At 63.6% G+C, this 55,639-nt stretch carries 55 protein-coding genes and 1 pseudogene (1 of these 56 cut by a window edge); 29 read left to right on the top strand and 27 right to left on the bottom strand.

What is annotated here, in order from left to right; genetic code table 11:
• Positions 1 to 86, bottom strand: the start of a protein-coding gene (locus tag VFG49_RS01855; protein WP_324857800.1) for a hypothetical protein. It extends 349 nt beyond the left edge of the window; the window shows 86 of its 435 coding nt (coding positions 1–86); the start codon lies at positions 84 to 86; its stop codon lies off the left edge, out of view.
• A gap of 136 nt (positions 87 to 222) precedes the next feature.
• Here VFG49_RS01855 and VFG49_RS01850 point away from each other — a divergent pair, with 136 nt between their 5' ends.
• Positions 223 to 1,905 (top strand): long-chain-fatty-acid--CoA ligase, encoded by a 1,683-nt coding sequence (locus VFG49_RS01850; protein WP_324857799.1) that lies wholly within the window; start codon positions 223 to 225, stop codon positions 1,903 to 1,905.
• Between the two features lie 162 nt (positions 1,906 to 2,067).
• Here VFG49_RS01850 and VFG49_RS01845 read toward each other — a convergent pair whose 3' ends face one another.
• Both VFG49_RS01845 and VFG49_RS01840 read right to left on the bottom strand, forming a co-directional pair.
• Positions 2,068 to 2,436: a PilZ domain-containing protein gene (locus VFG49_RS01845; protein ID WP_324857798.1), complete on the bottom strand. Its 369-nt coding sequence runs from the start codon at positions 2,434 to 2,436 to the stop codon at positions 2,068 to 2,070.
• 97 nt (positions 2,437 to 2,533) lie between these two features.
• On the bottom strand, positions 2,534 to 3,709 hold the full coding sequence (locus VFG49_RS01840; protein ID WP_324857797.1) for a DNA polymerase IV: 1,176 nt from the start codon (positions 3,707 to 3,709) through the stop codon (positions 2,534 to 2,536).
• 469 nt (positions 3,710 to 4,178) lie between these two features.
• Between VFG49_RS01840 and VFG49_RS01835 the strand changes: the two genes are divergently transcribed.
• From VFG49_RS01835 to arsC, 4 genes are read left to right on the top strand one after another with little or no spacing between them, the layout of a single operon-like run.
• Complete coding sequence (locus VFG49_RS01835; RefSeq protein ID WP_324857796.1) at positions 4,179 to 5,084, top strand: ScpA family protein; 906 nt, start codon at positions 4,179 to 4,181, stop codon at positions 5,082 to 5,084.
• A gap of 49 nt (positions 5,085 to 5,133) precedes the next feature.
• Positions 5,134 to 6,012 carry an SMC-Scp complex subunit ScpB gene (gene scpB / locus VFG49_RS01830; protein ID WP_324857795.1) on the top strand — a complete coding sequence of 293 codons (879 nt, stop codon included), beginning with the start codon at positions 5,134 to 5,136 and terminating at the stop codon, positions 6,010 to 6,012.
• The gene (locus VFG49_RS01825) at positions 6,009 to 7,538 is read left to right on the top strand and encodes a pseudouridine synthase (protein ID WP_324857794.1); all 1,530 of its coding nucleotides are present in this window, start codon (positions 6,009 to 6,011) and stop codon (positions 7,536 to 7,538) included. Before scpB ends, VFG49_RS01825 begins: the two co-directional genes overlap by 4 nt.
• Entirely contained in the window at positions 7,538 to 7,885 is a 348-nt protein-coding gene (arsC, locus tag VFG49_RS01820) for an arsenate reductase (glutaredoxin) (protein WP_324857793.1), read from the top strand. The genes VFG49_RS01825 and arsC overlap by 1 nt, the downstream gene beginning before the upstream one ends.
• Positions 7,886 to 7,925: 40 nt before the next feature.
• On the opposite strand, the gene VFG49_RS01815 is transcribed toward arsC, so the two are convergent.
• Positions 7,926 to 8,159 carry a helix-turn-helix transcriptional regulator gene (locus tag VFG49_RS01815; protein ID WP_324857792.1) on the bottom strand — a complete coding sequence of 78 codons (234 nt, stop codon included), beginning with the start codon at positions 8,157 to 8,159 and terminating at the stop codon, positions 7,926 to 7,928.
• Positions 8,160 to 8,166: 7 nt separating this feature from the next.
• Positions 8,167 to 8,718: a hypothetical protein gene (locus VFG49_RS01810; RefSeq protein ID WP_324857791.1), complete on the bottom strand. Its 552-nt coding sequence runs from the start codon at positions 8,716 to 8,718 to the stop codon at positions 8,167 to 8,169.
• A 14-nt stretch (positions 8,719 to 8,732) separates the two neighbouring features.
• Here VFG49_RS01810 and VFG49_RS01805 point away from each other — a divergent pair, with 14 nt between their 5' ends.
• Complete coding sequence (locus tag VFG49_RS01805) at positions 8,733 to 10,076, top strand: retropepsin-like aspartic protease (protein WP_324857790.1); 1,344 nt, start codon at positions 8,733 to 8,735, stop codon at positions 10,074 to 10,076.
• A gap of 56 nt (positions 10,077 to 10,132) precedes the next feature.
• Here VFG49_RS01805 and VFG49_RS01800 read toward each other — a convergent pair whose 3' ends face one another.
• From VFG49_RS01800 to VFG49_RS01790, 3 genes are read right to left on the bottom strand one after another with little or no spacing between them, the layout of a single operon-like run.
• Positions 10,133 to 10,939 carry an amidohydrolase gene (locus VFG49_RS01800; protein ID WP_324857789.1) on the bottom strand — a complete coding sequence of 269 codons (807 nt, stop codon included), beginning with the start codon at positions 10,937 to 10,939 and terminating at the stop codon, positions 10,133 to 10,135.
• The gene (locus VFG49_RS01795) at positions 10,927 to 12,072 is read right to left on the bottom strand and encodes a pyridoxal phosphate-dependent aminotransferase (protein ID WP_324857788.1); all 1,146 of its coding nucleotides are present in this window, start codon (positions 12,070 to 12,072) and stop codon (positions 10,927 to 10,929) included. Before VFG49_RS01795 ends, VFG49_RS01800 begins: the two co-directional genes overlap by 13 nt.
• A 60-nt stretch (positions 12,073 to 12,132) precedes the next feature.
• Positions 12,133 to 13,086: a LysR substrate-binding domain-containing protein gene (locus VFG49_RS01790; RefSeq protein ID WP_324857787.1), complete on the bottom strand. Its 954-nt coding sequence runs from the start codon at positions 13,084 to 13,086 to the stop codon at positions 12,133 to 12,135.
• Between the two features lie 114 nt (positions 13,087 to 13,200).
• Between VFG49_RS01790 and VFG49_RS01785 the strand changes: the two genes are divergently transcribed.
• Positions 13,201 to 13,785, top strand: coding sequence for an FMN-dependent NADH-azoreductase (locus VFG49_RS01785; RefSeq protein WP_324857786.1), 585 nt, complete (start codon positions 13,201 to 13,203; stop codon positions 13,783 to 13,785).
• Between the two features lie 531 nt (positions 13,786 to 14,316).
• Here the strand turns inward: VFG49_RS01785 and VFG49_RS01780 are convergent.
• On the bottom strand, positions 14,317 to 15,993 hold the full coding sequence (locus tag VFG49_RS01780) for an amidohydrolase (RefSeq protein ID WP_324857785.1): 1,677 nt from the start codon (positions 15,991 to 15,993) through the stop codon (positions 14,317 to 14,319).
• Between the two features lie 103 nt (positions 15,994 to 16,096).
• Positions 16,097 to 16,333, bottom strand: coding sequence for a hypothetical protein (locus VFG49_RS01775; protein ID WP_324857784.1), 237 nt, complete (start codon positions 16,331 to 16,333; stop codon positions 16,097 to 16,099).
• Positions 16,334 to 16,660: 327 nt separating this feature from the next.
• On the opposite strand from VFG49_RS01775, the gene VFG49_RS01770 reads away from it, so the two are divergent.
• Positions 16,661 to 16,897 carry a hypothetical protein gene (locus VFG49_RS01770; protein ID WP_324857783.1) on the top strand — a complete coding sequence of 79 codons (237 nt, stop codon included), beginning with the start codon at positions 16,661 to 16,663 and terminating at the stop codon, positions 16,895 to 16,897.
• Between the two features lie 36 nt (positions 16,898 to 16,933).
• Entirely contained in the window at positions 16,934 to 17,824 is an 891-nt protein-coding gene (ligD, locus tag VFG49_RS01765) for a non-homologous end-joining DNA ligase (protein WP_324857782.1), read from the top strand.
• A gap of 5 nt (positions 17,825 to 17,829) precedes the next feature.
• Here the strand turns inward: ligD and VFG49_RS01760 are convergent, their stop codons facing one another.
• From VFG49_RS01760 to VFG49_RS01750, 3 genes are all read right to left on the bottom strand, one after another.
• Positions 17,830 to 18,240 carry a response regulator transcription factor gene (locus VFG49_RS01760; protein WP_324857781.1) on the bottom strand — a complete coding sequence of 137 codons (411 nt, stop codon included), beginning with the start codon at positions 18,238 to 18,240 and terminating at the stop codon, positions 17,830 to 17,832.
• Between the two features lie 147 nt (positions 18,241 to 18,387).
• On the bottom strand, positions 18,388 to 19,038 hold the full coding sequence (locus VFG49_RS01755) for a response regulator transcription factor (protein WP_324857780.1): 651 nt from the start codon (positions 19,036 to 19,038) through the stop codon (positions 18,388 to 18,390).
• Complete coding sequence (locus tag VFG49_RS01750; RefSeq protein WP_324857779.1) at positions 18,987 to 20,573, bottom strand: ATP-binding protein; 1,587 nt, start codon at positions 20,571 to 20,573, stop codon at positions 18,987 to 18,989. The genes VFG49_RS01755 and VFG49_RS01750 overlap by 52 nt, the downstream gene beginning before the upstream one ends.
• A gap of 418 nt (positions 20,574 to 20,991) precedes the next feature.
• On the opposite strand from VFG49_RS01750, the gene VFG49_RS01745 reads away from it, so the two are divergent.
• Together VFG49_RS01745 and VFG49_RS01740 are read left to right on the top strand one after the other, a co-directional pair.
• Positions 20,992 to 21,687, top strand: a complete 696-nt coding sequence (locus tag VFG49_RS01745; protein ID WP_324857778.1) for a response regulator transcription factor — start codon at positions 20,992 to 20,994, stop codon at positions 21,685 to 21,687.
• Positions 21,688 to 21,736: 49 nt separating this feature from the next.
• Positions 21,737 to 22,204 carry a glycine zipper domain-containing protein gene (locus VFG49_RS01740; RefSeq protein ID WP_324857777.1) on the top strand — a complete coding sequence of 156 codons (468 nt, stop codon included), beginning with the start codon at positions 21,737 to 21,739 and terminating at the stop codon, positions 22,202 to 22,204.
• 13 nt (positions 22,205 to 22,217) lie between these two features.
• Here VFG49_RS01740 and VFG49_RS01735 read toward each other — a convergent pair whose 3' ends face one another.
• From VFG49_RS01735 to VFG49_RS01725, 3 genes are all read right to left on the bottom strand, one after another.
• Complete coding sequence (locus VFG49_RS01735; protein WP_324857776.1) at positions 22,218 to 23,240, bottom strand: BamA/TamA family outer membrane protein; 1,023 nt, start codon at positions 23,238 to 23,240, stop codon at positions 22,218 to 22,220.
• Positions 23,241 to 23,651: 411 nt separating this feature from the next.
• Positions 23,652 to 24,554, bottom strand: coding sequence for a DUF2950 domain-containing protein (locus VFG49_RS01730; protein WP_324857775.1), 903 nt, complete (start codon positions 24,552 to 24,554; stop codon positions 23,652 to 23,654).
• A gap of 11 nt (positions 24,555 to 24,565) precedes the next feature.
• Positions 24,566 to 25,975: a DUF3300 domain-containing protein gene (locus VFG49_RS01725; RefSeq protein ID WP_324857774.1), complete on the bottom strand. Its 1,410-nt coding sequence runs from the start codon at positions 25,973 to 25,975 to the stop codon at positions 24,566 to 24,568.
• Between the two features lie 237 nt (positions 25,976 to 26,212).
• Between VFG49_RS01725 and VFG49_RS01720 the strand changes: the two genes are divergently transcribed.
• A complete protein-coding gene (locus tag VFG49_RS01720) occupies positions 26,213 to 27,058 on the top strand; it encodes a hypothetical protein (RefSeq protein ID WP_324857772.1) in 846 nt (281 codons plus the stop codon).
• Positions 27,059 to 27,090: 32 nt separating this feature from the next.
• Complete coding sequence (locus VFG49_RS01715) at positions 27,091 to 28,257, top strand: hypothetical protein (RefSeq protein ID WP_324857770.1); 1,167 nt, start codon at positions 27,091 to 27,093, stop codon at positions 28,255 to 28,257.
• A gap of 4 nt (positions 28,258 to 28,261) precedes the next feature.
• Here VFG49_RS01715 and recJ read toward each other — a convergent pair whose 3' ends face one another.
• From recJ to abc-f, 3 genes are read right to left on the bottom strand one after another with little or no spacing between them, the layout of a single operon-like run.
• A complete protein-coding gene (gene recJ / locus VFG49_RS01710) occupies positions 28,262 to 29,977 on the bottom strand; it encodes a single-stranded-DNA-specific exonuclease RecJ (protein ID WP_324857768.1) in 1,716 nt (571 codons plus the stop codon).
• The gene (locus VFG49_RS01705) at positions 29,974 to 30,909 is read right to left on the bottom strand and encodes a phosphoglycerate mutase (protein ID WP_324857766.1); all 936 of its coding nucleotides are present in this window, start codon (positions 30,907 to 30,909) and stop codon (positions 29,974 to 29,976) included. The genes recJ and VFG49_RS01705 overlap by 4 nt, the downstream gene beginning before the upstream one ends.
• Entirely contained in the window at positions 30,906 to 32,816 is a 1,911-nt protein-coding gene (gene abc-f, locus VFG49_RS01700) for a ribosomal protection-like ABC-F family protein (RefSeq protein ID WP_324857764.1), read from the bottom strand. Before abc-f ends, VFG49_RS01705 begins: the two co-directional genes overlap by 4 nt.
• A 209-nt stretch (positions 32,817 to 33,025) precedes the next feature.
• On the opposite strand from abc-f, the gene VFG49_RS01695 reads away from it, so the two are divergent.
• From VFG49_RS01695 to VFG49_RS01680, 4 genes are all read left to right on the top strand, one after another.
• Complete coding sequence (locus VFG49_RS01695; RefSeq protein WP_324857814.1) at positions 33,026 to 33,337, top strand: hypothetical protein; 312 nt, start codon at positions 33,026 to 33,028, stop codon at positions 33,335 to 33,337.
• A 147-nt stretch (positions 33,338 to 33,484) separates the two neighbouring features.
• Positions 33,485 to 34,519 (top strand): agmatine deiminase family protein, encoded by a 1,035-nt coding sequence (locus tag VFG49_RS01690; RefSeq protein WP_324857762.1) that lies wholly within the window; start codon positions 33,485 to 33,487, stop codon positions 34,517 to 34,519.
• Between the two features lie 137 nt (positions 34,520 to 34,656).
• Positions 34,657 to 35,547, top strand: coding sequence for a carbon-nitrogen hydrolase (locus tag VFG49_RS01685; protein WP_324857759.1), 891 nt, complete (start codon positions 34,657 to 34,659; stop codon positions 35,545 to 35,547).
• Between the two features lie 73 nt (positions 35,548 to 35,620).
• Entirely contained in the window at positions 35,621 to 36,853 is a 1,233-nt protein-coding gene (locus tag VFG49_RS01680; RefSeq protein WP_324857757.1) for a TraB/GumN family protein, read from the top strand.
• Between the two features lie 83 nt (positions 36,854 to 36,936).
• Here the strand turns inward: VFG49_RS01680 and VFG49_RS01675 are convergent, their stop codons facing one another.
• Positions 36,937 to 38,088 (bottom strand): glycoside hydrolase family 18 protein, encoded by a 1,152-nt coding sequence (locus tag VFG49_RS01675; RefSeq protein WP_324857755.1) that lies wholly within the window; start codon positions 38,086 to 38,088, stop codon positions 36,937 to 36,939.
• A 181-nt stretch (positions 38,089 to 38,269) separates the two neighbouring features.
• On the opposite strand from VFG49_RS01675, the gene VFG49_RS01670 reads away from it, so the two are divergent.
• Together VFG49_RS01670 and VFG49_RS01665 are read left to right on the top strand one after the other, a co-directional pair.
• Complete coding sequence (locus tag VFG49_RS01670; protein WP_324857753.1) at positions 38,270 to 38,593, top strand: cytochrome c; 324 nt, start codon at positions 38,270 to 38,272, stop codon at positions 38,591 to 38,593.
• Positions 38,594 to 38,612: 19 nt separating this feature from the next.
• Positions 38,613 to 38,966 (top strand): cytochrome c, encoded by a 354-nt coding sequence (locus tag VFG49_RS01665; RefSeq protein ID WP_324857751.1) that lies wholly within the window; start codon positions 38,613 to 38,615, stop codon positions 38,964 to 38,966.
• Positions 38,967 to 39,035: 69 nt separating this feature from the next.
• Here VFG49_RS01665 and VFG49_RS01660 read toward each other — a convergent pair whose 3' ends face one another.
• Positions 39,036 to 39,644, bottom strand: a complete 609-nt coding sequence (locus VFG49_RS01660; RefSeq protein WP_324857749.1) for an NfuA family Fe-S biogenesis protein — start codon at positions 39,642 to 39,644, stop codon at positions 39,036 to 39,038.
• A gap of 137 nt (positions 39,645 to 39,781) precedes the next feature.
• On the opposite strand from VFG49_RS01660, the gene VFG49_RS01655 reads away from it, so the two are divergent.
• Positions 39,782 to 40,123, top strand: a complete 342-nt coding sequence (locus VFG49_RS01655; RefSeq protein ID WP_324857747.1) for a 4a-hydroxytetrahydrobiopterin dehydratase — start codon at positions 39,782 to 39,784, stop codon at positions 40,121 to 40,123.
• The gene (locus VFG49_RS01650; RefSeq protein ID WP_324857745.1) at positions 40,120 to 41,628 is read left to right on the top strand and encodes a type II CAAX prenyl endopeptidase Rce1 family protein; all 1,509 of its coding nucleotides are present in this window, start codon (positions 40,120 to 40,122) and stop codon (positions 41,626 to 41,628) included. The genes VFG49_RS01655 and VFG49_RS01650 overlap by 4 nt, the downstream gene beginning before the upstream one ends.
• On the opposite strand, the gene VFG49_RS01645 is transcribed toward VFG49_RS01650, so the two are convergent.
• Positions 41,596 to 42,609, bottom strand: coding sequence for an RluA family pseudouridine synthase (locus tag VFG49_RS01645; RefSeq protein WP_324857743.1), 1,014 nt, complete (start codon positions 42,607 to 42,609; stop codon positions 41,596 to 41,598). The genes VFG49_RS01650 and VFG49_RS01645 overlap by 33 nt on opposite strands.
• A 344-nt stretch (positions 42,610 to 42,953) precedes the next feature.
• Here VFG49_RS01645 and rne point away from each other — a divergent pair, with 344 nt between their 5' ends.
• Positions 42,954 to 46,028: a ribonuclease E gene (gene rne, locus VFG49_RS01640; RefSeq protein ID WP_324857741.1), complete on the top strand. Its 3,075-nt coding sequence runs from the start codon at positions 42,954 to 42,956 to the stop codon at positions 46,026 to 46,028.
• 77 nt (positions 46,029 to 46,105) lie between these two features.
• Here the strand turns inward: rne and VFG49_RS01635 are convergent, their stop codons facing one another.
• Both VFG49_RS01635 and VFG49_RS01630 read right to left on the bottom strand, forming a co-directional pair.
• A complete protein-coding gene (locus VFG49_RS01635; protein ID WP_324857739.1) occupies positions 46,106 to 46,759 on the bottom strand; it encodes a response regulator in 654 nt (217 codons plus the stop codon).
• A gap of 150 nt (positions 46,760 to 46,909) precedes the next feature.
• Positions 46,910 to 47,152, bottom strand: coding sequence for a hypothetical protein (locus tag VFG49_RS01630; protein WP_324857737.1), 243 nt, complete (start codon positions 47,150 to 47,152; stop codon positions 46,910 to 46,912).
• A 226-nt stretch (positions 47,153 to 47,378) separates the two neighbouring features.
• On the opposite strand from VFG49_RS01630, the gene VFG49_RS01625 reads away from it, so the two are divergent.
• Both VFG49_RS01625 and VFG49_RS01620 read left to right on the top strand, forming a co-directional pair.
• A complete protein-coding gene (locus VFG49_RS01625; protein WP_324857735.1) occupies positions 47,379 to 48,770 on the top strand; it encodes a hypothetical protein in 1,392 nt (463 codons plus the stop codon).
• A 52-nt stretch (positions 48,771 to 48,822) separates the two neighbouring features.
• Positions 48,823 to 49,026, top strand: a complete 204-nt coding sequence (locus VFG49_RS01620) for a hypothetical protein (RefSeq protein ID WP_324857734.1) — start codon at positions 48,823 to 48,825, stop codon at positions 49,024 to 49,026.
• Between the two features lie 75 nt (positions 49,027 to 49,101).
• Here the strand turns inward: VFG49_RS01620 and VFG49_RS01615 are convergent, their stop codons facing one another.
• Entirely contained in the window at positions 49,102 to 49,500 is a 399-nt protein-coding gene (locus VFG49_RS01615) for a hypothetical protein (RefSeq protein ID WP_324857732.1), read from the bottom strand.
• 274 nt (positions 49,501 to 49,774) lie between these two features.
• Here VFG49_RS01615 and VFG49_RS01610 point away from each other — a divergent pair, with 274 nt between their 5' ends.
• The 3 genes from VFG49_RS01610 (at position 49,775) to istB (ending at position 52,821) form a co-directional block, all read left to right on the top strand.
• Positions 49,775 to 50,449, top strand: a complete 675-nt coding sequence (locus VFG49_RS01610) for a hypothetical protein (protein ID WP_324857730.1) — start codon at positions 49,775 to 49,777, stop codon at positions 50,447 to 50,449.
• An 82-nt stretch (positions 50,450 to 50,531) separates the two neighbouring features.
• Positions 50,532 to 52,055 carry an IS21 family transposase gene (istA, locus tag VFG49_RS01605; protein WP_324857728.1) on the top strand — a complete coding sequence of 508 codons (1,524 nt, stop codon included), beginning with the start codon at positions 50,532 to 50,534 and terminating at the stop codon, positions 52,053 to 52,055.
• Positions 52,045 to 52,821, top strand: coding sequence for an IS21-like element helper ATPase IstB (istB, locus tag VFG49_RS01600; protein WP_324857726.1), 777 nt, complete (start codon positions 52,045 to 52,047; stop codon positions 52,819 to 52,821). The genes istA and istB overlap by 11 nt, the downstream gene beginning before the upstream one ends.
• A gap of 67 nt (positions 52,822 to 52,888) precedes the next feature.
• Here the strand turns inward: istB and VFG49_RS01595 are convergent, their stop codons facing one another.
• Complete coding sequence (locus tag VFG49_RS01595) at positions 52,889 to 53,128, bottom strand: hypothetical protein (protein ID WP_324857724.1); 240 nt, start codon at positions 53,126 to 53,128, stop codon at positions 52,889 to 52,891.
• 582 nt (positions 53,129 to 53,710) lie between these two features.
• Here VFG49_RS01595 and VFG49_RS01590 point away from each other — a divergent pair.
• On the top strand, positions 53,711 to 54,154 hold the full coding sequence (locus VFG49_RS01590; protein WP_414649022.1) for a hypothetical protein: 444 nt from the start codon (positions 53,711 to 53,713) through the stop codon (positions 54,152 to 54,154).
• Between the two features lie 45 nt (positions 54,155 to 54,199).
• Positions 54,200 to 55,015 carry a glycoside hydrolase family 75 protein gene (locus VFG49_RS01585; protein ID WP_324857720.1) on the top strand — a complete coding sequence of 272 codons (816 nt, stop codon included), beginning with the start codon at positions 54,200 to 54,202 and terminating at the stop codon, positions 55,013 to 55,015.
• Positions 55,016 to 55,111: 96 nt separating this feature from the next.
• Here the strand turns inward: VFG49_RS01585 and VFG49_RS01580 are convergent.
• Positions 55,112 to 55,352, bottom strand: a pseudogene (locus VFG49_RS01580) (integrase core domain-containing protein); the annotation flags it as partial.
• Positions 55,353 to 55,639 lie beyond the last annotated feature (287 nt).

The raw sequence follows: 55,639 nt of genomic DNA, 5'->3' as shown, positions 1-55,639 counted from the left end.
AGACTTTCGTCGGGTGTGCGATGACAGGCTGCCAGACCCAACGCCAACAGGCCGCAAAACAGCGGTTTTACAAGCAGTTTCTGCATCATGGGGGTCCGGAAATCTCGCTGCAGCGCGGCTTGCCGCTATACGCGGGCGTATGCTCCAATGCCGCGTCGCCATCTTGCCCTACCCGTGCCACCATCACCAACGGGCCATCAACAAAGGAGCTTTGGATACAACATGAGCAACGAGCGTCCGTGGCTGGCCCATTACCCGGAAGGCGTCCCCGCGCAGATCGACATCAATCAGTACGCATCCGTGGCCGCCGTGGTGGAAGAGGCGTTCGAGCGCTTTCGCCACCGCCCGGCGTTCGCCAGCTTCGGCAAGCAGCTCAGCTACGGCCAGATCGATGAGATGAGCCGCCAGTTCGCCGGCTACCTCACCGGCGTGCTCAAGCTCGGCAAGGGTGATCGCATCGCGATCATGATGCCCAACGTCCTGCAGTATCCCATCGCCCTTTTTGGCGCGCTGCGCGCCGGCCTGGTGGTGGTCAATACCAACCCGATGTACACCGCGCGCGAACTCAAGCACCAGCTCGAGGACGCCGGCGCCAAGGCCATCGTGGTGCTGGACAACTTCGCCGCCACGCTGCAGCAGGTGCTGGCCGAGACGGAAGTGAAGCACGTCGTCACCACCGGCATCGGTGATCTGCTGGGCGCCAAGGGCGTGCTGATCAACTTCGTGCTCAAGAACGTCAAGAAGATGGTGCCGCCGTACAACATTCCGCATGCGGTGCGTTTTCGCGATGCTCTCTCGCAGGGCGCCTCGCACGCGCTGCCGAAGGTGGACCTGAGCCACGACGACATCGCCTTCCTGCAATACACCGGCGGCACCACGGGTGTGGCCAAGGGTGCCATGCTCACGCACGGCAACATGGTGGCCAACATGCTTCAGGCGGGTGCCTGGATCGGCACCAACGCCAAGCCGGGCGAGGAAGTGATCATCACGGCGCTTCCGCTGTATCACATCTTTTCGCTTACCGCGAACGGACTGGTGTTCATGCGACTGGGCGGCCTGAACTGGCTGATCACCAACCCGCGCGACATGCCCGGCTTCGTCAAGGAACTGAAGCAGTCCAACTTCACCGCGATCACCGGCGTCAACACGCTGTTCAACGGCCTGCTCAATACGCCAGGTTTCGCCGAGCTCGACTTCTCGCGCCTGCACCTGAGCCTTGGTGGCGGCATGGCCGTGCAGCGTGCCGTGGCCGAACGCTGGAAGAAAGTCACCGGTTGCACGCTGGTCGAGGCCTACGGACTGACCGAAACCTCGCCGGCTGCGTGCATCAATCCGCTGGACCTCAAGGCCTACAACGGCTCGATCGGCCTGCCGATTCCCTCCACCGAGGTAGCGATCTGGTCGGAGGAAAACCAACCGCTGCCGATCGGTGAAGTGGGCGAACTGATGGTGCACGGCCCGCAGGTGATGAAGGGCTACTGGCAGCGACCCGGGGAGACTGCCAAGGTGCTGGGCCCCGATGGCTGGCTGCACACCGGCGACATCGCCCGCATGGACGAGAGTGGCTACGTCTTCATCGTCGACCGCAAGAAGGACATGATCCTGGTGTCCGGCTTCAACGTGTATCCGAACGAAGTCGAAGACGTCGTCATGCAGCATCCCGGCGTGGCCGAGGTGGCTGCGGTCGGCGTGGTGGACGAGCACTCGGGCGAAGTAGTGAAGCTGTTCGTGGTGCGCAAAGACCCGAACCTCACCGTGGAAGAACTGAAGAAGTTCTGCCACGACAATCTCACCGGCTACAAGCGTCCGAAGATCATCGAGTTCCGCGACTCGCTGCCCAAGAGCAACGTAGGCAAGATTCTTCGCCGCGAACTGCGCGACGAGAAGAAGGTCGCCGCGGGCTGAGAACGAGGAGTGAGTGGAGAGAAGTGAGGAGTGAGAGAAGGCCTCGCCTCCACCCAAACAAAAGCCCGGCGTGATGCCGGGCTTTTTTGTTGGTAACCCGCGAGGTCATGAAGATGGAGAGGGTTTCTCTCACTTCTCTTCACTCACTCCTGCTCCCAGGCCTCAGTCGTGCCACAGCTCCAGGATGTCGGCATAGCCGCCCAACAGGTTCCACAGCGGCACCTGTTTGTCCTCGGGGATGCGCGTATAGGCGAAACCCACGTGGCGATCGGAAATGCGGGCCACCTGCGCTTCCAGATGAATGTGCAGGTCATGGCCAAAGATCATGTCCAGGATCCAGCTTTCCCCTGGCTCGCCGTTCCAGCCGAGCGGTCGGCGCAGCAGCACGCCCGTTGCGGAAATATCCACCAGCTCGGTGGGATGCGACTCGTCCGCACGGCTCATGAGTACCGTGGTTTCGATCCGCATGCGCGCAGGTCGCAGCTGCTCCGGTTCGGAGCCTGTCCTGGCGTTGTCTTCCGCTTTGCTCATCCTGCCTGGTCTCCCCGCACCGCGCGCACCATGCGCCGGCTGCCTCTTCCTGCTGAAGGCACGCCCATCACCATGATGTGGAGTGCCCATTCCAACTTCAATCCTGGTTCCGCGTGCGCAACACGCCCGCGCGTACCAGACTCCCCGAACCGAACTTCGAATTGATCCTGTCCTGCAGACTGTCCGGGGCCTGCGTTGCCGCCGCATCCTCGAACAGATCCTGCTGGTGCCTGCCCTCGAAGCCCGACAGGCTGATGCCCAGCAGGCGAAGGCGCGGCCTTGCCTGCATCTTCCACCATGCGCGAAGCAAACCTCGTGCCAGCTCATAGATGTCGGCAGCCGAGGCACTAGGCAACCGCAGCTGCGCCTGGCGCGTATGCGTGACAAACGGCGGCTCCCGCAGCTTGACCGTGACGGTACGCCCCATGAGGGCACGTTGGCGTGCACGGGCTGCGACACGCTCGCAATGTCGCAGCAGCCACGCTTCCGCCATGGACAGATCCGCCAGATCCGTATCGAAAGTGTGTTCGGCGCCGATGGATTGTTCGGCCTGTTCGGCTTCGACGCAACGCTCGTCTTCGCCACGCGCCAGCGCCTGCATGACGCCGGCCTGACGTCCCAGCGCACCGGCCAGACGCATCGTGTCACATGCTGCCAATTCCCCGATGGTGTGGATGCCCAGACGATGCAGCGCCTGCTCCGTCACCTTGCCGACCGCCCACAGCCGGCCGACCGGCAACGGCGCCAGTTCAACAGCGGCGTCTGCCGCGGCGATGCGACGGAAGCCGTCGGGTTTGGACAGCTCGCCGGCCAGCTTCGCAAGCAGCTTGTTGGGCCCCATGCCGACCGAAGCCACCAGCTGCGTTCGCTCCCTGATCGCGTCCTTGATCCGCCTGCCGATCACTTCCACCGACCCCAGCAGGCGCAGGCTCGCGGTGACGTCGAGAAACGCCTCATCCAGCGACAGGCCTTCGACCAGGGGCGTGGCCTCGTGGAACACCTCGAACACCTGCGCGGAGACTTCTTCATACCGCGCCATCCGCGGCCAGAGGTAAACCGCATCCGGGCACAGCCGCCGCGCCTGGGCGGTGGGCATGGCCGAGCGCACGCCAAAAGGCCGGGCCTCATAACTGCAGGTGGAGACCACGCCACGCGGCCCCAGGCCACCGACAACGACCGGAAGCCCGCGCAGCTCGGGGTGGTCGAGCTGTTCCACGGACGCGTAGAAGGCGTCCATGTCTACATGGATAATGGAGCGGTCGTCGGATGGCATGCGCCGCTATTTTGCCGCCAGATCGATGGTTCGGCGTACTGGACTTGCCGGCTTGCAGCCGCTAATCTTGGTCCTGCGTGGGTCATGAGGGTGCGCGCACGATCGGCCAGGATCGACCGCTACGTCACCCATCCCGATGCACTCAGCCGACCGATTGAGAAGCCAGTGACGAGGGTTTCGTCATGTTGTGGCTTGCGTCTTTGCCATGGCTCGCGGCCATCCGAAGACGCTCAAGGGTCGCTCACGGCCAGCCTGATCGAAACGCCGGACGCGCGATTTCATCATGCATGCCCGCGACGGTGACGCCAGGCGCACCGGCTAGGCATCGCGCAACAAAGGCTTCAACGGATCGCCGACACATGGGCGCGGTCCGGGCGGGGACATTCGCCGGTCGCATGCGGCGGGACAGAACGTTTCCTAACGTGTTGAATGCAACGCACGCCGTCCAGGACGGCCCAACGACATATTGATGAGCACTGAGCCAGTCGAGCCTCAGCAGGTCACCCCACCGCAGGACGTGTTTGCGTCCGTACCGCAACAGCAGGAAATGCCGCTGGCCATCGTGCGCGGTGAACCGCTGTTGCAGATGCCGCAGGACCTGTACATCCCGCCGGATGCGCTCGAGGTCATCCTCGAAGCGTTCGAAGGCCCGCTTGACCTGCTGCTGTACCTGATCCGTCGGCAGAACCTTGACATCCTGGACATCCCTGTCGCCGAGATCACCCGGCAGTACATGGATTACATCGAAATGATGCGCGATGTGATGCGGCTGGAGCTGGCGGCGGAATACCTGCTGATGGCCGCGATCCTGGCCGAGATCAAATCGCGCCTGCTGTTGCCCCGGCCACCAACCGAGGAAGGCGTGGAAGACGACCCCCGCGCCGAACTGGTCCGTCGCCTGCAGGAGTACGAGCGTTTCAAGAGGGCGGCGGAGGATATCGAAGCCCTGCCCCGCATGGAGCGCGACTTTGCGACAGCCCATGCGGACACCGGCGAGCGCAATGTCATCAAGCTGCCGCCGCCGCTTGAGCTGAAGGAACTGCTGCTGGCGCTCAAGGACGTGCTGCACCGCGCCGAGCTGTTCGGGCATCACGCCATCAAGCGCGAGGCGCTCAGCGTGCGCCAGCGCATGGGTGAACTGCTGAGCCGTCTGGGCGACTCCAGTTTCCATCGCTTCGAGACGCTGTTCGATATCAGCGAAGGGCGCCTGGGCGTGGTGGTCACCTTCCTGGCCATGCTGGAGCTGGCCAAGGAAATGCTGGTGGAGATCGTGCAGGAAGAACCGCTGTCCGCCATCTACGTTCGCTCGAAGGCGGCCAATGTCGAGGAATCGATCGAACTGTCCGACGACGAAGCGACCGCCGCGGCCGAATAAGCGGCTCGCCGCACAAGCCCAATCATTCATCCTCACCTGAACTGAGGCCATGCAGATCGAACAACTCAAACCCATCATCGAGGCGGCACTGCTGGCATCCAGCCAGCCGATGACCGTGCCTCAACTGCTGGAACTGTTCGGCGAAGAGGACGAAGTCGGCCGCGAGGAAGTATCCCGCGCACTGGAGGCACTTGCCGAAGACTGTGCCCAGCGCGGCGTGGAACTGCGCGAAGTCGCCTCCGGCTTTCGCTACCAGGTAAAGCAACACGTGCATCCGTGGATTTCGCGGATGTGGACCGAAAAACCCAGCCGCTACTCGCGCGCCCTGCTGGAAACCCTCGCGCTGATCGCCTACCGCCAGCCGATCACGCGCCCGGAAATCGAGCAGATCCGCGGCGTGGTGGTCTCTTCCAACATCATCAAGACGATGGAAGAGCGCGAATGGATCCGCGTGGTGGGCTACCGCGACATGCCCGGCAAGCCGGCGCTGTTCGGCACCACCCGCGCCTTCCTCGACTACTTCAACCTGAAATCGCTGGACGAGCTGCCGCCGCTGTCGGAAATCCGCGACATGGAAGATCCGCAGATGAGCATCGCGCCCGAGCCGCTTCCGGCCCGCGTGGCGCGTGACCTGCCGATCGATCCGGACGAAGAAAATGAAACCCTGGTGGTGGCCGGCGACGACGCCGACACCATCATCGAAGAAACCACCGACGAGGCACCTGTGCCCGCCGATGAAGAAACCACCGACGCCGCCGTGACCGACGCGCCGGCCGACGAACAACCTGAGGCGATGGAAGTCGCCTCTTCCGAACCCGGCGCTGCCACGCACGCCGACATCCCGACTGACACTGCCGATGAGGCAGCGACCCGCGCGGACGCCGATGACGGCGACGCCACGCAAGATACCGAGGAGTACCGCGCATGACTGCGCCCCAGAAATCCGTTTTGACCCTTAAGCGCACCCCGCGCGACGAAACCACCCCTGCCCTGGAAGAACGCCTGCACAAGGTGCTGGCCAACGCGGGTCTCGGCTCGCGCCGCATGCTGGAACAGCGCATCCAGGCCGGCGAAGTCGAACTCAACGGCGCGCCCGCCACCATTGGCGCCAGCGTGCACGCGGGTGACCGCGTCGTGCTGGATGGCAAGCAGTTCGTCGTCGCCACCGACAACCGCGACGAAACCGAAGTGCTGGTCTACCACAAGCCCGAAGGCGTGGTGACCACGCGCGAAGATCCCGAAGGCCGTCCCACCGTATTCGAGCAGCTGCCGCGCCTGAAGGGCGCGCGCTGGGTCGCCGTGGGCCGCCTGGACATCAACACCACCGGCCTGTTGCTGCTCACCACTGATGGCGAGCTGGCCAACGCGCTGATGCATCCCAAGAGCGGGCTTGAGCGCGAATACCTGTGCCGCGTGCACGGCGAAGTGCCCGACGAAATCATCGAAAGGCTCAAGGCCGGTGTGGAGCTGGAAGACGGCCCTGCCCGCTTCGACGAGATCGGCGTGATCAGCCGCGGCGGCAGCCATAGCTGGTTCCGCGTGGTGATCCGCGAGGGTCGCAACCGCGAAGTGCGCCGCCTGTGGGATTCGCAGGGATTCCTGGTCAGCCGCCTCAAGCGCATCCGCTACGGCAGCGTGGAGTTGCCGCGCAACCTGCGCCGTGGTGATTGCGAAGCGCTGGGCGAGGAAACCGTCAAGGACCTGCGCAAGACCACCGGCCTTGGCGCACCGCAGCCGGTGCTGACCCTGAGCCCCGTGCTGCACCAGCGCCGGGCGCCGCGCAACGTCACCGAATATCGCCCCGAGCGTGGCGCCACCGGTGGCTACAGCGCCGGCTACCAGGACGAAGCACGCGAACTGCGCGCCTACGACCGCATCCGCGAGGAACCGGTACGCGGCAAGCAGCAGCGCCGCAAGCCCGGCCGCGAAGTGAACGGCAACGTCGCTCGTCCGGATCGGCCGGCCGGCGGCATGCAGCGCAAGGGCAAGCGCGGCGGCGTGGCGCCGGGCCAGGAGCTGCCGTCCGTACGCACCTGGTTCGCCGGCGATAGCCGCGAGGGCGGTGCTGCACGCGGCGGCGCAGGTGGTGCCGGCAATCGTCGCGGCCCCGGTGGCGGCAAGCCGTTCGGCGCTCGCTCGGCCGAGGGCGGCAGCAAGCCGTTCGGTGGTCGTTCCGGCGAGAGCCGTGGCGGCAATCCGTATGGCGGCTTTGGCGGTGGTGGCGCGGGTGGCAATCGCAGTGGCGGCCAAGGTGGCCCGGGCGGCAATCGTGGCGGCAAACCCGGCGGTCGTCCCGGCCAAGGCCAAGGTCAGGGTGGTCGTCCGCAGGGTCGCGGCGGCAGCCGTCCGCAGGGCCATGGCGGCGGTACCGGTGGTGGCCGTCCGCATGGTGGCGGTGGCGGTGGCGGTGGCGGTGGCGGCGGTCGAGGCGGCAATCGCCACGGCAATCGCTGATGACGGTCCGCATCTACCACAACAGCCGTTGCTCGAAGTCGCGCGCGACGCTCGAGCTGCTCGAGTCGCGCGGCGAAGTCTGCCAGGTAGTCAACTACCTGGAGACGCCGCCGAGTTCGGCTGAGCTGGTGCAGTTGCTGGACATGCTCGGCATGATGCCGCGCGAATTGATGCGCACGAGCGAACCGGAATATGCCGAGCTGGGACTGGACGATCCCACGCTCGACGACACCACGCTGATCGCCGCCATGGCGACTCATCCCCGACTGATCGAGCGTCCTATCGTGGTCGCCAACGGCAAGGCGGCCATCGGCCGTCCGCCAGAAGCGGTGTTGTCGATTCTCTGATGACCCTGCCCCGTCACCGACGGGGCATGCGTATCGCTCCTCAGGCGCTTTCCTCGCCTTCTTCCTCGTCGCCCGGTTCGTAAGCGAGCAGATCGCCTGGCTGGCATTGCAGGAACTCGCAGATCTTGCTCAGCGTCTCGAAACGCACACCGCGCACGCGCCCGGATTTGAGCAACGAGAGATTGGATTCGGTGATGCCCACGAATTGCGCAAGCTCGCGTGAGCGCGCCTTGCGCAAGGCCAGCATCACATCGAGTCGAACGACTATCGCCATGCGCGCCTCACACGATCGAACGATGGTCGTCTTCGAGGCGAGCGGCCTCGTCGAACAGACGCGCCACAAAGAAGAACACTGCCGCCGGCAGCAAGGCGAGCAGGTCGTCGCCCGAAAATTCCAGTTGCACTGAACCCGTGCCTCCCGAATGCCAGGCGCTCCAGAGCACGGCCATCGGAGGCAGCACCACGCGCAATGCGGCGGCGATCATCAGCAGGCCGGCAAAGCGGCGGAAATGACACGTGACCGTCGCGGAAAACAGCGCGTCGGGCCGCACCCGCCCAAGCATGCGCGCGAGCTCGACCAGCGCTGCACTCGTTATCAAGGCCAGAACAGCCGCGATCCCGGCCGCCCAGACGCGGGGCAAACCATCGGTAAAGAGCGTTGCCGCCACGGCCGCAGAACCGCCGGTATTGCCCAGAATGCCCCAAGCCGTCACCAGCACGCAGGCCGCCGCTCCCAGCCACGCCGCCCATCGGAGGCCGTGCGCGACCCTCGTCAACTTAAGTGCTGTTGCATGATTATTTTTTTCTGTATTACGATAATTTTTACTCGTCATACGGACACCATAACATGGAAAAGCGCGGCCTCGCCCGATTCGCCTCGGGATTGCTATTGACCGGCGCCCTGGCGCCATCCCTTTGCGTCGCGGCGCAGGCAGGGGTTGCGGGCGACCCGGCCATTCGCATCGCCTTGCAGGAAGCCGCGGACGGCGATGTCTTCCGCCTGGAGGTGCAGCTTCCCCACATCGACGATACCGGCCTGGCCCTGCTCGCCCGCGCCCGCATTGCCGCCGCGCGCATGGACACCAATCAGGCGAGGCAGCTGGTGGATCGCTACCTGGCCGGAAGTGAGCGCAGCCCGGCCGATTGCGCGCTGGCCTGGCCCATCGCAGCGGATGCCAGCTTTGCCGAGGGCGATTACGCAAAGGCCGCGCAGGCATCCCATGCGTGGCAGGCCGCGCTCGCTGCCGACGGCGCCACCGTCGAGCAACAAGCCGATGCCATGCAGATGGCGACCTTGGCCGATCAGTTGAGTCGTGCGCCCGCGCAGAAAGTAACGGGCTATGCACCGCATGCGATCGCCCTCGTGCGCGACAAGGTCGGCCTGCCCCGCGCCGATGCCGACATCAACGGGCAGCGCCAGGCATCGGTCATCGATACTGGCGCCAACCTATCGGTCGTTTCGATGACCACCGCCCGCAAGCTCAAGCTGCGCATGCAGGATGGCGCGGCCAGTGTCGGAAGCTCAAGCCGCCAGGCAGTGGCCACGCGCATCGGTGTGGCGGATCACCTGGCCATCGCCGGCCTGCAACTGGATCACGTGGCCTTCCTCGTGCTGGACGACGATCAGCTCAACATGCCCGTGCCGGGTGGCTACCAGATCGATGCCATCATCGGCTTTCCCGTGCTGCGCGAACTGCAGCGCATCGCGTTCACTTCGGATGGTCGACTGGTGCCCTCGCTCAGCCCGGCATCGCAGGGCGAGCCAGGCAATCTACGCATGGCCGGCAGTGACCTGTATGTCGACGTGGCGTTGAACGATCTGCCTGTGGCGATGCATCTGGACAGCGGCGGCTCGCACTCGTCGCTGTCATCGCGCTTCGCACGACAGCATGCGGACCTGCTGAAGGGGCTTTCGTCCAAGAAAGATCACGTGGCCGGTGCTGGCGGTGCGCGCGACCGCACCTCGGTAACGTGGCCGCAAGTACGCATACGCATCGCCGGCCAGCAGACCGTGATGAGTGGCATCAGCGTGTCATTGGCCGATGCCGGCAACGTCAAGGAACCCAACGTGCTGGGCGGTGACATCCTGCGTGCGTTCGATGGGTGGACCATCGACTTCCGGCGCATGCAACTGGACGTTGGCGCACCGAAGACGCCAACACCGTCGTCCGGCGCCGCGTCTGCGCGCTGAAACACAGCATGCCCGCGAACCACCCTTTCATCACGAAGGGTGTTTCGCCTGTCAGCTCAGATGGTCGGATCGAGCGTGAAGCGATCGGCATCCATCCACGCGGGAAAACGCTCGCGATGCGCCAGCAGCGGCGCTGGATCGACGGTCACCGTTACCACCTGCTCCTGCGGACCCAGTTCCACCAGCGGTTCGCCAATGGGATCGAGAACGGCGCTGTCGCCCGCATACGGCAAGTCGTTGCCATCCACGCCGACGCGGTTAAGACCGACCACGTAGCTCAGGTTCTCGATGGCACGCGCGCGCAGCAACGTACGCCACGGTTGGCGACGTGGCGCCGGCCAGTTGGCCACAAACAGGGCAAGGTCGTAATCCATGCCGCCGGTAGCGTCTTCACGGCGGCCGTTGCGCAGCCATACCGGGAAACGCAGGTCATAGCAGACCTGCGGAAGAATGCGCCAGCCCTTGAGCTCGACGATCAGGCGTTCTTGGCCACCGCCGTAGCGCGTGTGTTCGCCAGCCATGCGGAACAGGTGGCGCTTGTCGTACTGCGCGAAACTTCCGTCCGGCCGGGCCCAGATCAGGCGATTGAAAACCTTGTCGCCCTCGCGGATGGCCAGGCTGCCGCACAGCACGGCGTCCACTTCCTGCGCAAGCGCGCGCATCCACGCCACGCCTTCGCCATCCATCGTCTCGGCGCTGGCTCGCGTGTCGTTGCTGAAGCCCGACAGGAAGGTTTCCGGCAGCACGACGAGATCAGTCTGGCCGGCCACGCGGCGCACCAGCTCGCCGTAGTACTCGCGATTGGCGGGCGCGTCGTGCCAGCGCGTGGCACCTTGCACCAGGGTGATCCTCAGAGCTTGCATAGACGCTCCGCGGCGGCGTCCATGGTGGCGTCGCTTTTGGCGAAACACAGGCGCAGCAGGTGCGTGCCCGGCGCCTTGTCATAGAACGGCGTGAGCGGAATCGCAGCCACGCCGCCTTCCTTCACCATCCACTCGCAGAATGCCACGTCATCCTTATTGCTGATGGCGGAGTAATCCACCAGCTGGAAATAGCCGCCCGGCACGTCCAGCAACGTGAAGCGCGAGGGCTTGATCAGCTCGCGGAAGCGGTCGCGCTTGGCCTGGTAGAACGCCGGCAGTTCCAGGTAATGCTCTGGCGTGCTCGCCATGAATTCGGCGAACGCCACCTGCGCAGGATGGAACGTGCAGAACGTGAGGTACTGGTGCACCTTGCGGAATTCCGCCGAGAGCGCCTTGGGCGCCACGGCGTAGCCGACCTTCCAGCCGGTGCAGTGATAAGTCTTGCCGAACGAAGACACCACGATGCTGCGTGCCGCAAGCTCCGCGTGGCGCAGCACGCTCTCGTGCTTCGCGCCGTCGTACACGATGTGTTCGTACACTTCATCGGACAGCACTACGATCTCGGTATCGCGCACAATGTCGGCGAGTTCATCGAGATCGGCCGCCGACAGCACCGCGCCCGTCGGGTTGTGCGGGCTGTTGACAAGGATCATGCGTGTCTTCGGCGTAACCGCATCACGCACGCGCTGCCAGTCCACCGCAAAGGTCGGCGCCTGCAGCGGGATGTGCACGGCACGCGCGCCCTGCAGTTCGATCGCCGGCTCGTAGCTGTCATAGGCGGGGTCGAACACGATCACCTCGTCGCCCGTGCGCACCACGGCGGCGATGGCGGCAAACAGCGCCTCGGTGGCCCCGGAGGTCACCGTCACTTCGGTGTCGGCACTCAGCTTGTGGCCGTACATGCGTTCGGTCTTGAGCGCGATCTGTTCGCGCAGCGTCGGAAGCCCGATGCCCGGCGCGTACTGGTTGCGACCTTCCGCCATCGCGCGGGTCACGGCGTCGCGCAAGGCCTCGGGCGGCTCGAAATCAGGAAAGCCCTGCCCCAGGTTCACGGCCTTGTGCTCGACCGCCAACTGGCTCATGACACTGAAGATGGTGGTGCCGACTTTGGGCAGCTTCGTTTCGATCTGCATGTTCCGGATGTCTGGATGGCTAAACGGTGATGCTAACACGTGCCCTGCGGCACCCTAGTGTCAGACGTACTTGTTGCACTGCGCATGCTTCTCGCGGACGGTATCGGGCAGTCTCTCCGCAAGAAAATCCACGAAAGCCCGAACACCCGGCAGCAGCCCGCGGCGGCTGGGGTAGACAAAGTGCATGGTGCCCTGCGGCACGCTCCAGTCGGGCAACACCACTTCCAGCTCACCGCGGGCGATGGCCGGCCCGCAGACGAATTCCGGCAACAGGGCCACGCCGATGCCGCGCTTGCAGCTTTCCAGTAGCGCTGCGAAGTCACCGCAGATCAGGCGCGGCTGGATATCGACGATGATGCGCTCGTTCTGCGCGTCCAGTAGCTCCCAGCTTTGCGCGCCTTCGTGCTCGTGGTTGCTTAGCGCGGGCAGTTGCGACACGTCGGCGGGTTCCTTGGGATGGCCGTAGCGCTTGAGCAGGTCGGGACTGGCGACAAGCAGCACCCGCGATTGTCCGAAGGTGCGCATGACCAGGGTGGCGTCGGTATCAAGCTTGCTGCGCACGCGGATGGCGATGTCGAAGCCCTCGCCGATCACGTCCACGCGCCGGTCGGTGGCCTGCAGGCGCACCTGCATCTTCGGATGCTGCGCAAGGAACTCCGGGAGGATGTGCCCGACCACGGTCTGCACCAGCGACACCGGGCAACTCACGCGCACCACGCCACGTGGCTCGGAGCGCACTTCTTCCACTGCCTCCTGCGCGGCGCGGGCTTCCTCCAGCACCGCGCGGCAATGGCCATAGAAGCGTTCGCCGACCTCGGTCACCACGAAACGCCGGGTGGTCCGCTGCAACAGGCGCACGCCGAGGCGCTCTTCCAGTTGGGCAATGCGCTTGCTGAGGCGCGACTTGGGAATCCCAAGTGCGCGGCCCGCTGCCGAAAAGCCGCCGTGTTCCACCACTGCCGCGAAGAAGTACAGGTCGTTGAGATCCTGCAGGGCGCCGTCCAACACCGTCATCGCTGTTTCCTTGTGGGAACAATACGTTCGACTTTACCCGTCTTATCGGGAGATTGTCTCCCGGATACCTTAGTTCTGTCGCCGGATGGTCCGGCCCGTTACTGAGGAATTGCCATGAAACTGCTGCATCTCGACGCCAGCGCCCTGGGTAGCCACTCCGTTTCGCGCGGTCTGACCGCAGCCATCGTAGCGGAGTTCACCAAGAACCAGCCGGCTACGGAAGTGATCTACCGCGATCTCGTTGCCAACCCCCTTCCGCACTGGACCCCTGTGGCCGACGCCGCCGACCCGGCCACGATTCTCGGCACCCAGATGCTGGAAGAGTTCCTGGCGGCGGACGTCGTGGTGATCGGCGCGCCGATGTACAACTTCTCCGTCCCCAGCCAGCTCAAGGCATGGATCGACCGCGTCGCCGTGGCGGGCAAGACCTTCCACTACACCGCCAATGGCCCCGAAGGCCTGGCCGGCGGCAAGCGCGTAATCGTCGCCTCCTCGCGCGGCGGCGTGTACAGCGAAGGCAGCGCCGCGGCGCCGATGGACTTCCAGGAAACCTACCTGCGTGCCCTGTTCGGCTTCCTCGGCGTCACCGACGTGGAGTTCGTGCGCGCTGAAGGCGTGAACCTCGGTGAGGACAACAAGGTTGAATCGCTGAAGACCGCTCATGCGTCGATCGGCGTGGTGATGCGCAAGGCGGCGTGATGGAAGGCCCTTTCCCTCTATAGGAAAGGGCGACATGAAAGATAGGGGCGCATGACTGCAAGCAGTGTTGGTTGCTTGACGGATACGCCCCTCTCTCGCCGAGAGGGATGAGACTTCGCTTTAAGTCCTCAGTACTTCGACGCGTTGCGGGGTAGCGGCGCCGTTTGAGGCAGTAAGACCACGTATTGTCGATGCTTCAGTCGACAAGCTTGTATCCATCGAAGCGCTGCCAGCCTTTCAGGCCATTTTCTTTGGGCCACGTTTCTTTTGGGCCAGCAAAAGAAAGGTGGCTCGGCGGCCGGCAGGACGTCGAAACGCCCGCTGCGTCCCACAGGGACTTCCTTCGGTCGTAAGCGGCACGCTGGCGATAGCGTCACATCAGAACCAAACAGCAAGGTCACTGGATAACCAGCCATTCGGCTGTTGTAAAGCGCCTCCTACGTTCGCAGGAATGACGCCAGGAAAGACCGAGGCGAAAGGCGGTCGCGCACAGGGTGCGCCCCTACAGGGAGCGGCACCCTGCGCCGCGCATCAATGCGCGGCGTTTGCGTTCTTCGCCTGATACACCGGCTTCCCATCCACCCACGTACTCTCCGGTTTCAGATCCGCGATCTGCCGCGGCGACACCGTCATGATGTCTGCGTCCAGGATCACGAAGTCCGCGCGCATGCCCGTCTTGAGCATGCCCACTTCGTTCTCCATGAAGGCGGCGTACGCCGCGCCACGGGTGAAACCCGCCAGCGCCTGGATGCGACTGACACGCTGGTCAGGCAGCCAACCTCCCGGAGGCTGGCCATTGAGATCCTGCCGGGTGACGGCCGCGTACAGGCCCAGCATCGGGTTCACCTGTTCCACCGGGAAATCCGAGCCGAACGCCAACGGCACATGCTCGTGGATGAAGCGTTGCCATGCATACGCGCCCTTCAGGCGTTCCGCGCCGAGGCGCTGCTCGGCCCACGGCATGTCGGACGTGGCGTGGGTGGGCTGCATCGATGCGATCACGCGAAGCTGGGCAAAGCGGGGAATGTCATCCAGCGCCACGATCTGTGCGTGCTCCACGCGCCAGCGATGGTCGCTGTCGGCATGCTCCCCCAGCACCGACTGATAGGTATCCAGCACCATGCGGTTGCCGCGATCGCCGATGGCATGTGTGGCCACCTGCACGTGACAGCGATACGCCTTTTCCACCGCCGTGCGATACGCGTCCGGCGAGGTCACCAGGATGCCGCGATTGCCGTGGTCATCGTTGTAGTCCGACAGCAGCGCCGCGCCGCGGCTGCCCAGCGCGCCGTCCATGTACAGCTTCACGGTGCGCATCTGCAGCCGGCCACCAGCGTCGGCCCAGCGACCACCCTGCGAACACAACCAGTCGAGCGCGGCATGGTTGCCGTCGGCCATTTCATAAATGCGCAGGGGAATTTCGCCAGCAGCGGCCATCTCCTGCAGCACCTTGAAGTCATCGAGGCTGGTGCCCGGATCGTGCACGCCGGTAAGGCCAGCGGAGACCGCATCGGCGAACGCCGCCTTGTATGCCTCGCGCGTTTGCTCGTGCGTCAGCGGCGGAATCGCATCGGCCACCAGGCCGACCGCACCATCCACCAGCACGCCTGTCGCTTTCTTGCCGACGCGCAGGATGCGGCCACCCTGGGGCTGCCAGTCCCCATCCAGTGTTTTCGTCGCGTGTTTCATCGCCGCGGTATTTACCCAGGACGCATGACCGTCGATGCGTTCCAGATAGACCGGCCGGTCGGGAAACGCGGCATCCAGGTCGGCGGCAGTCGGAAACTGCTTGCCCGCCCAGCGGTTCTGGTCCCATCCGCGACCGACAAGCCAGGCATCCTTCGGCAGTTTTGCTGCGCCGGCCCTGAGCCGATCCAGCACCTCGGCCTTGGATGAGGCGCCCACCAGGTCCACCTGGATGTGCGTCATGCCCAGGCCCAGCATGTGACCATGGGCATCGATCAAGCCCGGGATAACCGTCGCGCCCTTCGCGTCCACTTTGGTGGCGTCGGGATAGCGCTTTTCGAGGTCAGCGGAATCCCCGACAGCCAGCAGGCGGCCATCGTCCTTCCATGCCAGTGCGGTTGCCTCCGGGAGCGCAGGATCCAGCGTGTGTATACGTGCGTTGATAAGCAGCGAGGTCGCCTGAAGCGGCAGTGCCGCCAGCGCAAGCAAGGCGATGGACGTACAGCGAAGCGACAGTCGCATGGAGGGATCCCGGGCAAGAGGTCCTGCGACTTTGCCCAGCCAGCCGCGTCGACACAAGCGGCCATGCAACATGCCCGGCCCGGGGGCCGTCAGCGAAGAAGCATCAGGCGGCCTGCACGAGTGACGGCGTGGGCTGGTCGAACCTGGCCAGGCGAATGGTCGACTCCGGCCCGGGCATTTCCACGCAGACCGGGTGCCCGGAGCGCAGGTACTCCTCGCGCGCCACTTCACGGGCCAGTTTGATTGCAGCCGAAAGCTGCAGTTGGCTGAAGAGCAAGGAACCCGAACGGCACACGTTCCACTGACCCTCAGCGGATTGCTTGAGCGAGTAGGTGACCATGATCCAACCCCTGTAGGGAAAGAGAGCCCCGCCACTGCTTGACCACGTAGGCGCGGAACTTTCCGTGCCATTGACCGGGACCGATCAAGAGTGCCCTCATCCTGCCGAGAAGCCTATCGGCCTCTCACATCGTGTCGCGTAGGAATGCGACTACATCACCCTGAGGCGCCGTTCGCAACTGTTTCACGCCTGATACACGATGAATTGGCATCAATGAACGTGTGCGCAGCGTCTCGTGAACGGCCTTGCTGCGCACATCGACTTTCTCACCCGTCGTTAACTGCATAGCTTGCAGGTTCGAAACTCTCACGACGGGAGTCATGCGCGATGTCACAAGAAATGGATGACCTGCGCGGTCGCATGTACCAGGCATTCGATGAGCTGCTGAATCTGTATCGCTTGCTGGAGCAGGAGAACGACCTGCTTCGGGAACAATTGCGACGCCACCCGGTCGGCGAGCTGCAGATACGCGAGACCGAGCGAAAGATGCTGGAGGTGAAGGGTGGCGCTGCCCTGGTAAGGCACGAGCGATTGCGAGAATTGCTCGCGTCGCATGCGTCATGAAGCCGGCGTTGCACGCGCTGGCGCAGGAATGCCCACATGCCTGGTAATGACATCAGCGGCATCAAGATCACCCATCCCGACCGCGTGCTGTACCCCGATGAGGGATTCACCAAACAGGACGTGGTGAACTACTACGCTGCGGTGATGCGCTGGTTCCTCCCAGGCGTCATCGGTCGGCCTGTCTCAGTGCTTCGCTTTCCCGACGGCCTGGGTGAGCCGGGCTTTTTCCAGAAGCATCCGATGCGTGGACTCAAGCACGCGGGCCACGTCCGCCTGCGCGAGGAAAGTGGGGAATCCGACGATTACCTGTGTCCGGGCGACGCAACCTCCATCATCGAACTCGTGCAGTTCAACGCCATCGAGTTCCATCCGTGGGCGGCACGCGCCACGTCGCTGGAAACACCCGACTACCTGGTGTTTGACCTCGATCCCGGACATGGCGTTGCGTGGCGCGAGGTGATCGAAGCCGCGCGACTGGTGAAAAGCCGCCTGGCGGACTTGTCGCTGCAAAGCTTCGTGCGCACCACCGGCGGCAAGGGGTTGCATGTCGTGGCGCCGCTGCGTGGCACGCAACGCTGGGACGATGCCCGGCGCTTCAGCCAGGCGTTCGCACAACAGCTGGTAGCGGAACAACCCAGCGCTTTCATCGCCAAGGCGGCCAAGGACGATCGCCGCGGCAAGATCTTCATCGATTACCTGCGCAACACGCGGGGCGCGACGAGCGTGACGTCGTACTCCCTGCGCGCGCGGACCGGCGCTACCGTTGCGACGCCACTTCGCTGGCAGGATCTGGGCAAGTGCACGGGCGCGTCGGATTTCGACATGCGCTCGATCCCACGCCGGCTGGCGAGGCTTCGACACGATCCCTGGGAAGGCTTCGCCGAGCTGCGCCAGGATCTTCGCGAGGCGCTGCGCATCTGCGCATGAGACCATCAGCGAATGAGGCTTTCCACGCGGCCCAGTGTGGAAGATACGAAGTAGCGATCCTCGAGCACGCAATGCACGGCATCCGTGAGCTCCTCGCCCGCAGACGCCTTGAGCACGTAACCCTTGCCGATGGCCAATGCCGCGCGCGCCAGCGTGGGGTCATCGTGCACCGTGATGAATACCACCGGCAACGCCGGCCGGTCGTTGAGGAGTTCGCGTGCTGCCTGCATGCCATCCATGCCGGGCATGCTGATGTCAGTAACGACAACATCCGGACGCAGGCGCCTGACCGCCTTGACCAAGGCTTCGCCATGCCCGACCACTGCGAGCACGTCAAATTCCTCGCCAAGCACTTCCCGGATCTGCTCGGCGACAGGAGGGTGGTCTTCGGCCAGCACGACCGTCGCTCGCGTCACGCTCGTCCCCGCTCGGATAAGGCTCAGAGGGGAGCATCGTCCATCGCGAAAACTTCCGCCACCGAAAGAGAACCGAGTTTCCACTAAGTAAAACTACGCGTTCCGCCTCTCGCGGAGCACGAGCAGCACGGCGACCCAGGAAAATGCCTAGAAAAGCAGCCCCAAGTCCTCGGCCCGGCGTACCAGCTCCAGCGTGGAATGCACGCCAAGCACCTGCATCATGGTGTACTTGTGCGCCTCCACCGTGCGCACCGAAAGCCCGAGCTGCAAGGCGATCTGCTTGGAACGCAGCCCCTCGCCCACCAGCCGCAGCACCTGCAGCTGCTTGGAGGTGAGATTGCGCATATCTGCCGACTGGCCGCTGATGTAACGCGCGCCAAGCGCAGGGGTGACGTACGTGCCGCCCAGCATCACCTGCTGCGCCGCATTGCGCAGGTCTTCGCCGGCCGAACTCTTGAGGATGTAGCCGCTGGCGCCGGCCCGGAGCGCCGCCACTGCCAGCGCCGGTTCCATGTGCATGGTGAGGAAAACGAAACGCGTGCGAATACCCGCCTGCCGAAGCCGCTTGAGCGCATCCATGCCGTTGCAGCGAGGCATGTTGATGTCGGCCACGACAAGGTCGGGCTGCAATCGACGCACCGCGTCGATCAACGCCTCGCCGTCGGACACCATGTCGAGCAACTCGAAATCGTCGTCGAGAATGTGCTGCACGCCTTCGGCCACCATGCGGTGGTCGTCGGCAATGATCAGGCTTGGCCGTGCAGCGGCGTATACGGTCCTAGCGGAATGCATATGCATAATTCAGTCCCTTTCCCCAGAGTCGAATGCAGTCGACAGCTGCCGCCAAGCAGCTTCGTACGTTCATCGATACTCATAAGTCCCAGCCCCCGATGCCCCTCGGCGGTCGTGACGAATCCTTTGCCGTCATCCTTTATGGTGAGATCCACATGCTGGTCGCCGATCTGCAGCGAGACTTCCACGCACTGCGCGTCGGCGTGCCTCAATGCATTGCCAAGTGCTTCCTGCGTCACGCGATAAAGACAAAGCGCCACGTCCTCGTGAAGATCCTTGGCATGTGGCGACACTTTCAATTCGATGTTGGGCCCGCCTCGCTGGCGTTGCGCCTGGCAAAGCCCCGCCAATGCAGCCGTCAGCCCTGTCTGAGTAAGCATGCTGGGATGAAGGTCGTGTGAAAGGTGGCGCACGTCCTCGGAGAGCGCGATCAGCTCGCTCTGCAGCTGGCTGACATCGTTCCGATTGCTCTCATCCACCTTGCGACGTAGCGCGCTCAGGCGAATGGAAGCAACAGCCAACCGTTGATTGATGTCATCGTGCAGGTCACGCGCGATGCGTGCCCTCTCCTGCTCCTGCGCGACAATCAGGCGGCCGGCCAGTTCGCGCACCTCCGTGCTGCTGACCGAGAGTGCACGCTGGGTGGTCCGGCGCTGCTCGACCAACGCCGCCAGGAACAGCGAAGCCACAGCCATGCCCAGCATCCACAGTTGCACGCTCAACGTGGTGTGTGTCTCTTCACCCTGCACGAACGGGCCTTCCATCGACAGGCTGAGCTGGATGGCGATGACGCCCACCACCAGGCTCACCACGCTGGTTCCCGGGATCTGCGCGCGCAGCGCGACGTAGATGGCGAGCGGCACGGGGGCAAGCAGCAGCAGCGGCCGCAGCGTTGCGAAACTGCCCAGCTCGCGCCACCCCAACCACAGGCAAACCAGTGCGATGGTGGTGATCAGCAGCATGTTCCAGCTCGGAAGCGCATCGCGGCGCAGCGACGATGCGGGGTTCGCCAGGCTGATGATGGCGGGAGGCAACAACGCGTAGCCCAGGGCATCGGCGAGCGCGACGTGCCACCACGGTCCGGTAAGCCACACCGGCAGAGGCCAAGCTACGCCTATTGCCAAAGCCACGCCGGCCGAGAGCATCGGCAGCAGCATCACGGCGGTGACCACGAACACCAGCAGTCGCAGGAAGTCGTCGATGGGCAGATCCCGGCGCAGCCTGGCGATCACCCATGCGGTCAGATTGATCAGCCCCATGACCAACAGGTAGACCGCCGCCAGGCCCCTTGTCGGTGCCTGCATGATGCTGGTGATGACCAGCAGGCCCGCTATCCAGCCGATATCGTAGGCGGGCCAGAAACGGCCCGGATCGCAGAGCAATGCAGCCAGCAGCAGCGCACCCGGCAGCCAGATCATCAGGACCTCGCCCTGGTGGTTCCACAACGCCAGCGACAGCCATTGGGTCAGGGCTGCAACGACGAGCATGCCGGCGCCACGCACGAGGTGGGGCAAACCGCCATCCAGCGTCATCTCGCTCATGCGCTCCCCAACGATCCGTCCGAACGCCCGCGACAACCGCACAGGCGACACCCCATCCGGTGATGGCCGGCTCGCAGCGTGCGTCCCGACCGGGTGTTCCGCATTTCCCCACGATGGCCGTCATGCCTTCGTGATGACTTGCGTAGTTCTACCGAGAACATGCAGGCACGCGGGTGGCACATGCCTCCAACAAGCGCCTGCCGATGCCCGCCGGGACAGTATTTTTACTGGGCAAGTTTGAGTGAAAGTTCGCTTATCACGCGCTCGCAAAAGGCCCAAGCTTTGCGGCAGCCAAAGGGGCAAAAAATCACGCCGGGAGACCCTCCATGTCGTACGGTCCTGCACCATCTTCGCGTGCGTGGTCTGCAGCTTTCACGCGCGGGGCAGTCATCGTTCCGGCAACGGAGCACAACTGAGCATGTCGGGCGAACATACCAAGGTGGCCAAGGGCAGGCGCAAGCTTCGCGTGCTGCTTGCCGACGAGCATCGCTGCGTCGCCGAAGGCCTCGCCGGCCTGATGGCTCGGCGCACGGATTTCGTGCGGATCGTGCATGACAGCGAAGCCATGGTGCTGGCTGCGCTGGCAGGCGATATCGACCTGATCATTACCGATATCGCCATGTCGCCGGTCAGCGCGCTTCAGGCCCTGCGCCGGCTGCGCAGGCAAGGCTGCGCCATTCCCGTCATCGTGCTGTCCACCCATGGCGAGCCGCTGATCGTGCGCGAAGCCATGATGGCTGGCGCCAATGGCTATGTCCTCAAGCAATCGACCAGCGACGAGCTCTACAGCGCGATGGCCGCCGTCGCGGCGGGAAACCAGTTTGTCAGTCCCGAGCTGATGGCCTCGCTGCTGCAGGCGCCAGAAGCGACCTACCGTTTCACCCGCCGGCAACGCGAAGTGATCGAATGTATGGCGCGCGGCCAGCGCACCAGCGAAATCGCCTCGGAACTGGGCATTTCGGTGCGGACCGTTGAAAGCCATCGCCAGGCATTGCTCGACCTGCTCGGCGTGCATAGCGGCGTGGCGCTGATCCGGGAAGCCGAGCGTCTCGGCCTGATCCCGCTGAGCCCTTATGACACGGCCGTCCATCTGGAAGACGAACCCTGTCCCTGACGTCCTGCGGCCGCTGCGCCGCCATTCACTTGCTTCACGGAGCATCGCCATGAAAACCACGTTTGCATGTTCCATCGCCCTGTTCTGCTCCGCCGTCGTAGTCAATGCAGTGGCGCAGCAGCCACCGCCGGCCCCGGTACCCTATCCCGCGCAGGGGCAGGACGCGGCCCAGCAACAGGCCGACAAGAGCGCCTGCATGTCCTGGGCGCAAAGCAACGCGCCATCGCAACCCGTGCCCGCACAGCAGACGGGACCCGCCGTAGGCGGTGGTCAGCGCGTGGGTGGTGCGGCGCGCGGCGCCGCGGCTGGCGCCGTGGTGGGCGGCGTGGCAAATGACGATGCGGGGCATGGTGCGGCCGTCGGCGCGGCGGCGGGGGTGGTGGCAGGCGGTGCGCGCGCACGCCAGCAACGTCGCGAGCAAAACGCGGCGGCGACACAGACGCAGAGCAACAACGCCACCAACTTCAACCAGGCCTATGGCTCGTGCATGAAGGGCAAGGGTTACACGATCAACTGACGGCGGTGCCCGCTTACCGCCACGCGCTGCCGACCTGTATGTAGAAGGCGTGGTCGTCCTGGCTGCGTGCGAAGTCCAGGCCCACATAGAGCCCCAGCGCGCGCGCCATGAGATAGCGAAAGCCTACGCCTTCGGTCGTGCGGGTTGAGGCGTCGCCAAAATTGATGCTACGCCCCCACGCCTTGCCGGCGCCGCCGAAACCCAACAGCGCCCATCGCGGGTTGAGGTTCCAGCGCAGCTCGGCCTCGAGCATGCCGACGTTCTGGTCCTGGTATCGCCCATAGGAAATGCCGCGCAGGTCGATCGACGGCAACTGATAGAACGGCACGTCGCCGCGCGCCGATCGCAGGTCGGCACGCAAGCCCAGTACGCAGCTTGAGGCGAAAGGAATGTAGTCGTAGATGTGCGTGCGATAGGTCTGGAACGTGTTGTCGCTGCCGAACGCCGGCGCGTAGGCCGTGCCTTCGAGGCGCCACAACACGCCCTTGGAAGGCGTCAACGTGTTGTCGCGCGAGTCATAGCTCAGGCCAAGCCCGAGGCCCGATGCGCGCTGGGCAAAGTCCTTCGGCTTGAAGTACTGGTTGTCGCTCTGCAGGTTCAGGCGGCTATCCAGATCCATGTAGATCCAGCGCGCCGACGCGAACCAGTCGCTTCGACCAAAGCGCCGCGACACCTGCTGGTAGGAAAAAATGCCATCGAGGTTGTAGCCGATCTTGCGCGGCTCCAGCAGCGTCCCCTGCGTGTAGAAGTCCAGGTTCACCGAGGCCTTGCCGGCCAGTCCGGCATAACGCCAGCTGTCGTCGTCGAAGTGGAAGCTGCCGCCAAGGCCCGTGCCCCACGTGCCGTTTTCGGTCTTGAACGCACCGATGCCGTAGATATCCGGAGGAAGGCGCTCGCCACGCTCCTTCGATTCCTCCGACTGCGCCGGGCGATGGAAGAACACCGCTGCCAATCCACCGCCAGTGCCCACCGCCGGCTCGGTGATGATGATGGGCACCAGCAGCGCGCCCTTGTGCTTGAGCAGCCACTGCGACATGTCGAGGTCGCCGTCCTTGGAATCCTTGAAGTTGTCCCACCACGATGTCTTCCCGGCCGGCGGCGGCCCGTCAGGCGACAGTGGGGAGGCTGCATTTCCAGTCGATGCGAAGCCAGCAGGCGCCAGCAAGGCTGGGGATGGGTCCGCCTCGCTGGGCTCATTCGCACCTGCCGACCCGCACGCCAGCATCGTCACCAGTGCCCAAGCCCATGGCGTGTTGCGCGACATCCCGGCCCTCGTCCTGTGGTTGCGATGGGCCGCCTGATCCATGCATTGGCGCAAGCGCGCTTCAGTCGTTTCATGCGGCATGGGGCCAGCTTGCCTGCCCATGACGCACGCCAACAGCGCAATTACTCGGTGAACTCGTGCGTAGAACTACCTAGCCGATGTTCATGCAGGTGAAACGCACCGTCATTCGGCGGGCTTCACCTCTTCCCAGCTGCTGTCGGGATCGAATGATTTCATCGATTGCGCTGTGGCCGCGCCGTTCTTGCCCAGGTCCTTCTCGAAGACTTCGCCGTCATGACTCACCATGAAACTCATCACGCCCGTTTCGCCGTACTGAGAGGGCCAGGCGATCAGTGCGAAGCCGCTGGTCATGCGGCCACCCACGACGTAGTTGTATGCGCCACCCGGGGCGGACGGTCCTTGAGAGGTCAGGATTCGATAGCGATAACCGTGGAAGTCCGGTCCGCTGCCCACTTTTTCGCCCACGAATTGTTCGCCCAGAGGACTGAGCGGCTCGTCGCCGCTCACCGGCCAGTACAAGCCATCCTGTTTGCCCGGGCTGCTCCTGAGCTTCTGCGCATATTGCAGTACGTGGTCACCGTCATGGTCTTCGGTGGCGTACTCACGCTGGGCATCGTAGTAGGCCAGCATCGCTTGCTGGGCGGACAGCTCGTTCGCGCCGATGCGGCGCACACGTATCTCTTCGGCGCCTTTCTTCAGATCGAAATGCCAACCGCCCGCGCCCTGCACAAGCGGCAACGGCAGCACCCAGTTTTCCGAGCCGACATTGAGATGCGCCGCGCCATCCGCCGTTTCGATGCGATGGCTTTCGTCGTAGCGCTTGAGGAACAGATCGACATCGTCGCGATCGATGTCGTCGGTGGGGATGTAGTCCTTCCAGTTGGCGCCGAGTACCTTGGCCAGCGCGGCCTTGTCACTGTCGCGCAATGCCTTCACGAATGCCGTGGTGGCGGCGTCGGCCGTTGGATAGCTGGCCTCCTGCGCGAGCACGGCTGCTGAAATCATGCAGCCCGACCACAAGCTGAGGGCCAGCGCCAGACGAAGTGTCCATGGATTGCGGTTCATGGTCATCCTCCTCAACGACGACGTCCGCCACCGCCGCCCCGATGGGGCGCAGGGCGAGACATTTGCCGACCACCACCGCCGCCGGCGCCACGTGATTGGGACATCGAGCGTTGGCTCGCCTGCCCACGATTCATCTGCGAGTGCGACGAACCTGGCGAGCGCGATCCGCCGAAGGCGTTGTTGTGCGGGCCGCTTCCCTGGCGGGCACCACCGTGATTCTGGCTGCCGAAGTTGCCCCGCTGGGATGCCTGGCCGCCGCGATTGCCACCACCGAAGTTGCCGTGGTTGGCCGCACCCTGCCCTGCGCGATTGCCGCCGGAAGGACGATTGAGCGCGGCGCCGGATTCACCCGCGCCACGGCGCGCCGCCATCGACGAGCCGTTGTTGGTGCTGCGGTCGAAGCTTTGCAATGAACGCTGCCGATTTGCATCCATCTGGCCATTGCGGCCACGGAACTGTTCGCGCTGCTGTGCACCAGCGCGCCCCTGGTCAAAACGCTGGCGACTGCCGGAGTCGCGATAGGGCGTTCCTCGCCGGTTGTCCGGATTGTGATTCCACCGCTGGTTGCCATTGCCGCTGATGCGATTGTTGACGTTGTTGACGCTGTTGTAGCGATTGACGTTGACGTTCACATCGCCATGGCCCCAGTTGAAGCCGCCCCACAACGCCCCGGTGATCGCGATGCCCGCACCAAACGCCAGGCCCGCCGCCAAGGCCTGCCCGGGGTAGTAACCATAGGGCGGCGGCCAGTACGTTGGCGGATAGGCCGGATAAGGCCAGGAACCGTAGACCACCGTCGGGTTGTACGCCGGTACGTACACCACCTGCGGATCGGACGGTTCGATCTGGATGATGGTGGTGCCTTCCGACGACCCGGGAGGTGCGGCCTGTTCGGTTACCTTCTGCTGTTGGTTCGACTTGAGGTTACCCGCGGCCTTGGCCTGCGAGCGCAGGCGCTGCACCGACGCCATCACGTCGTCGGGCTGGGCAAGGAAGGCATCGCCCACGTTCTGCACCCAATCGGGATGCTGCTTCATCTGCGCGAGCACCTGCGGGAAAGCCACCAGCGACTGCACGCTGGGATCCCAGGGCTTGGTGTTCACCTGCTTGACCGCGTCGTCACCCTGCGCCTTGGGATTGGCCGCAGACCACGCCGCTGCTTCCGCCACATCGCTGGGATAGGTGGCGGCCATGAATATCTGCGAGAGCAACGCATCGGGATAAAGCGCCACCGGCGCAAGCATCTGGTCGAGCTGTTGATTGGTGTATATCTTCTGACTCTGGGCCGGAGCTTGATTCTGATCCTGAGCCTGGCTTTGCGGCTGGCTTGCGCCCTGGCTCTGCGCGCAAACAGCAACGGGCAGCACCAACAGCAGCCATGCAAGACACCGCACACAACCCCAACGCATCGTCGTTTTCATGGTGTCGCTCCCATGCCGCCATCGCGCTCACACCAGCTTGATCCACAGGGGCGGACTTGACCACTGCATTTATGCGGAAGCGGATCTGCGTAAAATTACTTAGTCCCGAGCCGCATCTTTCGCGGTGCTTACCTTGCCCGTAGAAATACGCAAGGGCGGCTAGGTAATACTTCGCTTTGAGCGCGGACGGCATCGTTCCAACATAGGCGCACCTTTCCAGCGTTCCGGGTGTCAGCCATGCACCGCATCACGTTTGGACGTCGCTTTTTTTCGCTCACCCTCGTCGCGCTGGCCGTCTGTGCCACATGGGGCGCGCGCCCGGCCCATGCCGACACGCCCGATCAATGGGATGGAAACTGGCACGGCAGCATCACGCCTTACGGATGGTTGCCGGGTGTCACTGCCAAGTCGAGGTTCCAGGTGCCCAATGGTCCCTCGGTCGAAACCAAGTCGGACAACAACATCCTTGATCATCTGAGCGGTGCTTTCATGCTTGCGGGTGACATCCGCAAGGGCGACTGGGGCATGTTTGCCGACCTCGATTGGGTGAAGTTCACGAATGAGAACGGCCGCTTCACGAATATTGGCGGCGATCGCATTGGTGCCAGCGCAAACCTGAACACCAGATGGGGCTTCAAGGGTGGCATGGTCAACCTGGCAGGCTTGTACACGCTGGCCCACGGCCAGCAAGGCTTTGTCGACCTGTTGTTCGGCGGGCGCTATCTCTGGCTGAAGGGCAATCTCAACTGGAACTTCAACCTCAATGGCAACGCCGGCAACGTCAATCTCGCCAACAGTGGCCATCTCAACAACCAGACGCACGTCACCGACGCGATCGTCGGCCTGCGCGGCCGATGGTCGCCATTCGACGACAAGAACTGGTTCTTCCCCTATTACGTGGACGTCGGCTCGGGCGATTCGGACAGCACATACCAGCTCGTCGCCGGCGTGGCCTACGGCTTCAGCTGGGGCGACATTGCGCTGGTCTATCGCGACGTGCAGTACAAGGAAAGTGCGAGCGACAAATCTCTCGAGAAATTGGAGCTGGGCGGACCGGCCTTCAGCCTGACTTGGCACTTTTGATTCATTCGGACGTCCATGGAGTTGTCGATCCGGTGAGCGGGGAAAGCCAGAGCATTTTCGACGAGCCCCGCCACGTCGCCGTGCTCAGGCGCGCGCGCCTGATCAAGCCCGAGCACCGAACGGAAGCCCTGCAACGCATCCTCATTGCGGTGGCCATCGGTTGGGTACCGCAGGCGCTGCTGTGCCTGGTGCAATGGCTGGTGCTGGGCCGTGCATCATCGGCAAGCTTCTTCACCGACGTGGCCACCTATGCGCGCTTCGTATTGGCCGTACCCATCCTGATCCTGTCCGAATACATCATCCTGCCCAGGCTCGAAGCGATCACGCAGTACTTCGCGCGTTCGGGCCTGATCCTGCCGGAGGACCAGCCCCGCTACGACCATGCCGTCGCCTCGGCGCGGCGCTTGAGTCTTGGCGTTTGGCCGTCCGTCGGCATGACCATCGTCGTGTATTCGCTCATAGCGATGATTGCGGTTACCGTGTCGCCCGAAGCCCTGACTGACTGGCAGCGTTCTACCGGACCGCTTAGCCTCTCGATGGCCGGATGGTGGCACTTGCTGGTGAGCATGCCGCTGGTGCTCGGCCTCATCCTCAGCTGGCTATGGCGCCTCGGGGTCTGGATGCGCTTTTTGCATCTGGTATCGCGCATGAACCTTCGCCTGGTGCCGTCGCATCCCGACAAGGTCGCCGGGCTTGACTTCATTGCGCTGTCGCCACGAACCTTCGCGCCGCTCGCATTCGCCATCGGCGTCATTACCGCCGGCACTTTCGGCAACGAGGTGGTCCACCTCCATCTCAATCCGATGGATCACATGGCCGTGCCAGTGGTCACGGCGATCGTGGTGGCGGTGTTGCTGGTCAGCCCGCCACTGCTTTTTTCGCGGGTACTGATGCTCGCTCGCCGGCGCGGCGTGTTCGAGTACGGCGCGTTGGCCGCGCGCCTCGGTGCCGCCTTCGAGGCCAAGTGGCTGGCGCAGGGCAAAACCATCGATTCATCCGCGCTGGGCGAACCGGACTTCTCGTCCACCACCGACCTGTATGGCGTCGCGTCGAATGTCTATGACATGCGCCCCGCGTTGTTCGACCCGCGCGTCGCAGCGTCCCTGGTGATTGCCACCCTCGTGCCGTTCGCACCGATCTGGCTTACGGTGATACCCGCCAAGGTGCTCTTCAGCCACCTCATCGGGCTGCTCGTCTAGCCCATTACGGCAACTCGATATGCCGCAACAGCAGGCGCGCACTCTCGCGGCCCTGCCAGTCGTTGATCACCAGTTCGTAGACGGCGCGAATGACGCCGGGCGGCGGCGTTCCGTCGTACGCATTGAACATCACGGCATCGTGGATCGAGCCGTCGCGCGGATCGCGCAGGCTCAGTCGAAGATGCTTCTCGCCCATCACGCGCCAACTGGCGCATTCGAACACGTTGTCGAACACCGGCTCGGGGAACGCCTGTCCCCATGGCCCAGCGGCGCGCAACTGTCTTGCAAGATCGAGCGTGGCCGAGCCGGGTGGAAGTTCGCCATCGGTGAGTTGCACGGCCTGCAGGCGATCGTCGTCCAGCCATTCGCGCGCGATCGCGTCGAAGGCGTCGGCGAAGCGCGCGTAGTCGGACGTCTTGAGGCTGAGGCCCGCGGCCATCGCATGGCCGCCAAAACGGAGGATCAGGCCCGGGTGTCGCGCATCGATCATGGCCAGCGCATCGCGAATATGGAACCCCGCGATGGAGCGTGCCGAGCCGCGCAATTCATCCTGCATGTCCTCGCTCGCGGGCGCGAAGGCGATCACCGGGCGATGCAGGCGCTCCTTGAGCTTGGACGCGACCAGGCCGACCACGCCGGCGTGCCAGCTGGGCTCGAACAGGGCAACACCAACGGCATCGGTATCCGCCGCCTGCGCCACCATCACTTCGGCTTCGGCCACCATCGTGGCCTGCAGTTCGCGGCGTTCCTGGTTGATGGAGGAGAGCAACTGGGCGTAGTGGCGAGCCTGCGCGGCATCGTCGGTAAGCAGGCATTCGACGCCGATGCGCATGTCCTCCAGCCGCCCCGCCGCGTTGAGGCGAGGACCGATCGCGTAACCAAGATCGCTCGCGCACAGCGTGGCAAGGCTGCGCTGGCTGGCTTCCACCAGCGCGGTGACGCCTGCGCAACCATGGCCGCCGCGCACCCGGCGCAAGCCGGCTTCCACCAGCACGCGATTGTTGAAATCCAGCGGCACCAGATCCGCCACCGTGCCGACGGCAACGAGATCGAGCAGCACCGACAGATCAGGCTCCGCGCCCGGCGTAAACGCACCCTGCTCCCGCAAAGCCGCGCGCAGCGACAACAGCAGGTAGAACATCACGCCGACGCCCGCCAGCGCCTTGCTGGGGAAGGCGTCGCCGGAAAGATTCGGATTGACCATCGCATCCGCCGCCGGCAACTGCTCGCCAGGAAGATGATGGTCGGTGACGATCACGCGGATGCCGAGCGCTTGCGCCGCCGCCACGCCCGCCACGCTGGCCACGCCGTTGTCGACGGTGACGATCAACTGCGGCTTCGGCTGCAGCGATTCCACCAAGGCGGGGCTCAGGCCGTAGCCGTGCACGAAGCGATTGGGTACGGCGTAATCGACATGGCGCGCGCCCAACAGACGCAAGCCACGCACGGCGACCGCCGTACCCGTGGCGCCGTCACAGTCGTAGTCACCCGCAATGAGGATGGACCAGTCGCCGCGAATCGCTTCGATCAGCAGCGCCACTGCCTCGCGCATGCCGCCCAGCTGCTGGGGCGACAGCAAGCGAGCCAGCCGATATTCCGCTTCCGCCGGACACAACACGCCGCGTGCGGCATACACCTGCTGAAGCACCGGATGGACGTCCATACTCCAGCCACTGGGCTCGCCCAGCGGTTCGCGGCGGCGCAGGCGCAACACTTTCATCGTGCACCTCCGCGCCAGAAACGCAGTCGATGCCAGGGACGATGCAGCCAGCGCTCGCCACTGGCGAAGCTGAGCAGCAAGGGCTGCCTCAGGGCCAGCTGTTCGATGGCGGCCCACCAATGCGCATCGATCTCTTCGGCGGGAAGGTCCTGCAGGTCCAGCAGCCAACCGGCCTTCGCCGCGCTGACGGCTTGCGCAGTGCGCGTGTTGATGGCAATGCCGGCACGGCGCGCCAGCGAAGTCAGCAGCACATCGTCACTGATCACGCCCGCCAGCGACGTACGCACGTCGCCCGGCAGCGAACCACCACCCCACAGCCACAGGCTGTTGATCGGCGGCAGGCCGCGTTCACGACGCTCCGCATTCAGCGGGTGCTGGTGCAGGATCACCTGCACTTCGTTGAGCAATACGCGCCAGCGCCGGCCGTTCGCACCTTCAGGCAGATGTTCGTAAAGGTCCTCGCCCAACGCCTGCTCCGGCGCGGCAAGCGAAGGTGCCGATTCGCCGTCCGGCAGGCACACATGCCAGTGATCGGGAGACGACACATGCAGCACCATCCCAGCATCGGCGAACACTGGTTCCAGCGCGTCTGCCAGCGCCCGCGCTTGCGCCATGTCCAACTGCATCTGGCCGCAGGCGAGCAGTCGTGCGCCATTGAGATCGGGTTGCACCCAGGCGGGATCGGCACACAACCACTGCACGTCCGCGGCGTCGCCGGCAATCAGTTCCCGCGTGAGTGCTCCGGCCGGCAAGTTGCCACCCGGTACGGAAAAACGTTCGGCCAGGCCGGCGAGATAACCGCGCGCCGCCATGGCTTGCCCATCAGCCTTGCGCAGCAGGGCGCGCATGGGATGCGATGGCTCGAAGCGCGCCAGGTCAGGCAGCCACAGTTCCAGCGGAAGGCGCGGCGGCGTGTGCATGGATCGGCTCACGCCTCCAGTTGCTCGTAGAGTTCGAGCCACTCGGCTTCCAGCGTTTCCTTCTCCTTGCGCAATTCGGTCTGGCGCTGGCTCAGTCGCATCATTTCGGCGGTGGGACCGTTATAGGTCGCCGGATCGGCCAGTTTCGTTTCCAGCGTGGCAAGTTCGCCCTCGATCGTCGCCACGCGCGTCTCGATCTTCTTCACGCGCTGGCGGGTGGACTTTTCGTTTTCACGCTGGGCGGCAACACGCTGCCGGCGCTCTTCAGCCGACTCGACCACGACGACCGGCTTCACCTCGGCTGCGGCTTTCTTGTTCTTCTTGCTGGTAGCACCACGACTGCGCAACCAGCGCGCGTAGTCGTCCAGGTCGCCGTCGAAGCTCTCGACCGCGCCATCGGCCACGCGCCAGAAGCTGTCGCACACCAGGCCCAGCAGGTGGCGATCGTGCGAGACCAGCACCAGCGCGCCTTCAAAGTCCGCCAGCGCATCGGCCAGGGCCTCGCGCATATCCAGATCCAGATGGTTGGTCGGTTCGTCCAGCAGCAACAGGTTCGGCTTGTCCCAGGCAATCAGTGCCAGCGCGAGGCGTGCGCGTTCGCCGCCGGAGAATCCATCCACGGATTCGAACGCGCGGTCGCCGGCAAAATTCCAGGTGCCGAGGAAGTCGCGGATGGCCTGCGCACTTACGCCTAGTGCCTTCTCCTGCAGATGATCGAACGGCGAGGAGCCTTCGTGCAGGCTTTCCACCGTGTGCTGGGCGAAGTAGCCGATCTTCAGGTCCTTGTGTGCCTTGCGCTCGCCGCCCAGCGGCTCCAGCTCGCCAACCAGGGTCTTCACCAGCGTGGATTTACCAGCGCCGTTGGGACCGAGCAGACCGATACGCTCGCCAGCTTCCAGACGAAAACGCACGTGCTGCAGGATCACTGCGGCCGCCTCGTTGTCCGTGCCGGGATAACCCGCTTCCACTTCTTCCAGCTGCAGCATCGAATCGGGCAGGCGATCGGGCACGGCGAACTGGAAGCGAAATGCACGTTCAGCGCGCACGGCTTCGGTGCCGGCGAGCTTTTCCAGGCGCTTCACGCGCGACTGCGCCTGCTTGGCCTTGCTCGCCTTCGCCTTGAAGCGATCGACGAATGACTGCAGATGGGCACGCTCCGCCTGCTCGCGCTCGTGCGCGATCTGCTGCTGGCGCAGATGTTCGGCGCGCTGGCGTTCGAACGCGCTGTAGTTGCCGGTGTAGAGCTTGCCCTTGCCGTCGGTGAGATGCAGCGTGTGGGTGATCACGCCATCGAGGAACTCGCGGTCATGCGAGATCACCAGCAGCGTGCCCTGGTAGCGACGCAGCCACTCCTCCAGCCACAGCACGGCGTCAAGGTCGAGATGGTTGGTCGGTTCGTCGAGCAGCAGCAGTTCGGACGGCGCCATCAGCGCGCGCGCCAGGTTCAGGCGCACGCGCCAGCCGCCGGAGAATTCCTTCACCGGCGTCTCGTGTGTTTCCGGCGCAAAGCCCAGGCCATGCAGCAGGCGACCGGCGCGGGCGCGTGCGTCATAGCCGTGCAGTTCCTCGATGCGATGGTGCGCGCGGGCCATGGCTTCGCTGTCACCGCGGGCCTGGGCGTCCAACTCGTCGCGCAACACCGCTGCCAGCTCTTCGTCGCCGCCCATGACGTACTCGATGGCCGGATCAGGCAGCGAGGGCGTCTCCTGGGCCACCGAGGCCATGCGGATCCGGGCGGGAAGGTCGAGGTCGCCGGCATCGGGTTCCACCGTGCCCTGCAAGGCGGCAAACAGGCTGGACTTGCCGCAGCCGTTGCGCCCGACCACGCCCAGCCGCCAGCCGCTCTGGATCACCAGGTCGATGTCGGAAAGCAACAGCCGGCTGCCGCGGCGCAGGGCGAAATGACGAAAAGAGATCATGGGAAAGCGCGTGTCCGAGCCGGGCGTCACGGCGCCCGAAGCCGCCCATGATAACGAGCCGGGGGGTCCGAATGCCCATCCCATCGCATTAGAAGCGGATCCACGTGGAATGCCCGAGGTAGTTCTGCTACAACAGCGCGGCATCGCTTCGCGTGGAGAGGGGACCTGTGAACACGTACGGAATCAGCAAGTTCAGCACCAGCCTGTCGATGATCGTGCTGCTGGCCGTGGCCGGCGCCTGGTCGCCCACCGCCCATGCGGACAACCTGCTCGTCAATCGAGTGCAGCAGGAACAGGGCATGGACCTGCCCGCGCGCGGCATGAGCATGGACCAGGTCGAGAAGAAGTACGGCGCCCCGCAGCGCAAGCTCTCCCCGCGCGGCGGCGACACCGCCAAGCATCCGGTCATCAATCGTTGGGACTACTCCAACTTCATCGTGTACTTCGAAAAAAGCCATGTGGTCCACGCGGTGCTCAACACGCCCGCGGGCAATAACACCAATCCCGCCTCGGTCAACTGACCGTTCCCGGCTGACTGACGACGCGGCTCGTGGCGACACGGGCCGCGTCGTCGTTTCCGTGCCGTCACGCCGCATCGTTTACACTGCACGTCCCTTGCAGCCGGCCCGTCGCGGCCGCTGCCTTCCCCGATGCATGAGATGCCACTGATGACTGACTCTAGCCTGCGCCTGCCGGCGGAATGGGAGCCGCAATCGGCCGTATTGATCGCATGGCCGCATGCCGGCACCGATTGGGCCGAGCGACTGGCCGACGTGGAGACGACCTATGTCGCGCTCGCCGCTGCGGTCACGCGCTTCCAGCCGCTGATCATCGTGGTGGCCAGCAACGAGCTGCGCCTGCGCGTGCAGGCCCTGCTGACGGGTGAAGGCGTGGATCTGTCCCAGATCCGTTTCGTCGAGCGTGCGTACGACGACACCTGGCTGCGTGACTCGGGCCCGATAACGCTCAAAGCGGGCGACAACCAGTTCCAGCTCACCGATTTCCGCTTCACTGGCTGGGGCGGCAAGTTCGGCGCCGAACAGGATGACGCGCTGATCGCCGGGCTCGTCCAGGATGGCGTGTTCGGCAAGGCGGCGCACAAGCGCATCGACTGGGCGCTGGAAGGCGGCGGCATCGAGAGCGACGGCGCGGGCACCGTGCTCACCACCTGGCGTTGCCTTGCACAGCGCCATCCGGAGCAGTCGCGAGAGGAAATGACCGCCATCCTCAGCGACAGCCTGCACGCCCGGCGCGTGCTGTGGCTGGACCATGGCTATCTCGAAGGCGACGACACGGACGCCCATATCGACACGCTTGCGCGCTTCTCCCCGGGCGACCGCATCGTGTACCAGGCCTGCAACGACAAGAACGACCCACACTACGACGAGCTGCAGCGCATGGGCGATGAACTCGCCGCCCTGCGCACGCCTGATGGCCGCCCGTACCAGCTCTATCCCCTGCCCTGGGCTCGCCCGATCGTCGACGAAGGCCGGCGTCTGGCCGCTTCCTACGCCAACTACCTGATCGTGAACGGCGCGGTGCTGGTGCCCGCCTATGGCGACACAGCCGACGACGAAGCCGCCCGCATCATCGGTGAGGCGCATCCGGACCGTGAGATCGTGCAGGTGCCCTGCCGTCCGCTGATCTGGCAGAACGGCAGCCTGCATTGCATCACCATGCAGTTGCCGGCCGGGATCGTCTGACAGGCGCCACGCGCCGGAAACGACGCGCGGCACCCTACACGCTGAATCGGCGTCCGGCCCGGAAACGGGCCGCCGCACCGCATCCATTAGACTTGGCGACCTGCCCTCGTCGACAGCGCCACCCAAGAGTTAAGCCGATGACCCGCAAGACCCTCAAAGTCGCCCTGCTGCAGGAAACCGACCGCGGCAGCCGCGATGCCAATCTCGATGCCATCGAAGCGGGTCTACGCGACGCCGCGGCCCAGGGCGTGGAGCTGGTGCTGTTGCAGGAGCTGCACAACGGCCCGTATTTCTGCCAGCGCGAGTCGGTGGACGAATTCGACCTGGCCGAGACCATTCCCGGCCATAGCACGGCGCGCATCGGCAAGCTGGCCGAGGAGCTGAAGCTGGTCATCGTGGCGTCTCTGTTCGAGAAGCGAGCGACCGGCCTGTACCACAACACGGCGGTGGTGTTTGACCGCTCCGCGGCCATCGCGGGCAAGTACCGCAAGATGCACATCCCGGATGATCCGGCGTTCTACGAGAAGTTCTACTTCACGCCCGGCGACCTCGGTTTCGACCCCATCGAGACTTCAGTGGGACGCCTGGGCGTATTGGTGTGCTGGGACCAGTGGTATCCGGAAGCCGCGCGCCTGATGGCGCTGGCCGGCGCCGACCTGCTGCTCTACCCCACCGCCATCGGCTGGGACCCGCAGGACGAACAGGCCGAAAAGGATCGCCAGCGCGAGGCCTGGGTCACCGTCCAGCGCGGGCACGCCGTGGCCAACGGGTTGCCGCTGCTGTCGTGCAATCGCACGGGTTTCGAGCCGGATGTCGCGGGCGTGGGCAACGGCATCCAGTTCTGGGGCACCAGTTTCGTGGCCGGTCCGCAGGGCGAGTTCCTCGCGCAGGCGGGTACGGACTCGCGGGAACTGCTGGTGGTCGACGTCGACATGGCCCGCAGCGAGCATGTCCGCCGCATCTGGCCGTTCCTGCGCGATCGTCGCATCGACGCCTATGGCGACTTGCTGAAGCGCTTCCGCGACTGACGCCTGCGCGCGGCTTGTGTCGCGCGATGGAAAACCCCATGCCGTTTCCCGACCTGCCCCATCGAAGCCCCGCATGAGCCTGACCGACATCGACGATTCCCTGCCGAGCGTGCTACGTGACCAGCCCATCGAACGCGTCACGCGCGATGGCGTGGAGTACGTCGTGCTGGGCACCGCCCACGTCTCGCGCACCAGCGTGGAAGCGGTGGACGCGATACTGGCGCATGAAGCATTCGACGCCGTCGCCGTGGAACTGTGCGATAGCCGCGCGCAGGGCATGCGCGATCCGGAAGCGTTCAAGCAGATGGACCTGTTCCAGGTGATCCGCCAGGGCAAGGCCGGCATGGTGGCCGCGAGCCTGGTGCTGTCTTCCTTCCAGAAGCGGCTGGCCGAGCAGTACGGCATCCAGCCGGGCGCCGAGATGAAAGCAGGCATGGATGGCGCCGAACAGCGCGGCGTGCCGGTGTGGCTGGTCGATCGCGAAGTGGGTACCACGCTGCGTCGCGCCTGGCACAGCGTGGGCCTGTGGCAGCGCTTTGGTTTGATGGGCGGATTGATCGCCAGCGTGTTCGAGCGCCAGCAGATCGAAGAAACCGAAATCGAAAAACTCAAGCAAGGCGACATGCTGGAAAGCGCCTTCAGCGAATTCGCCACCCATTCCGCGCCGCTCTACCGCAGCCTGATCGCCGAACGCGACGCCTACATGGCCGCGCGCCTGCGCGAGCAATCGGCGGCGGCCGGCTTTGGCGAAGGCCGGCGCGTGCTGGTGGTGATTGGCGCGGGCCACCTGAAAGGCTTGTGCGAGCTACTGCGCACCCAGCAGACCGATCCGTCGAGCGAAGCTGCCTTGCTTGCCGCTGCCCCGCCGAAATCGAGCTGGCCCAAATGGGTGGCGGTGGGCCTGGTGCTGGCCGTGTTTGTTGCCATCGGCTTCGCGTTCTATCGCAGCCCATCGCTGGGTGCGGCCGCCTTGCGCGACTGGGTCGTCTACACCGGCGGTTTCTCGCTGCTCGGTGCCATCCTCGCCGGCGCCCATCCGCTCAGCGCGCTGGCTGCCTTCGTCGCCGGTCCGATCAAGCCATTCCGCCCAGGCATTCCCTCCGGCGGCATCAGCGCCATGGTGGAAGCCTGGGTGCGCCGCCCACGCGTGGCCGATTTCGAAACGCTGCGCGACGACATCGGCCAATGGCGCGGCTGGTGGCGCAACCGCGTCGCGCGCACGCTGCTCAACTTCTTCCTGGTGAGCTTCGGCACCATCATTGGCGAATACACCGCCGGCATTCATATCTTCAAGAGCCTGTTCTAGCGTCGGCGCAGGCCCGGCGCTTTTCGCACATACGCCAGGACCCAGGCTCGTCATTCCGGCGCAGGCCGGAATGACGGAAGAAATCAGCGCGGGCGCAACGACTGGTCCATCACGTCGAGCAGTTCCTCGTTGCGATCCAGACCGTGCTCCCAGTACATCACGCCGCCCAATCCCTTCGCCTTGACGAAAGCCGCCTTGGCGCGAATCGATTGCGGATCCTCATAACTCACGAAAGTGCGCGTGTCTGCATTCCACAGATAAGGCGCCTGCGCCTTCGCATCCCAATGGCGCACGTAGCCGTTCTTGTCGATGTATTGCGCGACCAGTTCGCGCCATGACGGATCGCCCACGTATTTGGCGTATTTCTGCTGCAGGCCGTCATGCGCGGGGTCCACGCCCGTGAACGCGCGCCCATAGAACGCCGCGCCAAGATTGAGTTTCTTCGCCGGCACGCCCGCCGCCAGGAACTGCGCCACGGCCTTGTCGCCGGCGCGATCGTCAGCCGGCGCGAGGGCCGACAGATGCAATCCCGCGTGGTGCCCCGTTGTCGGCGTGAGGCTTTGGTGGAAGTCGTAGGTCATCAGGTTGAACCAGTCGAGCGCGCGCGATACGCGTTGAAGCTCGATGCCCGCGACGAATTCGCCGTCCGCGGCGGCGATGGTCAACAGGTAATGGCGGCCGCCATGTGCCTCGCCGACTTGATCGAGCCGCGCCCTGAGGGCTTCGAGCAGCAAGGTGAAATTGCGGCGGTCTTCCGGCCGATGGCTGATGCCGGCGCCCGGCAAGGTGGGGTATTCCCAATCGAGATCCACGCCGTCGACATCGTGCTTCTGCACCAGCGCGGCCACGCTGTCCGCCATGCGCTGGCGCGTGGATGCGGTCAGGGCCACATCGGAGAAATAATCGGCGCCCCAGCCACCGATCGACACGATCACCTTGAGTCCCGGGTTGACCTTGCGCAGCGCGACGAGCGCCGCCAGCGTGCGGTCGGCAGTGGGACTGGGGAAAATCACGTTGCCCTGCGGGTCGAGCCGCGCAAACGCATAGTTGACGACATCGAGCTTGTCGGCGCTAACGGTGGGGAGCGGCGAGGCGTCCAGTACGTAGCCGACGATGCGGTAACCTGCCGCAGGTGTTCCGGCAAGCACCGGTACCGCGCAGCAGGCCAGGCCCAGCGCCCCCATGAAAACCCTGATCCATCCCGGCCGACCGGTCTTGATGCCGCGCTTGCTCATGTTGCTTCCTTTGGTCTGCTGAGGCGCAGGATCGAGGCCCGCGTCGATGGCATGCACCTATGGTGATGTTTCGCACTGAGAAGAATCAGTGGCTTGCGACATGTTGTCCGTTCGTGAAAGCAACGACTATACTTTCGCGACTTTTCACCATGTACCAGCCGGAATCGTGGGGACGTTTCAGATGACTCGACTGCAACTGCTTGGCCTGACCGTGGCCGCCGCTTTCTTCGCCACTGCCAGCGTGCATGCCGAGGGTGACAAGGCCGCCGGACGCAAGTTGATCTACACCTGCAACGGCTGCCACGGCGTTCCGGGCTACGCCAACGCCTATCCGAACTATCCGGTGCCGCGCATCGCTGGCCAGAACGAGCAGTACATCGTCAACGCCCTGCATGGCTACAAGAGCGGCGAACGCAAGCATCCGACGATGATGGCTCAGGCGCAGAGCCTGTCCGACAAGGACATCGAAGACATCGCCGCCTATCTCTCCAGCCTCGCCAAGTAAGCCAAGGACACCATTCCGCATGAAACGTGCACTGACCCTGCTTTCATTCGGCGCCGTCCTGGCGTTCGCATCCACGCAGATTTTCGCCGCCGCCAGCATCGAGAACGGCAAGCAGAAGGCCGCCACCTGTTTTGCCTGCCACGGCACCGACGGCAACGCGGTTGATCCGCAGTACCCGCGCCTGGCCGGCCAGTACGACATGTATCTCCAGCAGGCCCTGCACGAGTACAAGAGCGGACAGCGCGACAACGCCATCATGAAGGGCTTCGTCGCCACGCTTTCCGAGCAGGACATCGAGGACGTTGCCGCGTACTTCTCCAGCCTGCCGACCAAGCTGGATACCGTGAAAGGCCATATCCAGGGCGACAAGTAAGCCATTGCCGCACACGAGAAGGCCCGCATCGCGCGGGCCTTTTTTGTTGCCGCCATACGCTGGTCGTGATCAGCCCATGGCCGAGCGACCATCCTTCCTTTCGTAATAGGGATTGCTGCCGCCACTATGGTCGGTGGCATCACGCACCGCGGTGATTTCCGGCACGCGCTCGCGCAGGGTTTTCTCCACGCCGTGCTTGAGCGTGACATCCACCGAGGCGCAGCCATGGCAGCCGCCGCCGAACTGCAGCACCACGACGCCGTCGGCATCCACCTCCAGCAGGCTCACGCGACCGCCGTGCGAGGCGATCTTGGGATTGACCTCGGCCTCAAGCACGTAACGCACCCGCTCGATCAGCCCGGCATTCTCGCCCGGGATCTCGCCCTTGATGCGCGGCGCGCGGATGTTGAGCTGGCCGCCGGTGGCATTGGGCTCGAAGTCGATGCTGGCGCCCTCCAGCCAGGACGCGCTGTCGCCCTCCACGTGGAAGTCGAAACCCTCGCAGACGATGGTCCATTCCTGCCCGGTCAGTTCGTCCGGTTCGGCGAACTCCAGCTCGCAATTGGCCGCCGGCGTGCCCGGCGAAGTCACGCGCAGGCGAATGCTCAATCCATCAATGCCCTGCTGGGAGAGCAGTCGCAGGAAATGCTTCTGCGCGCGTTCTGAAATCTCGATCATGTCTACTCCAGCTGAAACCCGGCATGGCCGGATAAATACAGCACCATTTTAGTCCTATTTTGACGGCGCTGCCTTGTTTTGACTTTTGCCCGCCCAACTTCGAACCTTCGCACCTTTCTCGATACGGAATGCCAGCCATGAGCCTTCACCCCCTCGCCAGCCAGCACTGCACGCCACGCAAAGGCAAGGAACATGCGCTGGACGCGGCAAAGATCACCGAGCTGCTGGCCACGCTGCCGGGCTGGAAGCCCAGCGGCGACGGCAAGGCCATCGTCAAGGACTTCAAGTTTCCGGATTTCCACCACACCCTGGGCTTCATCAATGCCGTGGGCTTCATGGCCAACCAGGAAGATCACCATCCGGATCTGGAGGCGGGCTACGGCCATTGCCAGGTGCTGTGGTCGACCCATGACGTCGGCGGTCTTTCGCTCAACGACTTCATCTGCGCCGCCCGCGTCGAAGCCCTGCTCGACCATTGAGCGCCCCGCGCGCCACGCGCCGCATCGCCGCCTTCGCCGGGTTTGCCCTGGCGGTGGTGTTCGCGCTGTGGCTGATGGCCGCGATCTCGGGCTGGGTGACGCGTGGCCGCCTGGTGCACGATGCGCGACAACGACTGACTGCGCTGCATGAGGGACAGCCCTTATGGCAATGGCGCTTGCGACAGGCGTCCGACCTGGTCGCCGGCAGGGTATTCGGTCAGGCCGAGACGGCATCGGCACCCGGCGCCCTGAGCTTGCGCAGCCGGGATGGTTCACGTTTCGAACTCGGCCTGCCCGTCACCGGCCCGATCGACGCAGCGCACTGGCCCCTGCTCCAGCTTGACGTGCAGTCGTCTTCCGCCGGAACGGTGGGCTTGAGTTATCAGGCCAGCACGACGAGCCCGTCGTGCACGGCCACATCAATGATCGATGTCGCACCGGGCGGCCGAACCGTCTCCGTCGACCTCCGCCGCCTGTCATGGCAAACCGCGGCAGGCGTCGCGTGCCCCGCGCCGGGCGTCATCGACTATATGCTTCGCCTGAGCGCGCAATGGCCGCCGGGTTCGACCGTGATGATCGGCGACATCGCGCTGGTGGCTTTCCCGCCGCCCGCGATGGGCGCAGCCATCAAGGCGAACGACAGCGGCATGCTGTGGTCCTCGGTACGCGAGAACCGCCCGCCGTCACCCACGCCGATCATCCGGCTTCCCGCGGGGGCTTCCGCCGAAACGCTGCTGACGCTGCGGGACCAGGCCTTGCAGCGCTGGCCGGGCGCAGTGATCGTGCCTTACGGCGCGGCGATCAACGCGGCGCACGACCCTCGGCCATGGGCCTGGCTTGATTGGTCGTTGTGCGGCGCGTATCTGGCGTGGTTGGCCTGGCTGCTCTGGCGGCAGCGCCCTGGCCTGATCCGCCCCTGGGTCGAGGCCGCAGCGATTGCCGCCGGTCCGCTATGGCTGATCGCCGGCCTGCGCTGGGGACCACCGCTGTCCCTGCCCGGCATCACCGCCTTTCTTGCCGCCATCGCCTACGGAGGATGCAGCGAGTGGCGGCGACGTCCCGCGCCGTGGGCATGGCGGGGGCAAACGTGGGCGGACTGGCTCTGGCCCCTCCTGCCACTACCCGTGGCGCTCGGCCTGATGCTCGCCGACGGACACGGCCTGGTACACCTGGCACCACGACACGTCCTTGCCTATTTCGGCTGGGCGCTGCTGCAGCAATGGGCCATGCTGGCCATCGTCATGGGCCGGTTGAGGCACACGCGCCTGCCGGTACCCGTGATCATCCTGTTCATCGCAGGGCTCTTTGGCCTTCTCCACACGCCCAACGGCTCGCTGATGCAGCTGTGCCTGCTCGCCGAGCTATGGTGGGCCTGGTGTTTCATCCGCTCGCCACGGCTCGTGCCGATCGCCGTGGCTCATGCGCTCAGTGCCCTGCTGGTCGAAAGCGGCCTTACCGGCCACCTGCTGCGCTCACTTGAGGTCAGTGCGCGCTTTTTCCTGTAGGTGTTCTTGCAGGCGCCGGATCCTTTTTCCTTTTACGGCAAGGACATCCAGGAAATCCTTCAAGTCATCCGGCATCGGGGCGGAGAAGCTGTAGGCACGCCCGTCCAGCTCAAAGCTCATGTGCGAGGCGTGCAGGAACAGGCGCCCCAGGCCCAGCTCCTTGAATTTCTTGTTCATTTCCTTGTCGCCGTACTTCGGGTCACCGGCCAGCGGGTGCTCGACATGAGCCGCGTGCACGCGAATCTGATGAGTACGGCCGGTGCCCAGCGTTGCCTGCATCAGGCGGGCGCTTGGATACTGCTCCATTTCCTGGAAAAAAGTGAGCGATGGCTTGCCGTTATCGGACACTCTTACCATGCGTTCACCGCCCTGCAGCACCGATTTTTGCAGCGGGGCATTGACGCTGAACTTGGCCTTGCGCGGATGACCGACCATCAGGCACAGGTACTGCTTGGTCACCGTGCCCTCACGGATCGCGGCCTGCAGCCCAGTCAGGCCGGCGCGCGTCTTGGCAAATACCAGCACGCCGCTGGTGTCGCGGTCGAGCCGGTGGACCAGCTCCAGATGTTCCGTTGGGCGGGCTGCCCGCAATAGCTCGATCGCGCCATGGCTGACTCCGCTGCCGCCATGACTGGCGATGCCGGTCGGCTTGTCGATCGCCAGGAAATGCTTGTCCTCGAAAATGATCGACTCAGTAATCGCTGAGACAAGCCCTGCCGCAGGCCCCTTGGTAACTTCCTTCTCCGCTACCCGGACCGGGGGGATGCGCAGCGTGTCGCCGGCCGCGAGACGCGTGTCGGGCTTCGCGCGCTTGCCGTTCACCCTGACCTGGCCCGTGCGCAGGAGACGGTAAATCATGCTCTTTGGCACCCCTTTCAGCAGGGTCATCAGCGCGTTGTCGATGCGCTGACCATCCCGCTCGGGACCAATCTCGACTTGACGCACACCTTGAGGTGCTCCGGGGGAAGTTGCCGTCTGCATTGAAAAAAACCTGGCGAAATAGGATACTCGGCCGGCGCTTTCGTCCCGCCCTGCCGATGTTCGGATGGGAATCGGGAAGCCCGCCCCGTGACGTCGGCGAGGATAGCGCCGGTCGCCTTCTTCGGCAGCCGGTCGCTGCTCCCTTTCATCGTAACGGTTCGGGTGGTCGTTGTCCGGTTCCCCAGGGGCGCCGGGGCGACGGGCGCATTGCCACGAATCATCCCGGCACCGGAAACGATGCCGTCATGTTGCCGCTTAACCGCAGCGGCGCGATCCCCGGCAGGCCGCCGCAGTGACGGCGCCACCGCGGCACGCGACGCGCGGCAAGCCGAGGAAAAATTACAATGAAACGTATGTTGATCAACGCAACTCAGCGTGAAGAGTTGCGTGTGGCCATCGTCGATGGCCAGACCCTTTACGATCTAGACATCGAAATCCCCTCCCGCGAACAGAAAAAGGCCAACATCTACAAAGGCCGCATCACTCGCGTCGAACCCTCCCTGGAAGCCTGCTTCGTCGACTACGGCGCAGAACGCCACGGCTTCCTCCCGCTGAAAGAAATCGCCCGCGAGTACTTCACTCAGGGTCTCGACCCCAACAAGTCCAACATCCGTGACCTTCTGAAGGAAGGCCAGGAAGTGGTGGTGCAGGTCGAAAAAGAGGAGCGCGGCAACAAGGGCGCCGCCCTGACGAGCTTCATCAGCTTGGCCGGCCGGTACATGGTGCTGATGCCGAACAACCCCAAGGCGGGTGGTGTCTCGCGTCGCATCGAGGGCGAAGACCGCCAGGCGCTCAAGGAAGCGCTGGACCACCTCACGGTCCCCGACGACGTCGGCCTGATCGTGCGTACCGCCGGCCTTGGCCGCGATGCCGAAGAACTGCAATGGGATCTCGACTACCTGCTGCAGCTGTGGCGTTCGATCTCCACCGCTGCCGGTTCCCAGAAGGCACCGTTCCTGATCTACCAGGAGTCGAAGCTATTCATCCGTGCCCTGCGCGACTACCTGCGCAGCGACATCGGCGAGATCCTGATCGACGAGGAATCGCTCTACAACGACGCCCGCGAGTTCATGCAGCAGGTCATGCCTACGGCCCTGCGCAAGCTCAAGCTGTACCGCGACGACACCCCGCTGTTCTCGCGCTACCAGATCGAAACCCAGATCGAGAGCGCGTTCGATCGTCAGGTTCGCCTGCCCTCGGGCGGCTCGATCGTGATCGACCAGACCGAAGCGCTGACCGCCATCGACATCAACTCGTCGAAGGCCACCAAAGGCAGCGACATCGAGGAAACGGCGTTCAACACCAACCTCGAAGCCGCGGCAGAGATCGCCCGCCAGCTGCGCATCCGCGACGCCGGCGGCCTGATCGTGATCGACTTCATCGACATGGACAGCCCCAGGCACCAGCGTGAAGTCGAGGAGCGCCTGAAGGACGCCCTCAAGCTGGACCGCGCCCGCGTGCAGATCGGCCGCATCAGCCGCTTCGGCCTGCTCGAGATGTCGCGCCAGCGCCTGCGTCCCAGCCTGGGCGAAGCCACCCAGATCGTCTGCCCGCGTTGCGAAGGCCATGGCCATATCCGTGGCGTGGAGTCGCTGGCGCTGTCGACGCTGCGACTGATTGAAGAACACGCCATGAAGGACAACACCGGCCAGGTGCTGGTGCAGGTGCCGCCCAGCGTCGCCAACTTCATGCTCAACGAAAAGCGCGCCAGCGTGGTCGAGATCGAACTGCGCAACAAGGTGCACGTAGTGATCGTGGCCGACGACAAGCTCGAAACGCCGCACATCGAGATCCAGCGCATCCGCGAAGCCGACATGGGCGAGCACAGCAAGCCCAGCTACGAGCGCCTCACGGCCGTGGAAGCCTCGCCGTTGCCGAAGATGGGCCAGACCCTGGGAAGCAGCGAGCAGCCGGCTGTCAGCGGCATCGTGCCCGCTACGCCTGCCCCGGTCCGAGAGGAGACTGCGGAGACTCCGGCGCCCCAGGCCGCCTCGTCTACCCGCCGGCCCGCCGCTACGCCAGCACCCAGCGGCGGCGTCATTTCACGTCTGCTCGGCTGGTTCCGCAGCGGTGCGGCACCGGCAGCTCCAGCGCCTGCGGCCAAGACCGAGGCATCGCAGCCGGCCCGTGGCCAGCGTCGCGACGAACGCGGCCGCCAAGGCCAATCTGGCCGTGCGCAGCAGCCACAGCAGCGCCGTGAGCAGCAGCCTCAGCAGGGCCAGAAGGGTCAGCAGCAAGCCAAGGGCAATCGCCAGCGTGGCAACGAAGCTGCGCAGCAGCGCCGCGAGCAGCAGCCTCAGGGCAACAAGGCTCAGGAACCGCGCCAGCAGCAGCCCAAAGCCGACCAGGCCCAGAGCGAGCGCAAGCAGCAGCGCCAGGAGCAGCAGCAACGCCAGCCGCGCCCGGCACAGCAGCAGACGGCCCAGCCGGCAGCCGCTCCGCCACAGCCAGCCACCGAGACCAGCCGCCCGGTCGCGCCCCCTGTCGTGGACGAAACCGCCAAGGAGCTTGCGAAGGACGCAGTCGCCCTGCCTGGCAGCGATATGGCCAGCACGCCTGACGCTACCGTCGCCGGAGAAGGTGGACAGTCCCGGCGTCGCCGTGGTCGTCGCGGTGGCCGCCGCCGTCGTCGCCATGAAGACGCCAGCGAGGCCGGCATGACGACCGCCGAGGGCACCGAAGACTCCTTTGACCTGGACGATGAAGATCGCGCGGAAGAAGCGGCGCCGTCTTCCGCTGCCCCTGTGGCGACCGTTGCAGCAGCAACCGCGGCAGTCATCGTTGCCGCAAGCGAGACACGGCATGTCGAACCGGCACACCCGGCCGCCAACGCGCAGCACCCGGCCGATGAAGAACAGCCTCGCGAAGCACGGATGGAAACCGCTCCCGAGCAGATCCTCAGTGCGGTGACGCCCTCCTCCTTCAACCTCCCGGCGTTGCCGCCGATCCCGGACAAAGCCTCCGAGGCCACGACAGCGGAAGAGGTGAAAGAAGTGCCGGTGGAAGCCGTAGCCCCGACCCTGGTACATGTCGAGCCCATCGCCCCGGTGGAGACCGCGCCTACGATCCAGCAGGAAGCAGCCGCTTCCCTGATCGACGTCGCAACCACCGCTACGCATGCACCGGAAAGCCAGCCGGTGGCGACGCCAGTGGCCGAGGTGGTGACCAGTACTACCATTGATTTCCGTGCGCACCTCGATACGGCGCCGCATGTGGAGCAGGAATCGCAGCCGGCCGTTGAAGTCGCTCACGTACAAGTCGAAGCGCCATCAATGCTTGAGCCGGTTGCCGCTCCCGCACAAGGTGACCTGCTTGCCCACGCGAGTCTGGCCGCTTCCCCTGATGCGACGACCGACTCGCAGGAAGGCGCGGCCGAGGAAACCGACGAAGCGCCCAAGAAGGACGCGTCGCACGGCTGAGCTGGCCCTCAAGGCAAACAAAAAGAAGCCGGGCAATTGCCCGGCTTTTTTGTACCCGCGATCTTAAGCGCCTGCGCTTAGCTGCCTACCTGATTGTTGTGGGTGTCTAGCAGTCCATGGATCGTCATGAGATGAGCCAGGCTGATCACGTGGTCCACCTGCAGCTTCTCCATCAGGCGTTGCTTGTAGGTAGAGACCGTCTTGGGACTCAGGTTGAGCTGATCGCCGATCGTGGTCAACGCCTTGCCCCGTACCAACATCATTGCGACTTCCAGTTCCCGGCTCGACAACGCATCGAAGGGAGAGCCTTCCCCATCCAGGGTGGCGAGTGCCAATTGCTGGGCCACGGCGGGAGCCAGATAACGGCGACCATAAGCCACCTGTCGTACCGCTTCGAGCAGCTCCTCGGATGAACACCCCTTGGTGAGATAACCCAGCGCGCCCGCGTCAAGCAGACGTTTCGGAAACCTCGCATCGTCGACAACCGTCACGATGATGATGTGCGTCGGCAACTTGGAACGGGATACGCGCTCGGTCAGCTCGATGCCGCTCATGCCTGGCATGTGCACGTCGACGAGAGCGATGTTGGGCGCCTTCGACCGGATGAGCCTCAGCCCTTCCTCCGCCGTTCCTGCCTCGCCACAGATTTGAACATCAGGCTGCTGCTGCAGGATCATCCTGAATCCCGTGCGCACCAGCTCGTGATCATCAATCAAGACTACCTTGATCACCAGTCACCCTCCTTGGGTTGATGCCGAGAACATAGGCTGCGCTATGGCTTTATGCAAGCGTTCAGCCGGCGGCGCGAATGCCGCATCCTTAGCACCCTACAGGACATACCGAAGTTGCCTGACAATGTATGCAGGCGCTCAGCGAGCCGATCACTCGACACCCGTCGACCAGTTCCTGAGGCCGGCAACGTCAAGGTCAAAATCCTCGACCCACACGGTGATGGTGCGACTGCCGTCGGACCAGTGCTGCTCCCCGACGCCTCGCACGACACCGGAGATCTCCACACCATCTTTGAGGACGCAATCGCCGGGGCAGGAACCGACGACATACCCCTCGGGTAATTCGGCGGCGACACGCTTGTCATACGGCCCCAGGAATCTCACGGTACTCATGGCCTCTCCCGGATGCTTCATCCGATGAAAGTGGTGCCCGGACCCGGGATCGAACCGGGATAACCTTTCGGTTGAGGGATTTTAAGGCCCTTCGCTACAGTCTGCATGTGTCCAATACAGTCTTAGCCGAGGGACTGATTGAATATAACTTATTGAACAATAGTCCATTACCGTCCACTATAGTCTATGATGGTATCTCAGCTTGTGTACAACGAACGGCAAACGGATGGCGATCACAAAGACCAAGCTAAGCAAGATCAAGCCCGGCGAGTGGCTTACAAACAGCGACACACGTGGCAGCGGTCAGCTAATGGCCTACGGCATGAAGTCTGGCGGAGCGACGTTCTATTTCAGGTACACGCTTCCGAAGGACGAAAGCGGCAAGGCGAAGCGCGACTCTTATCCGCTGGGGCCGCATGACGGAGCCGGAACCGCTGGCATAACGCTGGAACAAGCCGAGGACCGTGCGAACGAGCTTTCACGACGCTATCGAGCAGGTGAGCGTGATCTGCGCTCGATCCTCAAAGCTGAGAAGGAAGCCGCGGAACAGGCCGCGGCGGACGCTGCGGCGGCGGAAGCTAAGGCACTCGCAGAAGCAGAAGAGCGCGCACGCGTGACGCTTAGCACTTTGCTCAACGCTTACGTGGCTCAGTTGCGAAAGGACGGTAAAGCATCAGCGCGTGAGGTAGAAACCGCATTCGCTCGGCACATAGAGAGGGATCACCCCGGCCTGTGGAAAAAGCCACTAGTGGACGTGGACGACGAGGACTTATTCAAAATCGTCACTACCGTCACCGATGAGGGGAAGATGCGTGCGGCGGCGAAACTTCGTTCATATCTACATGCGGCGTACGTCGCTGCGATCCGTGCCCGACGCTCAGCCAGCGCCATCCCTGCCCTGCGGTCCCTGAACTGGCGCCACAACCCGGTGGCCGAGCTTGCCCCTATTGCTAAGACGAAGCACGACGAATACGGCTCTCAGGGTCGAAAGCTGTCGCTCGCCGAGCTGGCGGCGTATTGGCGGCGCATTGAGCAGATGGACGATGCCGGCGGCGCGCTGTTGAGGTTCCATATCCTCACCGGGGCGCAGCGCATCGTTCAGCTGGGGCGACTTACGGAGCAAAACTTTGACCGCGATGCAAAAACCATCACGATCATGGACGTAAAGGGACGGCGCACCGGTGCCCGTAAGCACGTCCTACCGCTACTCCCGGAAGCGCTATCCGCTATGCACGCAATGCGGGAGCCAGTGGTCGGAAACTACCTTTTCACCGTCAGCAACGGGCTAACAGGCGCCACGAATTCGATAGTTAGCGACCGCCTGGAAGCGGTGGTGACGGCAATGCGGGACGCGGGCGAACTCGAAGGCGGAAAAGGGTTCACCGTTGGTGCTCTTCGCCGCACTGTAGAAACCCGCCTTGCGGCCGAAGACGTCAGCAAATATCACCGTGCACAGCTGCAGTCACACGGCATCGGAGGAGTGCAGGACGAGCACTACGACGGACACGATTACCTCGACGCAAAGCGAAATGCTTTGCTAGTACTTCGAAACCTGCTGCGTGGAAAACCCGGAAAGCGCCGGGCCGGCAACGTGCGAAGCCTACGCGAAACCGCCTAACTGAAAATTCTGCAGCCTCCCGGCTGCGACGACCAACCACAGGGGAAAGACCATGGACAATAACCACCACTTCGAGCAAACCTCACAGTCGGCTGACTATGCAACCGGCGTGACTGTCTCCTCCGCGCCGCACAACAGCGCGAGAGTTGAAAAGCTCCTTGGCTTAATGGCTGAGTGGGAGTGCCCTGAAGGCGCCGAAAACATCGAACAAAGGGCGGGCGCCACTATTGCCAATTGCGTCTCCGCAAAAGCCTAACTAGCGGTCACCGCGCGACATGCCCGGCCAAGTGCCGGGCTTTTCGTTCATGTCTTGGCCGACACCCTACGTATCCTAAGGGACAAAGACGCCAGCGCATGTCAGGCATCGCCACTCCATCTCATATTGTGCCAGCTTGGGCGCATTGTCTTGCACGGCCTTTGCGTTGGCAGCCCTGAGCGCGGCGAAAACAAACAAAGCGACGCCTGCCGCAATGTATGTGTCATGCAGCGCGCGAAGATGACTCAGGAAGAGCAAGCCGAAAAATGTTAAGCAAAAAATCAACCAAGCAGCCGCGAATGGCTTGGTGATTTCAGGCTGTGGCGGCGCGCATTCTGCAGCAAGAGCCGTCGCGCTCGTTCCCTGCCGATGCGCAACGCCAGCGCCTACGGCGCCAAGTCCCATAGTTCCAACTGCAGTGGTGGTGCTTTCAAGCGCGGTCGTTCCGCTCAAATAGATAGCACGCTTTGACATAACGGCGTTGCTCCTGCAATGCGGGCAGGACCTAGCTTCATCCATTGACTCCCCCTGTGATTTCGCACACCTTTGACCCGGCGTAAAACCGGAGTGAGGACTGTATCCGCGCCAGTTAGCTGCACGCTAGTAGCCCAGGTGGCCCGGGACCCGTCGCGCCGGCCGTCTCTGTATTTGAGGCAGGAGGACGGTAACGTTCGTCGCCAGGTTAAATCCTCGGTCCGGCTGCAACAATGGGCCGTGAAGCCGTCCAAAGCCCAGCGAGGCTAAAGCAATGGCCGAAGAGCAGAGTCCATTTGGTGAGCTTGTTAAAGCCGCCGCGGGAATTGCGGTGCAAGCCATAGCGCCCGGTGCCGCCTCCGCACTGTCGCTCCTGAAAAAGGGGCCTGACGCGTTAGCAAAATACTTGGCTGATTCAAATCAGCGACGCTACGACGAGTTTTGTCGTGCGGCATACGAGGGTGAAGTACTCCCCGAAAATGCCGAGGCGATGACCGCGAGCGAACTGATCAGCATGCTGCGCGCCTGTACTGCAGATATAGAAGACCAAAAGGCCCCCCTTTACGGCCGGTTAGCTAGCGCAATCGCTACGGGCAAAGTCTCCAGCGAATTCCGATACCCCCTAATGTCATCGGTGACCACCCTCACCTTCGCCCAGCTAGACAGGCTGAGGCGCGTATGGGTCGCGAGCAACTATGCCCTCATCCCGTCACAGGGCTCTGGTAGCAAACGCGTGCCAGATGTGTTCGCCGGCAAACACCTGGATGACTGGGACCTACAGACCCCCATGTCCCACGCGATGTTCAATGGCAAGACCATCACTCTCTTGGGAAAGCAATTGGTAACCGCGTGCTTCGCCGAAAGCGAAAGGACGCCAGAGGCTATCGGCGAGCGGGCGTGGCTGAGCGATCTTTTTCTTCCCATCGTGTTGATGTGCATCCAAAACTGAGCCACTTTCCCGGGTGATGTGCGCCCAAATTTGAGCCACTTCCTACCACCCTCCGCTCACAGCACGAGCGGGAGTAACGGGAGTGATCGACGTGGCCCTATTGAGCGTAATCCGACGCTGGCACCTTCGCGACAAGGTCTCGATCCGAGAGATCGCCCGACGCACGAAGCTGTCACGCAACACCATTGCCAAGTACTTGGCAAGCGGTGAGACCAGCCCGCACTATCCGCGCCGCAAGAGTCCCAGTCAGCTGGATCCCTATGCGGCCGAGCTGGCCGGCTGGCTGCGCAGCAACCAGCAACAACCCCGCAAGCAGCGCCGTACGCTTCTGCTGATGTATGCCGCCCTGGCGGCCAAGGGCTACACCGGGTCCTATGACCGAGTGACCGCCTTTGCCCGCGAGTGGCGCCGGGCCGAGCAAGAGCGGTCTCGCACCGCCGGCCGAGGCACCTTTGTTCCTTTGGTGTTCGCCCCGGGCGAGGCGTTCCAGTTCGACTGGAGCGAGGATGTGGCCCGGATCGGTGGTGAGCGCGTAAAGCTGCAGATCGCGCAGTTCAAGCTGTGCCACAGCCGCGCTTTTCTGCTGCGCGCCTATCCGCTGCAGACCCACGAGATGCTGTTCGACGCGCACCAGCACGCCTTTGCCGTGTTTGGCGGCGTGCCCCACCGCGGCATCTACGACAACATGAAGACCGCCGTGGACAAGGTGCACCGAGGCAAGGCACGCGACGTCAACGCCCGGTTTGCCGCGATGGTCGGCCACTACCTGTTCGAGGCGGAGTTCTGTAACCCGGCCTCCGGTTGGGAGAAGGGCCAGATCGAGAAGAACGTGCAGGATGCCCGTCACCGGCTCTGGCCCACGGTGCCTACGATGCCCACTCTGGAGGCGCTCAACGCCTGGCTGCAAGCGCGCTGCATGGCGCTATGGCAAGAGTTCACCCATCCCGCATGGCGCGATCGCACGATTGCGGCCGTCTGGCAGGACGAGCAGTCCTTCCTCATGCCCATGCCCACGCCCTTCGATGGCTTCGTCGAGCAGACCAAGCGGGTGACGCCGACGTGCCTGGTGCACGTCGAGCGCAACCGCTACAGCGTCCCGGCCAGCTATGCGAACCGTCCCATCAGCGTGCGCCTGTACGCCGACCGCGTGGTAATGGCGGCCGAGGGTCAGGTCATTGCCGAGCACCGACGCCGGATCAACCGCAGCCACGATGGCGGTCAGACGATTTATGACTGGCGCCATTACCTCAGCGTGCTCCAGCGCAAGCCGGGCGCCCTGCGCAACGGCGCGCCGTTTGCCGATCTGCCCGAGGGCTTTCGGCGGCTGCAGGCGTTGCTGCTCCCGCGCCCCGGCGGTGACCGGGAGATGGTCGAGATCCTCGCGCTGGTGTTGCAGTACGACGAGCAGGCGGTGCTGACCGCGGTGGAGTTGGCGTTGGAGGCCAACGCACCCTCCAAGCCGCACGTGATCAACCTATTGGCGCGCCTGGTTGGCGAGACTCCACCGGCACCGGTGGATGCGCCACCATCCTTGACGTTGCAGGTCGAGCCGGTGGCCAACGTCGCGCGCTATGACGGTCTGCGGAGGACACGCCATGTCGCATGACGCCATGATCACCACGCTCAAGTCGTTGCGGCTGCACGGCATGGCGCACGCCCTCGATGAGTTGGCGAAACAGGGTACGCCGCTGTATCGCGAGGCCATGCCACTGATGAGCACGCTGCTCAAGGCCGAGGTGGCCGAGCGCGAAGTGCGCTCCGTGAACTATCAACTGAAGGTGGCACGCTTCCCGATCTACCGGGACCTGAGCAACTTCGATTTTGCCCAGAGCGCCGTCGATGAAGCGCTGGTTCGTCAATTGCACCGTGGTGATTTCATGGACGCCATGCAGAACCTCGTCTTCGTCGGCGGGCCCGGCACCGGCAAGACCCATCTGGCCACGGCCATCGGTGTGCAAGCGATCGTGCATGGACGCCGACGCGTGCGCTTCTTCTCAACCATCGAACTGGTCAATACGCTGGAGCAGGAGAAGGCGGCCGGCAAGCAGGGACAGCTGGCCTCGCGCCTCATGGACGCCGATCTGGTGATCCTCGATGAGCTGGGCTACTTGCCGTTCTCACAAGCCGGCGGTGCCTTGCTGTTCCATCTCATCGGCAAGCTCTACGAGCACACCAGCCTGGCGATCACCACCAACCTCAGCTTCGCCGAGTGGGCCAGTGTCTTTGGCGACGCCAAGATGACCACCGCACTGCTTGACCGGCTCACACACCGTTGTCACATCCTGGAAACCGGTAACGATAGCTACCGCTTCAGGAACCATGGCATGGACATCAAAAAGGAGGCAAAGACCCCGACCTCAACCCAGATCTGAGCTAACCTGAAACACAAGCGGGTGGCTCAATTTTCGATGCACATCCCGGTTCAATTTTCGGCGCACATCAACAGATTGCCCCGTGCCTGGCGTCCACGTCGCGTTTGGCGAGTTCATCAATAAGATATAGCGCCCGGTCCGCGCCCCGGATAAAACCTGCGTCGTGTGAAGCGTCGATCAGCGTGCCGATGTGGTTAAGCGCCGCCTCATTATCCAGACTGGCGATTGAGCGCTTGCGCCACTTTTCGAGATCAGCACACGCTGCTTGTGCGTGCTGATCTTGTCCATTAGGAAGGCGTTGCTCCACTCTCGATCCCCCAATAGGTCAATCAGCGTCATCAGTCGCCCAAACACGCCTTGGTAAACGTCAACCAACCGCTACCGACTGCATGAAAGCAGGCTAGCCATCGTGCCATCTGACCAAGGCCTCCTTTGCGGTAAACGAAGAGCCGAGGCTTCCGGCTGTCGTTCAACAGGTAATGATTCTCCAACCAAGACAAATTTAAGTGTCCTGCTCCAATTGACCGAACTTGACTAGGGACACCTCGTACCAACAATTTGATGTATCAATTGGTTATTGTGTTTCAGCTACGCAACGCTACCCAGACATATTCAGTAGTTGCGTGACCACCTTACGTCGACTGGCTTATTTACGTGCCGCTGAATATCACTATCGTTGCCTCCAAGAACTCAGCGTCTTGGGGCGAATATGGATCGGCGAGCCTTTGTCGGTGCATTAGCTGGCCTTGCGGCGTCCCCTTTGCTCCGTGCATCGTCGGGGCGTACAGGCTATCCCACCCCCATGGGTGTTCCTTCGAGAGCCTGGGTGCATAAGCCCCAGTTAATACGTCAAGAATGTCCCGCTTGGTGCTGGGCCGCCTCAATTTCCATGATCTTTGCATCGCACGGCCACGATGTGGCACAGGAGGATGTTGTTCAAAGAACCTATGGCCAAGTGGTGTGCGCGCCATCAAACGACCCCATTAATATTGCTAGAAACCTAGCCAGCGCCTGGGTCGACCGTGACGGCGCGAGCTTCAGTTCCAATCTCGTCGCTGCTTTTGATGCACTCCATGGCGTCCAGAACATAGATAACGCCATTCTTATCAACGAGCTTGCGAACAACCGACCGTTGCTCTATGGAAATAGTCATCATGCCATGGTCATAGTTTCGGTGGACTACCTCGACACACCGCTGGGTCCAAATGTGCAAGCTGTCGGCGTGATGGATCCATGGCCTGGAAGCCCTGGATTCCATTCGCTATCTCCCAGCGAAATGATGCCAACGCCCTACGGCGAAATGTTTTTCCTTGCCGCCGTATACATCACTTAACGGGCAGCACTCGGGCTCGAATTATTTCAAGCTAAAGGGCCGCATATGAAGCCGGGATTGATACTTGCGCTTGGCGCTCTTGCCTCCGCCCCTCTTCACACCCAACCTAGCTATACCCCGCCCAAAGCTTCCATGGGGGTCATCGCAGGCGTGAACCTTACTGGTGAAGTCGCAAGCAGTAGTCTTCAACAACGATTTGCTTCATTCGATAGGGCCGCACGCAAATGTCGTCAGGACCATCGGAAATCGTGCCAAGAGCAAAACAACAACACCACCTTGCTTAGGCTCAAGAACGGGACCATTTTCTTTGACGCCAAGCTAGCTGTAGATGCCGACGGCTCCGACTATGCAAAGAGCCTTTCATCTTCACAACGCGGAACGAACAGCCCAAACACATCACTCCGATACCCGCTCAAGGGTAGTCCGAGTGTTGACGCGGACCATGTTGCATACATCGCCATTCCTGGAGGTGGGTTTCCGAGCACCCTCAACGTTAAGGTAGGAGATGTCGCCGTTGTGGTTCATGGGGATAAGCTCGCCTACGCAGTAGTAGCCGATATCGGCCCCGAGAATCAGATTGGCGAAGGCTCACTTCGACTCCATGAAGAACTTGGTCACTCAGTCTGCAAGACGAGGAATGAGCAGGGTGATTGCACGAAGATTGTTGAACAGAGCATAGGCTCTGACGTCATGTTTTTTATTTTTCCTGGCACGCATTCTGGGTTCATAGCCGGACTTACTCCTGAAAACATTAATGCGCGCATCGAAAAACTTGCGTCCTTGAGGTGGGATGCGCTCAAGACGCAACATGGCTCCTCCACCTTGACTACTGACATGTCGTCTAGTGACACGAGTCGGTGAGCCCACGGGCGAGTCTCTTCTCTCCTCAATCCACGGACAACTGGTTGATAACAGAGCTTTCGGTACCACCTGAACTGCGCCGGAAAATGTAGCCAATCAGGCGGTGAGTTCGGTGAGGATAGTAGCCTGATCCCATGCGCGCCGGACGGATGCCGGCGGCTGGTAACCCAGTGCACCGTGTGGTCGCTGCTCGTTGTAAAACTGTCGCCATCGCTCGATTAGCACTTTGGCCTCCGCACGGCTTCGGAACCACTCGCGGTTGAGCAGGTCGTCGTGCAATTTGCTCTGAAGCTCTCGACGAAGCGTTTTGCCACGGGCTGCCCGGCGCAATGAAAGACCGCCGTTCCATCACGAGTCGTCAAGTCAAGGAAAAGGCCGCAGCAGGGATGAAGGCCAAGTACAGACTATGAAACTTTGCGCGCCCAAATACCGCCAGCCATCGCACGCAACCAATTGATTTGTTGGATTACGCGCTAACTATGCGCCGTACTTGAACACATAGTGTGTGCCGATGGCTCACGGCACACACAAACTATGGCGCCCTAGCAGGCTCAAACTTTAGAGTTCCGTCCACGCGCTGTCCAGCAGGACACGCCCATGACCGGGAAGCTTGCGCGGGCTCCG

The organism is Dyella sp., from assembly GCF_035685885.1.
Lineage (GTDB): Bacteria > Pseudomonadota > Gammaproteobacteria > Xanthomonadales > Rhodanobacteraceae > Dyella.
The sequence above is the reverse complement of the archived record's forward strand: the minus strand, read 5'-3'. Positions and strand labels throughout refer to the sequence as shown.

Bases quoted from the DNA above. Each gene is read 5' to 3' on its own strand.
- VFG49_RS01750 (WP_324857779.1), bottom strand. From the start codon at position 20,573: ATGAGCGAGATGACGCTGGATGGCGGTTTGCCCCACCTCGTGCGTGGC.
- VFG49_RS01740 (WP_324857777.1), top strand. From the start codon at position 21,737: ATGAAAACCACGTTTGCATGTTCCATCGCCCTGTTCTGCTCCGCCGTC.
- VFG49_RS01795 (WP_324857788.1), bottom strand. From the start codon at position 12,072: ATGCAGATCGAAACGAAGCTGCCCAAAGTCGGCACCACCATCTTCAGT.
- VFG49_RS01810 (WP_324857791.1), bottom strand. From the start codon at position 8,718: ATGACGAGTAAAAATTATCGTAATACAGAAAAAAATAATCATGCAACA.
- VFG49_RS01720 (WP_324857772.1), top strand. From the start codon at position 26,213: ATGCACCGCATCACGTTTGGACGTCGCTTTTTTTCGCTCACCCTCGTC.
- VFG49_RS01630 (WP_324857737.1), bottom strand. From the start codon at position 47,152: ATGAGTACCGTGAGATTCCTGGGGCCGTATGACAAGCGTGTCGCCGCC.
- VFG49_RS01660 (WP_324857749.1), bottom strand. From the start codon at position 39,644: ATGATCGAGATTTCAGAACGCGCGCAGAAGCATTTCCTGCGACTGCTC.
- rne (WP_324857741.1), top strand. From the start codon at position 42,954: ATGAAACGTATGTTGATCAACGCAACTCAGCGTGAAGAGTTGCGTGTG.
- VFG49_RS01655 (WP_324857747.1), top strand. From the start codon at position 39,782: ATGAGCCTTCACCCCCTCGCCAGCCAGCACTGCACGCCACGCAAAGGC.
- VFG49_RS01800 (WP_324857789.1), bottom strand. From the start codon at position 10,939: ATGCAAGCTCTGAGGATCACCCTGGTGCAAGGTGCCACGCGCTGGCAC.
- VFG49_RS01735 (WP_324857776.1), bottom strand. From the start codon at position 23,240: ATGTCGCAGTGGCTGCTCAAGCACAAGGGCGCGCTGCTGGTGCCCATC.
- VFG49_RS01815 (WP_324857792.1), bottom strand. From the start codon at position 8,159: ATGGCGATAGTCGTTCGACTCGATGTGATGCTGGCCTTGCGCAAGGCG.
- VFG49_RS01670 (WP_324857753.1), top strand. From the start codon at position 38,270: ATGACTCGACTGCAACTGCTTGGCCTGACCGTGGCCGCCGCTTTCTTC.
- VFG49_RS01785 (WP_324857786.1), top strand. From the start codon at position 13,201: ATGAAACTGCTGCATCTCGACGCCAGCGCCCTGGGTAGCCACTCCGTT.
- VFG49_RS01745 (WP_324857778.1), top strand. From the start codon at position 20,992: ATGTCGGGCGAACATACCAAGGTGGCCAAGGGCAGGCGCAAGCTTCGC.
- recJ (WP_324857768.1), bottom strand. From the start codon at position 29,977: ATGAAAGTGTTGCGCCTGCGCCGCCGCGAACCGCTGGGCGAGCCCAGT.
- VFG49_RS01680 (WP_324857757.1), top strand. From the start codon at position 35,621: ATGAGCCTGACCGACATCGACGATTCCCTGCCGAGCGTGCTACGTGAC.
- VFG49_RS01775 (WP_324857784.1), bottom strand. From the start codon at position 16,333: ATGGTCACCTACTCGCTCAAGCAATCCGCTGAGGGTCAGTGGAACGTG.
- VFG49_RS01790 (WP_324857787.1), bottom strand. From the start codon at position 13,086: ATGACGGTGTTGGACGGCGCCCTGCAGGATCTCAACGACCTGTACTTC.
- VFG49_RS01780 (WP_324857785.1), bottom strand. From the start codon at position 15,993: ATGCGACTGTCGCTTCGCTGTACGTCCATCGCCTTGCTTGCGCTGGCG.
- VFG49_RS01850 (WP_324857799.1), top strand. From the start codon at position 223: ATGAGCAACGAGCGTCCGTGGCTGGCCCATTACCCGGAAGGCGTCCCC.
- VFG49_RS01625 (WP_324857735.1), top strand. From the start codon at position 47,379: ATGGCGATCACAAAGACCAAGCTAAGCAAGATCAAGCCCGGCGAGTGG.
- VFG49_RS01770 (WP_324857783.1), top strand. From the start codon at position 16,661: ATGTCACAAGAAATGGATGACCTGCGCGGTCGCATGTACCAGGCATTC.
- VFG49_RS01805 (WP_324857790.1), top strand. From the start codon at position 8,733: ATGGAAAAGCGCGGCCTCGCCCGATTCGCCTCGGGATTGCTATTGACC.
- VFG49_RS01825 (WP_324857794.1), top strand. From the start codon at position 6,009: ATGACTGCGCCCCAGAAATCCGTTTTGACCCTTAAGCGCACCCCGCGC.
- VFG49_RS01685 (WP_324857759.1), top strand. From the start codon at position 34,657: ATGACCCGCAAGACCCTCAAAGTCGCCCTGCTGCAGGAAACCGACCGC.
- ligD (WP_324857782.1), top strand. From the start codon at position 16,934: ATGCCTGGTAATGACATCAGCGGCATCAAGATCACCCATCCCGACCGC.
- VFG49_RS01730 (WP_324857775.1), bottom strand. From the start codon at position 24,554: ATGAACCGCAATCCATGGACACTTCGTCTGGCGCTGGCCCTCAGCTTG.
- VFG49_RS01615 (WP_324857732.1), bottom strand. From the start codon at position 49,500: ATGTCAAAGCGTGCTATCTATTTGAGCGGAACGACCGCGCTTGAAAGC.
- VFG49_RS01590 (WP_414649022.1), top strand. From the start codon at position 53,711: ATGATCTTTGCATCGCACGGCCACGATGTGGCACAGGAGGATGTTGTT.
- VFG49_RS01755 (WP_324857780.1), bottom strand. From the start codon at position 19,038: ATGCATATGCATTCCGCTAGGACCGTATACGCCGCTGCACGGCCAAGC.
- VFG49_RS01610 (WP_324857730.1), top strand. From the start codon at position 49,775: ATGGCCGAAGAGCAGAGTCCATTTGGTGAGCTTGTTAAAGCCGCCGCG.
- VFG49_RS01675 (WP_324857755.1), bottom strand. From the start codon at position 38,088: ATGAGCAAGCGCGGCATCAAGACCGGTCGGCCGGGATGGATCAGGGTT.
- istB (WP_324857726.1), top strand. From the start codon at position 52,045: ATGTCGCATGACGCCATGATCACCACGCTCAAGTCGTTGCGGCTGCAC.
- VFG49_RS01645 (WP_324857743.1), bottom strand. From the start codon at position 42,609: ATGCAGACGGCAACTTCCCCCGGAGCACCTCAAGGTGTGCGTCAAGTC.
- VFG49_RS01725 (WP_324857774.1), bottom strand. From the start codon at position 25,975: ATGAAAACGACGATGCGTTGGGGTTGTGTGCGGTGTCTTGCATGGCTG.
- VFG49_RS01585 (WP_324857720.1), top strand. From the start codon at position 54,200: ATGAAGCCGGGATTGATACTTGCGCTTGGCGCTCTTGCCTCCGCCCCT.
- VFG49_RS01835 (WP_324857796.1), top strand. From the start codon at position 4,179: ATGAGCACTGAGCCAGTCGAGCCTCAGCAGGTCACCCCACCGCAGGAC.
- VFG49_RS01845 (WP_324857798.1), bottom strand. From the start codon at position 2,436: ATGAGCAAAGCGGAAGACAACGCCAGGACAGGCTCCGAACCGGAGCAG.
- VFG49_RS01620 (WP_324857734.1), top strand. From the start codon at position 48,823: ATGGACAATAACCACCACTTCGAGCAAACCTCACAGTCGGCTGACTAT.
- VFG49_RS01690 (WP_324857762.1), top strand. From the start codon at position 33,485: ATGACTGACTCTAGCCTGCGCCTGCCGGCGGAATGGGAGCCGCAATCG.
- abc-f (WP_324857764.1), bottom strand. From the start codon at position 32,816: ATGATCTCTTTTCGTCATTTCGCCCTGCGCCGCGGCAGCCGGCTGTTG.
- VFG49_RS01840 (WP_324857797.1), bottom strand. From the start codon at position 3,709: ATGCCATCCGACGACCGCTCCATTATCCATGTAGACATGGACGCCTTC.
- VFG49_RS01665 (WP_324857751.1), top strand. From the start codon at position 38,613: ATGAAACGTGCACTGACCCTGCTTTCATTCGGCGCCGTCCTGGCGTTC.
- VFG49_RS01695 (WP_324857814.1), top strand. From the start codon at position 33,026: ATGATCGTGCTGCTGGCCGTGGCCGGCGCCTGGTCGCCCACCGCCCAT.
- arsC (WP_324857793.1), top strand. From the start codon at position 7,538: ATGACGGTCCGCATCTACCACAACAGCCGTTGCTCGAAGTCGCGCGCG.
- scpB (WP_324857795.1), top strand. From the start codon at position 5,134: ATGCAGATCGAACAACTCAAACCCATCATCGAGGCGGCACTGCTGGCA.